At 31.4% G+C, this 57671-nt stretch carries 44 protein-coding genes; 40 read left to right on the forward strand and 4 right to left on the reverse strand.

The genetic code is table 11. The annotated features are described in order from the left end of the window. From AACQ14_RS11385 to AACQ14_RS11420, 8 genes are all read left to right on the forward strand, one after another. Nucleotides 1–1294, forward strand: a 1294-nt coding sequence (locus AACQ14_RS11385; protein WP_339363715.1) for an ABC transporter ATP-binding protein, incomplete at its 5' end; no start/stop codon positions are given. An 11-nt stretch (nt 1295–1305) separates the two neighbouring features. Beyond that, nucleotides 1306–3375 carry an ABC transporter ATP-binding protein gene (locus AACQ14_RS11390; protein ID WP_339363716.1) on the forward strand — a complete coding sequence of 690 codons (2070 nt, stop codon included), beginning with the start codon at nt 1306–1308 and terminating at the stop codon, nt 3373–3375. Nucleotides 3376–3432: 57 nt separating this feature from the next. Next, on the forward strand, nt 3433–5295 hold the full coding sequence (gene uvrC, locus AACQ14_RS11395) for an excinuclease ABC subunit UvrC (RefSeq protein ID WP_339363717.1): 1863 nt from the start codon (nt 3433–3435) through the stop codon (nt 5293–5295). A gap of 272 nt (nt 5296–5567) precedes the next feature. After that, a complete protein-coding gene (gene hprK, locus AACQ14_RS11400; protein ID WP_339363718.1) occupies nt 5568–6521 on the forward strand; it encodes an HPr(Ser) kinase/phosphatase in 954 nt (317 codons plus the stop codon). Nucleotides 6522–6531: 10 nt separating this feature from the next. Then, the gene (locus tag AACQ14_RS11405; RefSeq protein WP_339363719.1) at nt 6532–7488 is read left to right on the forward strand and encodes an ROK family protein; all 957 of its coding nucleotides are present in this window, start codon (nt 6532–6534) and stop codon (nt 7486–7488) included. Nucleotides 7489–7826: 338 nt separating this feature from the next. Continuing rightward, nucleotides 7827–8039: a FeoA family protein gene (locus tag AACQ14_RS11410; RefSeq protein WP_113673601.1), complete on the forward strand. Its 213-nt coding sequence runs from the start codon at nt 7827–7829 to the stop codon at nt 8037–8039. A gap of 131 nt (nt 8040–8170) precedes the next feature. After that, nucleotides 8171–10198, forward strand: a complete 2028-nt coding sequence (gene feoB, locus AACQ14_RS11415) for a ferrous iron transport protein B (protein ID WP_339363720.1) — start codon at nt 8171–8173, stop codon at nt 10196–10198. A gap of 1 nt (nt 10199) precedes the next feature. Next, nucleotides 10200–10343, forward strand: coding sequence for a FeoB-associated Cys-rich membrane protein (locus tag AACQ14_RS11420; RefSeq protein WP_339363721.1), 144 nt, complete (start codon nt 10200–10202; stop codon nt 10341–10343). A 195-nt stretch (nt 10344–10538) separates the two neighbouring features. Here the strand turns inward: AACQ14_RS11420 and AACQ14_RS11425 are convergent, their stop codons facing one another. Then, nucleotides 10539–11729: a glycine C-acetyltransferase gene (locus tag AACQ14_RS11425; RefSeq protein WP_459112798.1), complete on the reverse strand. Its 1191-nt coding sequence runs from the start codon at nt 11727–11729 to the stop codon at nt 10539–10541. A gap of 257 nt (nt 11730–11986) precedes the next feature. Further along, complete coding sequence (tdh, locus tag AACQ14_RS11430; RefSeq protein ID WP_339363835.1) at nt 11987–13012, reverse strand: L-threonine 3-dehydrogenase; 1026 nt, start codon at nt 13010–13012, stop codon at nt 11987–11989. A gap of 433 nt (nt 13013–13445) precedes the next feature. On the opposite strand from tdh, the gene bioB reads away from it, so the two are divergent. The 24 genes from bioB (at nt 13446) to AACQ14_RS11550 (ending at nt 43580) form a co-directional block, all read left to right on the forward strand. Beyond that, nucleotides 13446–14405 (forward strand): biotin synthase BioB, encoded by a 960-nt coding sequence (gene bioB / locus AACQ14_RS11435; protein ID WP_339363724.1) that lies wholly within the window; start codon nt 13446–13448, stop codon nt 14403–14405. A gap of 230 nt (nt 14406–14635) precedes the next feature. After that, nucleotides 14636–16402 carry a cache domain-containing sensor histidine kinase gene (locus tag AACQ14_RS11440; protein WP_339363725.1) on the forward strand — a complete coding sequence of 589 codons (1767 nt, stop codon included), beginning with the start codon at nt 14636–14638 and terminating at the stop codon, nt 16400–16402. Further along, nucleotides 16395–18029, forward strand: a complete 1635-nt coding sequence (locus AACQ14_RS11445; RefSeq protein WP_339363726.1) for a response regulator transcription factor — start codon at nt 16395–16397, stop codon at nt 18027–18029. The genes AACQ14_RS11440 and AACQ14_RS11445 overlap by 8 nt, the downstream gene beginning before the upstream one ends. A gap of 129 nt (nt 18030–18158) precedes the next feature. Beyond that, nucleotides 18159–19505 carry an extracellular solute-binding protein gene (locus AACQ14_RS11450; RefSeq protein WP_339363727.1) on the forward strand — a complete coding sequence of 449 codons (1347 nt, stop codon included), beginning with the start codon at nt 18159–18161 and terminating at the stop codon, nt 19503–19505. Between the two features lie 155 nt (nt 19506–19660). Then, entirely contained in the window at nt 19661–20545 is an 885-nt protein-coding gene (locus AACQ14_RS11455) for a carbohydrate ABC transporter permease (RefSeq protein WP_339363728.1), read from the forward strand. A 19-nt stretch (nt 20546–20564) separates the two neighbouring features. Beyond that, the gene (locus AACQ14_RS11460; RefSeq protein ID WP_339363729.1) at nt 20565–21395 is read left to right on the forward strand and encodes a carbohydrate ABC transporter permease; all 831 of its coding nucleotides are present in this window, start codon (nt 20565–20567) and stop codon (nt 21393–21395) included. Between the two features lie 272 nt (nt 21396–21667). Further along, nucleotides 21668–23137 (forward strand): hypothetical protein, encoded by a 1470-nt coding sequence (locus tag AACQ14_RS11465; RefSeq protein WP_339363730.1) that lies wholly within the window; start codon nt 21668–21670, stop codon nt 23135–23137. Nucleotides 23138–23330: 193 nt separating this feature from the next. Then, nucleotides 23331–24197: a hypothetical protein gene (locus tag AACQ14_RS11470; RefSeq protein WP_339363731.1), complete on the forward strand. Its 867-nt coding sequence runs from the start codon at nt 23331–23333 to the stop codon at nt 24195–24197. 308 nt (nt 24198–24505) lie between these two features. Then, nucleotides 24506–25975: a sodium:solute symporter family transporter gene (locus AACQ14_RS11475; RefSeq protein WP_339363732.1), complete on the forward strand. Its 1470-nt coding sequence runs from the start codon at nt 24506–24508 to the stop codon at nt 25973–25975. 25 nt (nt 25976–26000) lie between these two features. Continuing rightward, the gene (locus AACQ14_RS11480; protein ID WP_339363733.1) at nt 26001–27296 is read left to right on the forward strand and encodes a phenylacetate--CoA ligase family protein; all 1296 of its coding nucleotides are present in this window, start codon (nt 26001–26003) and stop codon (nt 27294–27296) included. Nucleotides 27297–27476: 180 nt separating this feature from the next. Continuing rightward, nucleotides 27477–29213, forward strand: coding sequence for an indolepyruvate ferredoxin oxidoreductase subunit alpha (gene iorA, locus AACQ14_RS11485; protein WP_339363836.1), 1737 nt, complete (start codon nt 27477–27479; stop codon nt 29211–29213). 2 nt (nt 29214–29215) lie between these two features. Next, the gene (locus tag AACQ14_RS11490) at nt 29216–29788 is read left to right on the forward strand and encodes an indolepyruvate oxidoreductase subunit beta (protein ID WP_339363734.1); all 573 of its coding nucleotides are present in this window, start codon (nt 29216–29218) and stop codon (nt 29786–29788) included. Between the two features lie 199 nt (nt 29789–29987). Continuing rightward, complete coding sequence (locus AACQ14_RS11495; RefSeq protein ID WP_339363735.1) at nt 29988–31289, forward strand: phenylacetate--CoA ligase family protein; 1302 nt, start codon at nt 29988–29990, stop codon at nt 31287–31289. Next, on the forward strand, nt 31286–31708 hold the full coding sequence (locus tag AACQ14_RS11500; protein WP_339363736.1) for an ACT domain-containing protein: 423 nt from the start codon (nt 31286–31288) through the stop codon (nt 31706–31708). The genes AACQ14_RS11495 and AACQ14_RS11500 overlap by 4 nt, the downstream gene beginning before the upstream one ends. A 377-nt stretch (nt 31709–32085) precedes the next feature. Further along, the gene (locus tag AACQ14_RS11505) at nt 32086–32772 is read left to right on the forward strand and encodes a Crp/Fnr family transcriptional regulator (protein ID WP_339363737.1); all 687 of its coding nucleotides are present in this window, start codon (nt 32086–32088) and stop codon (nt 32770–32772) included. A 41-nt stretch (nt 32773–32813) separates the two neighbouring features. Next, on the forward strand, nt 32814–34202 hold the full coding sequence (locus AACQ14_RS11510; RefSeq protein WP_339363738.1) for an ADP-ribosylglycohydrolase family protein: 1389 nt from the start codon (nt 32814–32816) through the stop codon (nt 34200–34202). A gap of 122 nt (nt 34203–34324) precedes the next feature. Next, nucleotides 34325–35491, forward strand: coding sequence for a BMP family ABC transporter substrate-binding protein (locus AACQ14_RS11515; protein ID WP_339363739.1), 1167 nt, complete (start codon nt 34325–34327; stop codon nt 35489–35491). A gap of 83 nt (nt 35492–35574) precedes the next feature. Continuing rightward, nucleotides 35575–37128, forward strand: a complete 1554-nt coding sequence (locus AACQ14_RS11520; protein WP_339363740.1) for an ABC transporter ATP-binding protein — start codon at nt 35575–35577, stop codon at nt 37126–37128. Further along, complete coding sequence (locus AACQ14_RS11525) at nt 37121–38185, forward strand: ABC transporter permease (protein WP_339363741.1); 1065 nt, start codon at nt 37121–37123, stop codon at nt 38183–38185. Before AACQ14_RS11520 ends, AACQ14_RS11525 begins: the two co-directional genes overlap by 8 nt. 1 nt (nt 38186) lies before the next feature. Continuing rightward, the gene (locus AACQ14_RS11530) at nt 38187–39128 is read left to right on the forward strand and encodes an ABC transporter permease (RefSeq protein ID WP_339363742.1); all 942 of its coding nucleotides are present in this window, start codon (nt 38187–38189) and stop codon (nt 39126–39128) included. Between the two features lie 200 nt (nt 39129–39328). Beyond that, nucleotides 39329–40261: a pyrimidine-specific ribonucleoside hydrolase RihA gene (rihA, locus tag AACQ14_RS11535; protein ID WP_339363743.1), complete on the forward strand. Its 933-nt coding sequence runs from the start codon at nt 39329–39331 to the stop codon at nt 40259–40261. Between the two features lie 12 nt (nt 40262–40273). Continuing rightward, a complete protein-coding gene (locus tag AACQ14_RS11540; RefSeq protein ID WP_339363744.1) occupies nt 40274–41203 on the forward strand; it encodes a nucleoside hydrolase in 930 nt (309 codons plus the stop codon). A gap of 24 nt (nt 41204–41227) precedes the next feature. Further along, nucleotides 41228–42124, forward strand: coding sequence for a ribokinase (gene rbsK / locus AACQ14_RS11545; RefSeq protein ID WP_339363745.1), 897 nt, complete (start codon nt 41228–41230; stop codon nt 42122–42124). A 709-nt stretch (nt 42125–42833) separates the two neighbouring features. Next, nucleotides 42834–43580 (forward strand): nucleoside phosphorylase, encoded by a 747-nt coding sequence (locus AACQ14_RS11550; protein ID WP_339363746.1) that lies wholly within the window; start codon nt 42834–42836, stop codon nt 43578–43580. A 199-nt stretch (nt 43581–43779) separates the two neighbouring features. Here the strand turns inward: AACQ14_RS11550 and AACQ14_RS11555 are convergent, their stop codons facing one another. Continuing rightward, nucleotides 43780–44424: a class I SAM-dependent methyltransferase gene (locus AACQ14_RS11555; RefSeq protein WP_339363747.1), complete on the reverse strand. Its 645-nt coding sequence runs from the start codon at nt 44422–44424 to the stop codon at nt 43780–43782. A 305-nt stretch (nt 44425–44729) separates the two neighbouring features. Here AACQ14_RS11555 and AACQ14_RS11560 point away from each other — a divergent pair, with 305 nt between their 5' ends. The 8 genes from AACQ14_RS11560 to AACQ14_RS11595 all read left to right on the forward strand — a co-directional run bounded on the left by AACQ14_RS11560 (nt 44730) and on the right by AACQ14_RS11595 (nt 55842). Next, nucleotides 44730–45821 carry a carbohydrate kinase gene (locus tag AACQ14_RS11560; protein ID WP_339363748.1) on the forward strand — a complete coding sequence of 364 codons (1092 nt, stop codon included), beginning with the start codon at nt 44730–44732 and terminating at the stop codon, nt 45819–45821. After that, entirely contained in the window at nt 45815–46729 is a 915-nt protein-coding gene (locus tag AACQ14_RS11565; protein WP_339363749.1) for a pseudouridine-5'-phosphate glycosidase, read from the forward strand. The genes AACQ14_RS11560 and AACQ14_RS11565 overlap by 7 nt, the downstream gene beginning before the upstream one ends. 362 nt (nt 46730–47091) lie before the next feature. Then, a complete protein-coding gene (locus AACQ14_RS11570) occupies nt 47092–48384 on the forward strand; it encodes an MFS transporter (RefSeq protein WP_339363750.1) in 1293 nt (430 codons plus the stop codon). Nucleotides 48385–48396: 12 nt separating this feature from the next. After that, on the forward strand, nt 48397–49434 hold the full coding sequence (locus AACQ14_RS11575; RefSeq protein ID WP_339363751.1) for a winged helix-turn-helix domain-containing protein: 1038 nt from the start codon (nt 48397–48399) through the stop codon (nt 49432–49434). 232 nt (nt 49435–49666) lie between these two features. Further along, a complete protein-coding gene (locus AACQ14_RS11580; RefSeq protein WP_339363752.1) occupies nt 49667–50260 on the forward strand; it encodes a TetR/AcrR family transcriptional regulator in 594 nt (197 codons plus the stop codon). 43 nt (nt 50261–50303) lie between these two features. Continuing rightward, nucleotides 50304–52367 (forward strand): efflux RND transporter permease subunit, encoded by a 2064-nt coding sequence (locus AACQ14_RS11585; RefSeq protein ID WP_339363753.1) that lies wholly within the window; start codon nt 50304–50306, stop codon nt 52365–52367. Nucleotides 52368–52383: 16 nt separating this feature from the next. After that, nucleotides 52384–54405 carry a hypothetical protein gene (locus AACQ14_RS11590; protein ID WP_339363754.1) on the forward strand — a complete coding sequence of 674 codons (2022 nt, stop codon included), beginning with the start codon at nt 52384–52386 and terminating at the stop codon, nt 54403–54405. A 210-nt stretch (nt 54406–54615) separates the two neighbouring features. Continuing rightward, on the forward strand, nt 54616–55842 hold the full coding sequence (locus AACQ14_RS11595; protein WP_339363755.1) for an extracellular solute-binding protein: 1227 nt from the start codon (nt 54616–54618) through the stop codon (nt 55840–55842). A 214-nt stretch (nt 55843–56056) separates the two neighbouring features. Here AACQ14_RS11595 and AACQ14_RS11600 read toward each other — a convergent pair whose 3' ends face one another. Next, the gene (locus tag AACQ14_RS11600) at nt 56057–57292 is read right to left on the reverse strand and encodes an MFS transporter (protein ID WP_339363756.1); all 1236 of its coding nucleotides are present in this window, start codon (nt 57290–57292) and stop codon (nt 56057–56059) included. Nucleotides 57293–57671 lie beyond the last annotated feature (379 nt).

Consider the following 57671-nt stretch of genomic DNA (forward strand, 5'->3'; position numbering starts at 1 on the left):
GATTACTAAGATAAGTCTTAACTTGACATTGGTAGCTATAATACCTTTGCCCCTAATAGCTATTGGAGGTATTTTTTTTGGAAGAGCAATAAGAGCTAGATTCAAAGATAAACAGGAAGCTTTTGCTCATATGTCAGAGATGGTACAAGAAAATATATCAGGAGTACAGGTAGTAAAAGCTTTTGTACAAGAAACCAAAGAAATAAAAGCATTCAATGAAACTAATAAAAATAATTATGATAAAAATATGCGTGTAATAAAATTATTTGCAATAATGAATCCATTAGCTATGTTAGTTACAGGCCTTAGTATAGCCATTGTTCTAGGCTATGGAGGATATATGACAATGCTTGGCAACATAACTCTTGGAGATTTTGTGGCGTTTACACAATATCTGCTTATGTTAGTATGGCCAATGATTGCTTTTGGCTGGTGTATTAACATTATGTCTCAAGGCTTAGCGTCATTATCCAGATTTCAAAATATACTAGATGAAAAACCAGAAATTATTGATGAAGAAACAGTTAAACAGATAGACTCTATCAAAGGTGATATTGTCATTAATAACCTTACATTCAATTATCCGGGCTCAGGGCTTAAGGAACTTGATAATATATCAGTTACTGTTAACAAAGGCGAAACCCTTGGTATTGTTGGTAGGACAGGAAGCGGTAAAACAACTTTGGTGAATATGCTTCTTAGAATGTATAACCCACCAAGAGGAACCATTTTCATTGATGATGTGGATATCATGGATATACCATTAAAAGTTTTACGTCATTCTATTGGATATGTTCCACAAGATAATTTCTTGTTTTCAGATACCATATCAAGGAATATAGCTTTTGGAGTAATAGAAACTAGTGATGAATATATAGAATGTGCAGCAAAAAATGCCAATGTACATGATAACATAATAGAATTTTCCAACAAATATGCTACTGTTGTAGGTGAAAGAGGGGTTACTCTATCAGGGGGGCAGAAACAACGTATATCTATAGCAAGAGCATTAATAAAAGATCCTGCAATAATGATTCTAGATGATTCTGTATCTGCTGTGGATACTAATACAGAAGAACAGATTCTTAATCATATCAAGGAAGAAAGAAAAGATAAAACAACAATAATAATAGCCCATAGAATCTCAACAATACAGAACTCAGATAAGATTATTGTTATTGATGAGGGTAAAATCATCGAGTCAGGAACTCATGATAGTCTAGTAGAACAAAAAGGATTATATTACAACATGGTTGAGAAACAGCAACTGGAAAAAGAGTTGGAGAAGGAATAGGAGGTTAGTTTATGCATGATTATGAAGATGTAGATATGAAAAAAGGTTATGATAAACAACTTCTGAGACGTCTTTTTTCATATGCCAGACCATATCTAGGATTAATTATCATTTCTTTAGTACTGCTTATTGGTGTAGTAGGCGCAGAGCTTGTTAAACCAGTACTAGTTGGAAATGCCGTTGATGATATAATAACAAAATATGATACTATGTATTCCACTGTCAGTAAAGATACAAAAGGTGCTGTTAAGATAAGAGACTACTATTATATAAGAGATGAAAAAAATAAATATCTTAGTGCAGAAAAAGCAAGAATCATATATGATGAAACTTATGACAACCCATATTTCTTAGTATCAGGAATTGATAGTGCACAAGTCAACAAATTAGACAAAGTAAAAAAAGTAATACTAAAGGATGGAAAATACTTTATTGAGTATGATAATATAGAAAAAGAAGTAACTCTATTAACTAATAATGAAATTAAGCTGCTTAGGCAGGACCACATTAATGGACTATTAAGAATAACAATCATTTTTATTGTAGTACTGATATTTGGATTGTTAATTAGTTATTTTCAAACCATTCTACTTAACTATACAGGCCAAAAGATTATTTATAATATTAGAAATGATGTGTTTACTCATATACAAGGATTATCCATAAAATTCTTCAATAACAATCCTGTAGGAAAATTAGTGACAAGGGTTACCAATGATACAGAAACACTTAATGAAATGTATACTAGTGTTATAGTAAATTCAGTTAAAAGTGTACTTATGTTGTCAGGTATATCCATTATGATGTTTATATTGGAATGGAGACTTACATTAGCTATATTTTTAGTTATACCACTTCTAGTAATAGCAACTTTATTATTTAGGCATCATTCTAGAAAAGCTTATCGAGAAGTGAGAACGAAAGTAGCAGCTATCAATACTTTTTTGTCAGAACACATTTCAGGTATGAGGATTGTTCAGATATTCTCACAAGAGAAAAGAAAAATGGATGAATTCAGTGAAGCCAATGAAGAACTGAAAAAAGCTAATTTGAAGCAATTAATAGTATTTGGTATATATAGACCTTCAATGTATTTTATTTATGTTATAGGGTTATCAATTGTATTAATCTATGGTGGAAATATGGTATTGGAAGGTGATATGTCCATTGGGACCTTGATTATATTCATTCAATATATATCTAACTTCTTTGACCCAATACAACAATTAGCAGAGCAGTTCAATATTTTACAATCTGCTATGGCTTCATCAGAAAAAATCTTTACACTATTGGATGAAGACTCTAAAATAGAAAATAATGAAAATGCTGTTAAGTTAGATAAATTAAAAGGCGAGATAGAATTTAGGAATGTATGGTTTGCTTATAACGATGAGGAATGGGTGCTGAAAGATGTATCATTCAAAGTTAGTCCTGGTGAGACAGTTGCTTTTGTAGGTGCTACTGGAGCAGGAAAAACATCAATACTAAATTTAATAAGCAGATATTATGATATCCAAAAAGGAGAAATACTCATTGATGGTCATAATGTAAAAGATATTGATTTGAATAATCTTAGATACAATGTAGGACAGATGCTTCAAGATGTATTTCTATTCACTGGCAACATTAACAGTAACGTAAGATTAAGAAATAATGAAATTACCGATAAACAGATAAAAGAAGCTTCTAAGTATGTTAATGCCGATAAATTCATTCAGAAGTTACCGGATAAATATAGCGAAAAGGTTTATGAAAGAGGTGCTACTTTTTCATCTGGACAGAGGCAACTACTTTCATTTGCTAGAACTTTAGCTTTTGACCCATCTATTCTTATATTGGATGAAGCAACTGCCAATATAGATACAGAGACAGAACTCTTGATTCAAGATGCATTATATAAACTGATGCAGGGAAGAACAACTCTTGTAGTAGCACATAGATTATCGACGGTTCAGCATGCAGATAAGATTATTGTCCTACACAAAGGAAGAGTCAGAGAAATCGGTAATCACCAAGAACTATTGGCAAGAAAAGGCATATATCACAATTTATATGAATTGCAATATCAAGAGGTTAATTAGTATAATAGTAGATACAAGATTTAATTTAGACAGATATAGTAGAAGGAATGATTATAAATGTTTGATATTGAAGAAGAATTAAAAAAGCTACCTGTCAAGCCAGGAGTTTATCTGATGAAGGATATGTATGGAAACATAATCTATGTGGGAAAAGCAATCAAGCTCAGAAATAGAGTAAGACAGTATTTTAGAAAATCAACAAATCATTCTAATAAAATAAAAAAAATGGTTTCTATGATAAAATCATTTGAATATATAGTAACGGATTCTGAGCTTGAAGCACTTATATTAGAGTGTAATCTTATAAAGAAACATAGACCCAAATACAACACTCTTTTAAAAGACGATAAATCCTATCCCTACATTAAAGTAACAATTAATGAAAAATATCCTAGAATCTTATATGCCAGGGAATTGAAAAAAGACAAAGCCAAATACTTTGGTCCTTATACTAATACAAGAGGGGCTAAGGATACCATTGATGTGGTAACTAAAATATGGAAGGTAAGAACGTGTAACAAAAGCCTGCCAAAAGAAATAGGAAAAGGAAGACCCTGTCTCAACTACCATATAAAACAATGTAATGCACCATGCCAGAATTACATAACAGAAGAAGAGTACAAAAAAGATATTCTAGAGATCATTGAATTCCTAAACGGTAAATATGATAAAGTAATAGATATATTAAAGGATAAGATGAACAAAGCTTCAGAGGATTTAGATTTTGAAAAAGCTGCTGAATACAGAGACCAATTGTCAAGTGTGAAAAGTATTGCAGGAAAACAAAAGATTATCAATGCTTCAATGGAAGACCAAGATGTTATTGCATTCGCTAAGGCACATGACGAAGCTCTAGTTCAAGTATACTTCGTTAGAAACGGTAAGCTCATTGGAAGAGAACATTTTCATCTTGATGGTGTAGAAGAATTACATAGACGAGAAGTGATGACAGAATTTGTTAAACAATTCTATTCTGGAACACCTTTTATACCAAAAGAAATAATACTTCAAGAAGAAATAGATGAAACTAATATCATCAATGCTTGGTTAACCAGTAAAAAAGGTCAGAAAGTCTATATAAAAGTACCTAGAAAAGGCGAAAAACACAAGCTGGTTGAACTAGCCGCCAACAATGCTCTACTCACATTTGAACAGTTTGGAGAAAAAATAAAAAAAGAAGACAAGAGAACAAAAGGAGCTGTAAAAGAGATAGTAGAGATACTTGGTATTGAAGATGAGGTTAAGAGACTAGAAGCATATGATATATCTAATATACATGGTTTTGAATCAGTAGGTTCCATGATAGTTTTTGAAGAAGGCAAACCTAAGAGAAGCGACTATCGAAAATTCAGGATAAAATCAGTAAAAGGTCCAGATGATTACAAAAGCATGGAAGAAGTTTTGACAAGAAGATTTACCCATGCTCTTGAAGAACAAAAAGAAATGCTGCTAAAAAAACAGGATTTAAGTTTAGGAAAATTTACTAGACTACCTGATCTAATCCTAATGGATGGTGGAAAAGGACAAGTCAACATTGCCCTGAAAGTACTTAATGAAATAGGTTTATCAATACCAGTATGCGGCATGGTCAAAAATGATAAACATAGAACTAGAGGAATTTTTTATAACAACATAGAGTACAATATTGATAAAGACTCCGAAGGATTCAAGCTAATCACAAGAATCCAAGACGAAGCACACAGATTCGCTATAGAATATCACAGAAAACTAAGAAGCAAAAAACAAATACAATCCATACTAGACGATATAGAAGGAATCGGACCAAAACGAAGAATAAACCTAATAAAACATTTTGGTTCAGTAGAAAAAATTCGAAAAGCAGATGTAGACGAGCTAGAAAAAACAGAAGGTATAAACAGAAAAGTTGCACAAACTATATATGATTTTTTCCACGAGTAAGAACACGAGTAAGAAATAGGACTATAAATAAATTTTTTTATCTACGAGACTTCCCCATAATGGATAGTAAAGGTGAATGTGAAGTAGTGAGCCAGGACGGCGAACCCAGCTTTTTTTACATGGACGTAAAACTTGCTGGCGAAACATTCACCTTTACTATCCAACTTCGGGACTTACGGTTAGGTAAACAAACTTTAAAAGATATAAAAAAGTGATGATAATTCATTTATAATATGCTAAAATATTAAAGAAATAGCTTAGGAGGCATTCTTATGTATACTGTAAAATTGACTAAATTAGTAGAAAAGATGAAGCTCAAAAATTTAACTCCAGAAGTAGAAATTGATAATATAGTAATAACCCATTCTGATATTAACAGACCAGCATTACAATTAGCAGGTTTTTTCGATTACTTTGATTCAGAAAGAGTTCAGATAATGGGTAAAGTTGAAATAACATATTTAGAGAAAATGGACAAGAGTGAGAGAAGTAAGGTATTAGATACTCTCTTTAGCAGAAAAATACCATGTCTAATACTATCCAGAGAATTAGAACCTTTTGATGATATGTTAGAAACAGCAAAAGCCAACAACGTACCTATATTTCAAACAAAAAAGACTACTTCAACATTTATGGCTGAAATAATAAGATGGCTTAAGGTGGAATTAGCCCCAAGAATATCTATACATGGCGTTTTAGTTGATGTATATGGCGAAGGTGTACTTATAATGGGTGAGAGCGGAATTGGTAAAAGCGAATCTGCTTTAGAACTTATAAAAAGAGGACATCGTCTAGTAGCAGATGATGTTGTAGAAATTAAAAAAGTATCTGAAGAGACACTACTAGGTTCATCCCCAGCTATAATAAGACACTTCATAGAGCTTAGAGGTATTGGAATAATTGATGTAAAAACACTATTTGGTGTTGAATCAGTTAAGAAAATACAAAACATAGATTTAGTTATAAAATTAGAATTATGGGACCCAGAAAAAGAATATGATAGATTAGGTCTAACCGAAGAATACATTGAGATATTAGAAAATAAAGTTATATGTCATTCCATACCTATCAGACCTGGAAGAAATATAGCTATTATTGTAGAATCAGCTGCTATAAACCATAGACAAAAACAAATGGGTTATAATGCTGCTAGTGATTTAGTAAATCGTGTAAGCGGCAATCTAAAACGCAGAAATGAAGAAAGATATATAAAAGACAATAAATAAGGAGGACTACATGTATAACATTGGAATTGATTTAGGAGGAACAAATATCGCAGCAGCTATAGTTGCAAAAGATGGTACAATCATAAGAAAGGATTCAACACCTACACTTGGAGATAGAGATGATAAACTCATCATAAAAGATATGGCCATGTTGGCTTTAAAACTTATTGAAGAAGAAGGTTTATCTCTTGATGATATTCATTCAATAGGAGTAGGAAGCCCTGGAACACCAGATCCTGAAAAAGGATTAATAGTTTACGCTAACAATCTTAACTTTAAAAATACACCAATCAGAGATGGGATTAGAAAATACATCGATAAACCAGTTTACATTGGTAATGATGCCAATGTAGCAGCTCTTGGAGAATATGAATGTGGTACAGGAGTTGACTATAAAGACTTAGTTGCTATTACTCTAGGAACCGGAGTTGGTGGCGGTATCATAATTGATGGTAAGATTATCGGCGGCAGCTTTAATGGCGGTGCAGAACTTGGGCATGTATCTATTGATTTTAATGGTATACAATGTAATTGTGGAAGAAAAGGATGTTGGGAACAATATTCATCAGCTACAGCATTGATAAGAGATGCAAAAGAAGCAGCAGCCAAAAACAAAGATTCAAAACTCAATGATTTGGTTGATGGTGACCTAAGCAAAATGAATGCTAAGATTCCTTTTGATGCTGCTCAGGCAGGAGATAAAGTCGCTGGGGAAGTAATTGATAATTATATTAAGCATTTAGCAGTAGGTATTGTTAATGTAATTAATATTTTCCAACCAGAAATAATTGTACTTGGTGGTGGAGTATCTGCGCAAGGAGATAATCTAATAAACCCTCTTAGAAAAGAGATTATAGATGAAATATATGGTGGAGAACCTGCATTCAAAACAAAAGTACAAGTGGCTAAGTTAGGTAACGACGCTGGAATAATAGGCGCAGCGATGTTATATAGAGCTTACGAATAAAAAATAATTAAAATAAACAAATAGTAATTATAAGGGGCTGTATCACAATATATTATTGAAGTCAATATCCTTAAGGATAAACAAATGTATTTTGATACAGCCCTTCTATACTTAAGTATAGTCTAAACAAACTTTCTATTCATAATAAATCGTAATGAAGAAAGATACTTTGATAAATGAAAAATATATAGTGAATCTGATAATCTTTTTCAATAAATTCCTTTTTATTATTGACAATGATTCTCATTTTTGATATTATAGATTTAAAGTAAGTACCATAAAACTTCATTGGTATCTAATTAAAATAGAACGATATAAAAGAGATAGGAAGTGATGTTATGACTTTATCAAAAGCAAAAATGAACAAGGAATATACGGTTAATTCTATATCAGGGCAAGAGGATATGGTTAAGTTTCTTTTTTCTCTAGGTTGTTATGAAGGAGAAAAAGTGACAATAATATCTAAAATAGCATCTAATTACATTATTAACATTAAAGATAGTCGTTATGGTATTGACGAACAATTAGCTAAAATAATACAAGTTGCTTAGAATGAGAATATGGAGCATTAATAGTAGTCTAATCAAGGGCTGCTAATATTACTTAGTTATAAAATAAATGAACTTATGAAACGATAATGATTATCAATATTATAAAATATGATGAAAAAAGGTGGTAAAAGATGAAAATTGCATTAACAGGAAACCCTAATAGTGGTAAAACAACTATGTTCAATGCGTTAACAGGAAAGCTTGAACATGTTGGTAACTGGGCTGGGGTTACAGTAGAAAAAAAAGTTGCGAAACTAAAGGGTAATCTAAAAACAAAAAAATCTGAAGAAGTCATGGTTGTAGACTTGCCTGGAGCATACTCAATGAGTCCTTTTACTTCAGAGGAAAGTATTACCAGTGATTTTGTGAAAGAAGAAAATCCTGATGTTATTATTAATGTTGTGGATGCTTCAAACCTAAACAGAAGTTTATTTTTTACAACTCAGCTTTTGGAATTAGGTATTCCTGTTGTTGTAGCTCTTAACAAATATGATATGGTTAAGAGAAATGGTCTTACCATAGATGTATCACGACTTAAGAATCTATTAAATTGTCAAGTTATCGAAACTTCTGCATTAAAAGAAGTTGGATTAAATGAATTAGCTGCTTCTGCTATAGAGTACGGTAATAAAAAGGCCGGTCAAGTAGCTCCAAAGATTATGGAAGATGATTTTCAGATAAAAACTAAAGCAGATGCAGAAAAAGCAGATAAATTAAGATTTAACTTTGTAAATGAAATAACTAAAAAAGTTGAAGTAAGAAAAATAAAATCAAGTAAAGTAACTATTGCTGACCAAGCAGACCGTATTGTTGCTCACAAATGGTTAGGAATTCCCATATTTGGTTTAATATTGTGGGCAGTATTCTACATATCACAATCATGGTTAGGGCCTCTATTAGCTGGATATGTAGAAACAGGAATTGAAATGTTGACAAATGCAGTATCAGGAGGCTTAGAAAGTGCAGGAACTAATGATTTCTTAACAGCATTAATTGTTGAAGGTATTATTGGTGGAGTTGGCGCCGTACTTGGTTTCTTACCATTAATCATGGTATTATTCTTCTTATTATCATTACTAGAAGATTGTGGTTACATGGCACGTGTTGCGGTTGTTATGGATAGATTTTTCAAAAAGATCGGACTATCAGGAAAATCCATTATTCCTATGGTAGTAGGATATGGTTGTGCGATTCCAGGAGTTATGGCAACAAGAACAATCAAGAGTGAAAGACAAAGAAGAATGACAGCAATGTTAACACCTTTCATTCCTTGTGGTGCTAAGGCACCTATTATTGGTCTGTTTGTTGCAGTATTCTTCCCAAAAGCACCATATATGGCTCCAATAACTTACTTTGTAGCTATTATATTGATTATTCTTGTGGGATTATTACTTAAAAGAATTACTAATGCAGAAACAGAAGTTAATTATTTTATGATTGAATTACCAGAATATCGTTTACCTAGTATTAAACGTGCAGCACTTTCCATGTTGGATCGTGCAAAAGGTTTTATTATAAAAGCTGGTACAATTATCCTAGTTTGTAATGCAGTAGTATTCGTTCTACAATCTTTCGATTTCAGCTTACATCTAGTTGGTGACGAAGGAGTAAGTTCAAGTATGTTAGCAATCATCGCTAAGCCAGTTGCATTCTTGTTAATACCATTAGGATTTGGAATTTGGCAATTTGCAGCTGCTGCAGTTACTGGATTCATTGCTAAAGAGAATGTGGTTGCAACACTTGCTGTATGCTTTGCATTATTTGGTGATGATGCTGAAGCAGTACTTAGTACACCAGGTAGTGATAATGTGCTTATGGTAGCTGGTGGTTTAACAGCGGTTAGCGCTTTGTCATATATGTTCTTTAATTTATTCACACCTCCTTGTTTCGCAGCTATTGGAGCAATGAACTCTGAAATGGGTTCTAAGAAATGGCTGTGGGGAGCTATAGGAATGCAGTTTGGTATAGGATATATGTTAGCTCTATTAGTTAATCAAATAGGTTCACTTATCGTATATGGTAAACCTGCAGAAGGATTCGTAGCATCAATAATAATTTTAATAGTTGCGGTTATATTATTAGTGACACTTATCAAGAAAAAGAAAGATGGAGGAGTAACAGGTATTAATCAAAGCCGACAACAAAAGGAGATAGCTTAATATGGGAAACTTCATTGCTGGTGGTATAATTATTCTTTTAGTAGGATTAGCAATCCATAAAATGTATAAAGATAAAAAGGCTGGGAAAAAGTGCAGTGGATGTAGTAGTTGCCCTGCACAGTGTGACTGTGAATCAAAGAAATAGATAAAAATAAAATTGTAATAAGGTTATCTCTTCAAATAGATAAAATCTAAGGGGGATAACCTTTTTAATAGGATAAACAAAGTAATAATAGTAATGTTTACAGCTTAAATAATGGATGCATCCCATAAAATTCTTTGATAAAGAGTTAATTAGGAATACATCCATTTATTAGTTAATTCTTACGGCTTTTAATAATTAAACATCTAATTCTTTTTTTGCTTCATAAAATGCGTTAATAGCCACATCCAAATCTTCCTTACTATGTACAGCAGAAATCTGTGTCCTTATTCTAGCTTTACCTTTTGGAACAACTGGATAGTAGAATCCAATAACATAAACGCCCTTCTCAAGCATTTTCTCAGCCATCTTCTGCGCAACTACAGCATCACCTAACATAATAGGTACAATTGGGTGCTCACCATCTGGAATATCAAAACCAACTTTTTTCATACCCTCTCTAAAATACTTAGTATTTTCTTCTAACTTATCTCTAAACTCTGTGGAATCCGATAACATTTCAAGTATCTTAAGAGATGTTTCAGCAATCGCAGGAGATAAAGTATTAGAAAACAGGTAAGGTCTTGAACGCTGACGAAGCAAATCAATAATCTCTTTCCTGCCACTTGTAAAACCACCACTAGCACCACCTAGAGCTTTACCAAGAGTACTGGTTATAATATCCACTCTACCAATAACATCTCTATATTCATGAGTACCACGACCCTTTTTACCAATAAAACCAGTTGCATGGCTGTCGTCTACCATAACCATAGCGTTATATTTATCAGCTAAATCACAAATACCTTTTAGATTAGCGATAATACCATCCATAGAGAAAACCCCATCAGTAGCAATCAATTTCAATCTTGCACCATTTTTATCAGCTTCAATCAATTTCTCTTCAAGGTCTTCCATGTTATTATTAAGGTAACGATATCTTTTAGCTTTACATAATCTAATACCATCAATAATACTAGCATGATTAAGCTCATCACTTATTATAGCATCCTCAGCTGTAAGGATTGTTTCAAACAACCCACCATTAGCATCAAAAGCCGATGAATATAAAATAGTATCATCTGTATACAAGAATTCCGATATTTTCTTCTCCAGATCTTTATGAATCTTTTGAGTTCCCACAATAAAACGTACCGAAGAAAGACCATATCCCCATTTCTCATAACTTTCCTTAGCAGCCTTTATCACAAAATCATGAGAAGCCAAACCAAGATAATTATTAGCACAAAAATTAAGAACCTGCTTCTTAGACAAAGTATCAATTTTCCCACTCTGTGGCGTAGTAACAACTCTCTCATTTTTCCACAATCCACTTTCCTTGATGTCATTAAGCTGCTCCCTATAAACTTTCTTTGCATTCTCAAACAAAACATTCATCCCTCTTTCTTCATTTATTTTATCTTAAATTCAAATTTATATTTTTATTCAGCCATAAACTATCCTGAACTAGCGATCATCAAACAGGTATGATTCAAAATATCGAGCGTAGATAGTATAGGGGGAATATGTAGCAGTGAGCCATGGACGGCGAACTCAGCAATTTAAACATGGACGTTTAATTTGCTGACGAAATATTCCTCCTATACTATCTACGCGACCGTTACCCACTATACTAATCTACCAATCTATTTATCCCAACTAAGAACTACCTTCCCAGATTTCCCCGAATTCATTGCATCAAAACCTTTCTGAAAATCAGTATAATGATACCTATGAGTTATGACTTTACTAATATCAAGTCCCGACTGAATCATAGAAGTCATCTTATACCATGTCTCAAACATTTCTCGTCCATAAATACCTTTAATATTTATTCCATTGAACACTATTTTATTCCAGTCAATTACAGTGTCCTTAGGCTGAATACCAAGCATTGCGATTTTGCCTCCATGTTCCATACAATCTATCATATCATTAAAAGCACGTGTATTACCTGACATCTCTAAACCTACATCAAATCCTTCTTTTATACCTAATTGGTGCATAGTATCCCTGATAGTAGACTTACTCACATCTACAGTGATTGCTCCCATTTTCTTTGCAAGCTCAAGACGATATGGATTCACATCAGTTATTACAACATATCTAGCTCCCGCTTTCTTAGCAATTGCAGATGCCATAATACCAATTGGTCCAGCACCAGTAATAAGTACATCCTCGCCTACAAGGTCAAAAGATAATGCAGTATGTACAGCGTTACCTAGGGGATCAAAACAACTAATAACATCCCTATCAATATTCTCATCACACAACCATACATTAGTAGCCGGAATCACAAGATATTCAGCAAAAGCACCAGGTCTATTAACACCTACACCGCTTGTGTTAATACATAGATGCCTGCGTCCAGCTAAACAATTACGACAATGACCACACACAATGTGACCTTCACCAGATACTAACTCTCCGATTCTGAATCCTTTAACATTATCTCCATAACCAACTATTCTTCCAACATATTCATGACCAATGACCATAGGGGTAGGAACAGTTTCACTTGACCATTTATCCCAATTGTAGATATGAACATCTGTACCACAGATAGATGTTTTTTCTATTTTTATCATCACGTCATTTTTACCCATTTCTGGAACAGGTACTTCTTCTAGCCAAAGACCCTCTTTAGGATATTTTTTAACTAATGCATTCATGGTTTTCTTAGTTTCCAATTTCGTTGACAATATAATTCTCCTTTCAATCCAAATAATAAGGAACTTGAATCTAATTCAATAAAGAACTAATTTATTATTTATCTATAGTATAAATAAAGAATGTTTTTCTGTCAAACACATTTTTACTAAAATGTACTATTTATTTAGTACGGACCCAAATATCCGTGTTTATTTTAATATATAGTTGGTAAATTAACACAGTATTTTCGAAATATTAAAGGATTTTTTTATTATTTAACAGATTACATTAAGTTTACATATTAAAATGTTCAAATTTATTAATTGACAATTCTTTGACTATTACATATAATTAAAGTCAGTAGCTTAAAAATACTATAATTCGACAATATAAATAAGAAATATGCTAGTAATAAATGTGTGTATATTTCTTAGCTGAAAGGTTAGGATTCCAGTGGAAGAGATTAAATATAAAATAATTAACGGTTATAAATTAAAAAAGAAAGAAGCTCTTGAAATCTATAGAACAACAGATACCGAAGAACTATGTCAGATAGCCGATGAAGTAAGGCAATTTTTCATGGGAAATAAGATTGAGCTTTGTACAATCATGAATGCAAAATCAGGGAAATGCAGTGAAGATTGTAAATACTGTGCCCAATCTGCTCATTATAGTACTGGTGTTAGCGAATATCCACTAATCAGTAAGGATGAAGCAATAAAAAGAGCTGAAGAAAATGTGAAATATGGAGTTGATCAATTCTCACTAGTTACAAGTGGAAAAGGAATATCAGACGAAGATTTTGATTATATCATTGACATATACAAAGAATTGAAAAGCAAATTTCCAGACTTGAATCTATGTGCATCTCATGGGATAATTACCTATGAACAAGCAGTGAGATTAAAAGAAATTGGAGTTAATAGATATCATCATAATCTTGAAACAAGTAAACGTTTCTATGAAAAAATATGTACAACTCATACATATAAAGACAGAGTTAATACAATAATCAATGCAAAAAAAGCTGGTTTATCTGTATGTTCAGGTGGAATTATAGGATTAGGAGAAAACGTATTTGATAGAATTAATATGGCATTTGAATTAAGAAAACTTGAAATTAACTCAGTACCTATTAATATTCTATGTCCTGTAAAAGGCACACCATTCGGGGATAAAGAAATTCTAGAACCTGAAATAATATGTAGAACCGTTGCTATGTTTAGATTAATATTACCAAAAACTAATGTTAGATTTGCAGGTGGACGTATAGCACTCGGAGAATATCAAAGACAAGGTTTCAAATCAGGTATCAGCGCTACTATGGTTGGTAATTATTTAACGACAATAGGTAATAACATAGAAGAAGATATTGAAATGATTAATCAATTAGGATACACCATAAAAGAATAATATAATAATACGTTAACTCCTTAAGTGAAGAACTTAGGGAGTTTTTACTATAGGCAAATAATAAATATATTATTTGTCTATAATTATGTCCAAAGTATCTATTTATATATATTTTTCTATAATATATTAATTGTAACATGGGTTACATTATTAAAATCTATCAAAAATTATGTTAATATTAGAGTTATTACATAAAAAATGTTGTTAAAAAAATAGAAAGGATGGGGAAATTGTTACGTAAGTTAATCAGTAAAATAAAAAGCAGAATTAGTTCTTTAAAAATACGACATAAAATATTATTATTCTATTTTATCTTAATTGTATTCAGTATAGGCTTGAGTATATTAATATATCAGCGGACATCTGAACATTACATGAATCAAAAGATGAAGGAAATAGCTATTCAAGGAATAGAATCTGATAGCAGAAGCGTTGAGATGTTGATAGATGATATTAATAATTATTCCAAGATATTGATAGCTAATCAAAATGTACAAAAAATCTTACAAGAAGAAAATGAAAATAAAAAAGTAGATTATAAGGAATTAGATAGATTCTTAAGTCAATTTATTAATTTTAATCCCAAGGTATCCTCTATTTACATATTCAGCAATTCTGGTACTAAATACTATACTGAAAAACAAGCTGTTAAGAGTATACAGCTTGAAAACATAAAAAAAATGCCATGGTACAAGGAAACCATAAATAAAAAAGGTGGATATATAATTAGAGTCAATGATTTATTGACTGAGAATGAGGACAATAGCTTTATTTCATTTATTAGAGTTATCAATAACATAAATAAGCTTGAACCTATAGGTCTATTAATGATTAATGTAAGTGAAAGCGTTATAAAAGATGCACTTGGATTGAATCCGTATAATAATACATCAGTTCTTATTAAGAATAAGTATGGACAAGATGTAATTAATTATAACAACAGTGATTTTATTGATGAAGATGAATTGTTACATGATTTGAATAGTGTTGATTCTTTTTCATATCCATTAAAGAATAAAAAGAATATTGTTATGGTAACAGGTCTTAATAATAATATTTATGGTTGGAAATTTTTAAAAGTCATACCTTTTGAGAATTCCTCTATGTATCTACAAACCTTCAACTTTGGGTTGTTAGGTATTATATTGGTAAATGTTATATTAGTAGCACTTGGTTCTATATTTATCTCCAAACTCATAACAGATCCAATACATAGCTTGATAAACTCAATGAAAGATGTTGAAAAAGGAGAATTTCAATTAGTATGTATCAATACTAATAATGATGAAATAGGTATGCTGAAAAATGTATACAACTATATGATTAATGAAATTCAACTTCTTATAAAGAAGATTATCCATGAGCAGAAAATAAAAAGAAAAGCAGAGTTTGGCATAATTATGGAACAAATTAAACCTCATTTTCTCTATAACACTCTAGACTCCGTAAGTTCCTTAATCATGTTAGAACGTAATGAGGAAGCTTATAATAGCCTTAGTGCATTAGGAATATTCTATAGGACTAGTCTAAGTAATGGAAGAGATATAATTACAATCAAAGAAGAAGTAGAAACTGTAAAAAATTATTTGTATATACAAAAAATCAGATACAGAGATTTATTTGAAGTAGAGTATCAAATAGATGAAAAAACTCTAGATGTAAAAGTACCTAAACTCATATTGCAGCCTCTTGTAGAAAACAGCATATATCATGGCTTAAGACCAGCAGGTGACAATGGAAAAATTATAGTAAAAACTGAAAAATTGCAAGAAAAAATATATCTTATAGTAGAAGATACTGGGGTTGGTATGGATAAAGAGCAATTAGAATTATTGGATAAAGATACTAATAAAAGAATTGGGATACATGCTACCAAAGAAAGAATAAGAATTCTTTTTGGAGATAGTAGTAAATTCACTATAAGTAGTATTAAGAATGAAGGAACAAAAGTAGCAATGGAAATACCAATACAAAAAGAGGATGATTACATTGAATAAGGATTTATTGAAAGTATTAATTGTTGATGATGAATATCTAATCAGAGAGCTTCTGAAGAAAAAAGTTGATTGGAAAAGTATTGAATGTGAAATAACAAGTGAAGCAAGTTGTGCTTCAGAAGTATTTGATATATTAGAAGAAACTCCTATTGATTTGATTATTACAGATATTAATATGCCAAAAACAGATGGGCTTGAGATGTCAAAACTAATTTTAGAAAGCTATCCTAAGATGAAAATAATGATTTTGACTGGATATGATAAATTTGAATATGCCAAAAGTGGTATAGAAATGGGAATTGCAGATTATATCCTGAAACCTATACAAAAAGATAAAATAGAAGAATCAGTCCTTAATGTTAAGAAAGTTATTGAACAGGAAAGGATAAAAGAGTTGGAATATTGCTTTGTAAAAGAAAAACTCCAAGAAAATCTACCGTATCTCCAAGAAAAGTTTTTCATGGAATTATTACATAATGATTTAGTAAGAGAAGAGATAGAGGAAAAGGTAAAATTCCTGCAATTGAAATTTAATATGGATTTGAAATTTCAAGTAGCTGTAATTGAATTAGAATTGGGTATAGATAAAAAGCTTTCTGAGGAAAACAGGCTTATTACTTTGCTAAGTGTAAAGAATCTAATTGATGATTATTATAAAGAAGTAGATGGGATCTATACTATATTTGATTCCAAGCAGCGAATAACAATTTGCCATAATAGTAATGAATCAGGTAATCTCTTAGAAGAATGCAATGATTTTCTAGAAGTGATAAAAGCTAATTGTAAGAGTAATGTCAGTATAGGTATTGGTAGTCCCAAATCCAGTATAAACCATATAAAAGAATCATACAAAGAAGCTTTATTATCCATACGTTATAAAACCATTCTAGGTAATAATACAGTAATATGCTATAAGGATTTAGACATAATATCCAATGAAAGCACTGTATTATCACCAATTGAAGAAGAAGAAATTGAACAATTACAGTTTTTAATCAAAACAGGATTAAAAGAAAATGCAATCGAGTATCTAGATTCTATTTTCCGCAAGATTGTACAAAAAGGAGATTTTGAAAATAAATTGTTCATTGAACATATAAGAGTGCAAGTTACACGAATAGTATCCATGTTACTATATATGATTTCATCAATGAATATAAAAGTTGATTCAATTATTGATGATGAAGACAATTACTTCAAGATGGTAACAGATATAAAGACCATTCCTGGCGCAAAAGAAATTCTAGATACACTTATAACTAAAATAGTTGACTATATTAATAGTGTGCAGAAACACATGGTAAATGATTATATTAAAGATGTAGAAGAATACATAAAAGATAATATTGGTAATTATGGATTAACCCTCAAGAAGGTAGCCGCCAATTTTTACTTGAATCCCAGTTATCTAAGTAGAATATTCAAACAAAAAATAGGAATTTCCTTCAAAGAATATGTTAATAAAATAAGAATTGAAAAAGCAGTTGAATATGTTAGGAATACTGATATGAAAGTCTATGAAATAGGTGAAAAAATCGGTATACCAGATGCTAATTACTTTAGTGCTATTTTTAAAAAGCATGTGGGTATGTCAATCACTAGTTACAAAAAGATGATACATAAATAATTTTATTTTTTGAGCATGTAAAATTATAATAAGTAAAATTTTCAAAGATTGAGGTAAAGAAAAAGTATGTAATTTCTGGAAATAAAAAGCTATCATATAGAGGAACTAAATAATAAGGAGGAAATTCAAATGAATACATTCTTTAAAAAAGTAGTTACGTTAATGCTGATAGGGGTAATGGTTTTATCTATGGTAGGTTGCGGTAATAAAACTGAAGAAAAAAAACAGACAGATAATAAGACAGTTGATACTACTAACCAAAAAGAGGATAAAGAGGATAATAAAGAAGAGGAAAAAATTACACTTAATGTATGGCATCTATGGACAACAGATGCAGATGCTAATGCGAGATCATTCAGTAAGGTACTTAAAATGTATGAAGAAGAGCATCCCAATGTGAAAATAGCTATAGATGCTACAGAAAATGAAGCATACAAGACAAAAATCAAGACTGCAATGGCTGCAAATGAAGCTCCTGATGTCTTCTTTGCTTGGGGAGGAGGTTTCGCTAAGCCATTTGTTGATGCAGCACAGGTGCTTTGCTTAGATGAATATTTATCAGATGAGCAAAAAGGACGATTGCTAACAGGTGCCACATCTAATGTAACCTATGATAATAAGTTATATGGATTACCATTTATACAATGGATGGGTATATTATATTGTAATGAAGAATTATTTGACAAATATCAGGTAAAAATACCAGATACATATGATGAATTGTTAACAGCTATTGATACATTCAACAAGAATGACATTAGTCCAATTAGTGTAGGAGCTAAAGATGGATGGCCAGCAATGTTCTGGCAGAATGCATCAGCCCTTAGAACAGCTGGCGTAGATAGTTGTAATGATGCTCTTGACAAGAAAACATCTTTCGATCAGCCTGAGTTCATAGAAAGTGCAAGAATAGTAGAAGAACTGGTAAATAAGAAAGCTTTTGATGAAGGTTCTCTGGCTTATACTAATGATGAAGCTAAGATAATTTTTTTGAATGGTGAAGTACCTATGCATTATATGGGAAGCTGGCTAGCTAGTGAGATACAAGATGAAGAGACTTCACTTATTAAAGATAAAGTAGTAGCTAAAAATTTTCCTGCTATCGATAAGGGTAAAGGAAATAAAAATGATTTCTTAGGTGGAGCTGTTGACTGTTTTATGATTAACAAAAATACAAAATATAAAAAAGAAGCCGCAGAATTTGTAGCTTATGTAACAGAAAAAATGACAAAAGAAAGTTTTATATTAGGTGCAGGACTACCTGTATGGAAAATAGGAAACTTAGGAGATGACTTAGACTCATTATCCAAACAATTGGTAGATTTAGCTAATGATGCTACAGGATTCGTTCTAGCTTGGGATACCAAATTAACAGGAGCAGATGCTGAAAAACACAAAACTCTAGTACAAGAGTTGTTTGCAGGCTCAAAAACACCTGAGGAATTTGTAAAAGAGATGCAGAAATTAAATGAATAAGATTAGTTATTATTAAATGTTTTAAAATACATTTCATTAGTAATTATTAACATAGACTCTGTTTTTTATATCATTCATCTATATCTAAACAGGGTCTATCTTATGGATTAATATCATTAATTAGTATAGATCGAATAGAAAGAAGGTAGAGTATAGTGGACAAAGTTTTAGGGAATAAAAAAGCCATATTTATTTTTGTGTTTCCAGCATTTATTGTATTTTTCTTAGTAGCGATATTACCAATATTCTTTTCGGTATATTATAGTATGTTGGATTGGGACGGAATCGGTAATGGAATATTTGTGGGATTGAAAAATTATATTGACTTATTTGTTAACAATACAGACGGATTTTCTTTTGCTATAAAAAATTCTTTTATATTGGCAGTATTATCCGTTTTCATACAAGTACCTCTAGCTCTCATATTGGCTATTATCATATCAAAAGGTATTAAAGGTGAAGGTTTCTTTAGAACAGTTTATTTTATTCCTGTAATCATTTCAACAACGGTTATAGGACAGTTATGGATGAAAATATATCAACCTAAATATGGGTTGTTGAATAATATACTAGATAGTTTGAATCTTGATTTTCTTAAGCATAATTGGCTGGGTTCGCCAGAAACAGCTCTTGGCTGTGCATTCTTTGTAATTGTATGGCAATATATTGGATATCATATGTTGTTGCTTTACTCCGCTATAAAAGCTATTCCAAAGTCATTATATGAAGCAGCAAAAGTAGATGGAGCCACTAATTTTCAAACAGCGATTAAGATTACCATTCCTCTTATTATGCCAATGATTAAGGTATGTGTCACATTTGCATTGATAGGGTCACTTAAGACTTTTGATTTGATATATGTATTGACAAAAGGAGGACCTATACATGCAACTGAAGTTCCTACAACTCTAATGTTCAGTACCATATTCTTGCAGAACAAATATGGATATGGAAGTTCTATGGCTATTTTTATAATACTAGAGTGTTTAATATTTACAGTTTTGATACAAAAAACCTTTAAAGTGAAGAATCAAATATAGGGATTAGGAGGTAAAAAAGATGAAAGAGAAGAAAATCAGTAAAACTGTTGAAAGAATAATTCTAGTAATAATTGCTGTTATACAAATATATCCTTTATTCTGGCTGATTATATTTTCATTAAAAAATAATCAAGAGATATTTGGAGGTAATCCTTTAGGACTTCCTCATGAATTTTTATGGAAAAATTATATTAGGGTATTTTCCAATGGACATATCGGTACATATTTTATGAATAGTTTGATTGTTACTTTCGTGACAGTAGCTGTTACTTGTTTGTTGGCTGCTATGGCTTCTTATGCTATCTCTAGAATGAATTGGAAATTAAGTAATACAATGCTAATAGTGTTTCTATTAGGGTTAATGGTACCTATGCATGCAACATTACTCCCATTATTCATATTTCTTAAGAAGGCTCATTTGTATAATACTTACTTTTCATTGATACTACCTTATATAGGATTCTCATTACCAATGGCTATTTATATACTAGTAGGTTATTTTGGTAATGTTCCAAAAGAATTGGAAGAATCAGCATGTCTTGATGGGGCGAGTATATATCAGATATTTGGTAAGATCATGTTACCCCTTATAAAACCAGCAATCGCTACAATTTCTATATTTACTTATCTCAGCTGTTGGAATGAATTGATGTTTGCTACAACATTTATTAGTAAACAAGGATTGAAGACTCTTACTGTAGGTATCATGGGTATGGTAGGTATGTATGCAACAAAATGGGGCGAACTTGGAGCTGGATTGGTTGTAGCTACAATTCCTACAGTAATAATCTATATATCAATGAGTAGTCAAGTACAGAAAAGTTTCACAACAGGGGCGTTAAAAGGATAAATTCGGAAGATTAAAGATGCTATCTATATAATATAGCTTGATTATATAAGATGGATTATAGGTAGCTTTTTTTATTTGTTATAATTATATATAATTGTAGGATAATGTCGAATTAATCTTAATATTGCGGTGAGTTTTGCTTGAAAAACAATATTTGAAGAGTTAATATTATATATAGATTATTGCAATAATTAAAAACATTTTTATTTTATTTGAATTATATATTAATTATTAATATATAAAATAATGCCAATGTAGAAAAGGAGAAAAATATGAGGAAAATAATAAGTTTAATTTTAATGATTTGTTTTTTTGCACTACCTTTTAGTAGTATTGAATTTGCAGCAAATGATAATAAAGTAATTTCTTTGAGTGATGTAGATGTTATGGTGTTTGAAAATGGTTCCAATCAATTAGTTGAAACTGAAGACCAATTAACAGCTATAGCTGAAAATATAGACATATGTTTTGAAAACGGACAAATGAATTTAAAAATGAATATAAAAGATAATTTTAATAATAATATTCTATCACCTATAAATATATCTCTGGATTTATATCCAAGTCAAAGTGTAATATTTAAAGATAATGCTATAATTGGGATACCTGTTGAAATATCTGAAAATTATCAACTGATGTCTTGTAGAATAGAAAATAATAGTTCATCTTATACATTATTAAAACCCAATATACACATGGAAGGAAGTACAGTTTTAAGCATTGGTTTATTAGACAAAAAAAGTAATGATATTTATTATATACAAGAAGAAGTGAATGAAATTAATTATCATAATATTAATAATGAAGCCAATGTAAATTTTAACAAACATATATATTCTGATCAAGACTTAATGAATATTGAATTAGATTATTTTTCTTTAAAAACTAATAAAGTAGAAAAAGAAGAAGTTTTAATTTCAGAAAATAATTGTAGTAAAAGTGTAGAATTTAACAGCCTAAATGATAATGAAGAATATATGCCTTTGGATAATTTTATTGATATCCTGAGAAAGAACAAAGAAATAGTTACTGACAATGGATATATTACTAATTCAGAAATACATACTACTAAGTCATTAGTATATAGAGTTGATGATTCAATATTTAAAAGTGGTAGTTTTGATAAATGGTATCATGATAGTGATTTAGATGCTACTGCTCCATATGCATATTCTTATATTACTTATCATTTTGCTGGAACTGATAATAGATTAACATATTTGGTATATTTAGATATTCCTAAAAATATAAATTTTAGTAGTCAGTCGTTTTCTATACAATTAACTGTTAGAGATAATGTTAGTGTTTTGTATAATGTATACAATAAAACATTAGGTTTTTTTGGGGATGATAATAGGATTGATGTAGAAGATATAAAATTAACTCTTGATTCTGATACGGATGGTGGAGTAATTATAAAAAGATATTACACTCATTATAAAAAAGGATCTTTAGTTAAAAATGTTGTTCGTGCCATTATTGATTATATACCATATGTAAGTTCAGCAGTTGGCACAATTGAAAAATTAACAGCTTCAAGTGATACTAAGACAAATAAATGGTATAGTTATCATGATACAGCAGAAGCACAGAGTATTGCATATAACGGAACAGTTGTTGATAAGATACAAGCAGATTTTAAAGAGATAATTAAGAAAGACGATTATGCTTTATTATGGGTGATGGGTGATTCTATTGATTCAATAAATTCTTCATTTAAGTATACAGCAAACTATAATTAATATAAGAATTTATAGATCCATCTAATTTAGTATAAAAAGAAATCTTTGGAGAGGTTACCTTATATGGATATTGTATATAAATTTGTAAAATATCTATTTAAGGAGCTTCTCTACCAAATTATTTTAATTAATTATTATGCCAAAGACGGTTGTTAAAATGTGAATATTTTGTTTATATCAGGAGCGGAGTTAAATGAAAAAATATATTTTTATTGGAGTTGCATTTTTTATTCTGTTACTAATTACTATGTTTTTTGTGACTAATAGAAAAGTAATTAATAAGGACAATGAAGTTATAATGATAAGAGAAGAGAATGATGATTCTACCGTATTATTAAAATATTACCCTGAAAATAATTATATTGTAGAGAATAGAGTTTATTTTTCTAATCCGAATTATAATGCTAACAAAAAAGAGAATATGGTTGTTGTAAAAAAAGTTGGTGATATTGATGAGATATGGGAAATAACCCAATATAAAGATACAGACAGTAGTTTTAAGGATATCAGAAAAATATATACAGGTGAAAATATAAGTAATCCCAAATTTATTCCTAATAAAGATGTTATTAGTTTTATTAAGGATAATTATTTATATGTATTAGATATTAATCAAAACGAAGAAAGTAAAGTATTGAATATAACACTCGAGGATTATGAATGGATGGATGATGTTAATGTTTTGTATACAGAAAAAAGTAGTGATGATAATTATAATATAATGAAATATAATATTGAGACTGAAGAGAAGACTTTATTTAGAACAAATGCTTCAGAAGTATCTTTATCAAGCAATAAAGAATTTTTAGGTTATAGACTTGGTGATAATAAAAATATAGTTAGGATTGAAAGTTTAGACGCTAAAAAGGTTATTTATGAAGTGAAGAATGACTATGATTTTGGTAAATTTAAAGTATCTGATGATGGAGAGACTCTTATTGCATCAATTTATAAACTAAGTAAATCAAAGGTTGTTAAGATTAATTGTAAGAATAATAAACAAAAATTAATTATAGATTCAGTATTACCTTCTACTATAGATTGGAAGTATGTAAAGTAGTTTTAAGAAAAAGAGTATGATAAAAATATTATATTCTTTTTCTTATTTTTATACTTTTATGTAATTATTGTTAATTGATTTAATCTTTTTTAGACTAATTGACAACAAAAAAATATAGTGTATAATTAGAAGTTAGTAAATATAATTAACATATATCAATCTATAACTTCAATTTGTAATTAAACATGCGCTTGATGCGCTTTTATTTGTGCTAATTTAATTTAGCACTTTAAAGTCATATTACATAATAGCGTTGAAGTTTAAAGTGGCGATATGTAGATTCTATAAAAAATAGGGAGAGCGATTTAATGAAAGTTTATTGGTTTTTCTTGGTAGGGTACATACTAATGATTATGGTTGTAAGCGCTATGAGTAGAAAAAAGGTTGAGGGAGTTTCAGGTTATCTCCTTGGAGGAAGAAGAGTGCCGCCATGGATGTCAGCATTTTCGTATGGTACAGCTTATTTTTCAGCAGTTCTGTTTATTGGTTATGCAGGAAAATTAGGGTGGAACTTCGGGTTATCAGTGCTATGGATAGTAGTAGGGAATACAGTGATTGGTACATACTTGGCTTGGGAAGTTCTAGGAAAAAGAACTCGTGAAATGACTCAAAGACTTAATGTATCTACTATGCCAGAATTCCTTGGAGTAAGATACAAGAGTAAGCCTCTAAAAATTGTATCAGCAACAATTATTTTCGTATTTTTAATGCCTTATGCGGCTTCAGTATATAAAGGTTTAGGATATTTGTTTGAAGAAATTTTTGGAATACCTACTTATATCATATTAATTATAATGATGGTTCTGACAGCTCTATACTTATTTGCAGGAGGATTGGTTGCTGCAACTATGGTAGATTTTATACAAGGATGTATTATGATTGTTGGAGTTATATTAATGTTATTCTTTGTAATTAAATTTCCAAGTGTTGGAGGTTTGTCAGGTGCCATAAGTAACTTGAAATCAATTAATAAGGAATTAATATCTCCTATAGGACCACCAGGAGTTGTGCCTATATTATCGTTAGTTATTCTGACTAGTCTAGGTAGTTGGGGATTACCACAAATGGTACATAAATTCTATACAATCAAAAGTGAAAAATCAATCAAGACAGCAAAATGGGTTTCTACTGCATTTGCACTTTTAATAACTACAGGTGCTTATTTTACAGGAAGTATAAGTAGACTTATCATTAGTGAATGTCCTACAATAAATGGAATGCCTGTTTATGACAGGATTATGCCATTGGTAATAAGTGAGACTTTGCCAACGGTAGTTGCGGCGATAATACTTGTATTGGTTTTATCTGCATCTATGTCTACATTAGCTTCATTAGTCCTTGCATCAAGTTCTGCAATTACAATAGATTTATTGAAGACAGTTAAACCAGATATTAACGGAAAAACATTGATGTGGGTTATGAAGGTACTATGTGTCGTATTTGTTGCACTATCATATATTGTAGCAACTTCTAATAGTCCTATACTGAACTTAGCCTCTTTATCTTGGGGAGCAGTTTCAGGTTGCTTATTAGCTCCTTATCTACTTGGATTGTATTGGAAAAAAGCTACTAAACAAGGAGTATGGGTAGGAATGTTAACTGCTCTTTCCATTGTAATATACGGTGTTAGTAAATATGGGTTTGGAAGTTCTAATATACCTACAGTAGGTGCATTAGCTATTGTTGTTCCAATAATAACTATGAGTATAGTTAGTCTGGTTACTGAAAGTTATGAAGAAAGACATATCAATTATATATTTGCTAAAGAGGTAAAATAATATAAGGTTGAAAGGAAATGGGAAAATGATTTGGTCAAAAGAAGAAACACTCAGCAGGGAAGAAATAGAAAAAATTCAATTAGATAGATTACAGGAAACAGTTAAGAGAATCTACGATAAGGTTCCTTATTATAAGGCTAAGATGGATGAAGCAGGTATGAAACCAGAAGATGTCAAATCTCTTGATGACTTGTCTGACTTACCATTTACTGTGAAAGATGATCTTAGAGAAAATTATCCTTTCGGGTTATTTACAGTTCCCAAAAAAGAGATTGTCAGAGTTCACGCATCATCTGGAACAACTGGAAAACCAACTGTTGTTGGATATACCAGAAAAGACCTTAATACTTGGACTGAATTGATAGCAAGGATTGTAACAATGGCAGGAGCAGATTCTACTGATGTTGCACAGATTGCTTTTGGTTATGGGTTATTTACAGGTGCTTTTGGACTTCATTATGGTTTGGAGAGAATTGGTGCAATGGTAGTACCAACTTCTAGTGGAAACACTGAAAAACAAATCATGCTTATGAAGGATTTTGGTACAACATTATTGGTTAGTACACCATCCTATGCTCTACATATCATGGAGGTAGCTAAAAAGATGGGTATTGATCCAGTTAATGATCTAGATGTTAAATTAGGACTTTTTGGTGGAGAGGGTTCCACAGAAGCTATGAGAGAACAGATTCAAAAAGGCTGGGGCATGTTTGCAACTGAAAATTATGGTATGAGTGAATTGATTGGACCTGGTGTTGCAGGAGAATGTGAAGCTTTGAAGGGATTACATATTAACGAAGACCATTTTATTCCAGAAATAATTGACCCAGGTACTGGTAAAGTATTACCACCAGGAGAAAAAGGTGAATTAGTAATAACTACTGTCTCAAAAGAAGCTCTTCCACTTATTAGATATAGAACTAAGGATATCACAAGACTTATGTATGAAAAGTGTGATTGTGGAAGAACTTTAGTTAGAATGGCTAAGATTGAAGGAAGAACAGATGATATGCTGATCGTAAGAGGTGTCAACGTATTTCCTTCCCAGATAGAGGAAGTATTGCTGAATACAAAAGAAATAGGACCTCACTATGAAATTATAGTTACTAGAAAAGGGTATTTAGATAAAATTGAAATAAATGTGGAATTAGAAGACACTAGTCTCTTAGATTCATATAGTAATCTTGACAAACTGCAGTTGACAATCAGACATAATCTAAAAACCGTTTTGGGAATAGATGCTAAGATAAATCTAGTAGAGCCTTATACTTTGAAGAGATTTGAAGGGAAAGCAAAAAGAGTTATAGATAATAGAAATTAGAGGATGGACTAAAAGGGAAACAACTGTTAGAATAGATATATAATAATGATTGAATGTATTCTAACTCTCTAACATATAAGGTGAATGTTCCAATAATTACCTTATAAAAAGATAACCTGTATTGAATGAACTCTATATTCAATATAACTTTAAATTGAAATGAAAGGATTGATATTAACAATGGCAGATAAGAAACTTATGCTTGGTAATGAAGCTGTTGCCAGAGGAGCTTATGAGGCAGGTACTACTGTTGCAGTAGCATATCCAGGAACACCAAGTACAGAAATTACTGAGTTCGTTGCAAAATATGATGAAATATATGCTCAGTGGTCACCTAATGAAAAAGTTGCTTTAGAGGTAGGTGTTGGTGCTTCTTTTAGTGGCGCTAGAACAATGGTAGCTATGAAACATGTTGGAGTCAACGTAGCTGCAGACCCATTATTTACTGCATCATATACTGGAATTAATGGAGGTTTAGTAATACTTGCTGCAGATGATCCAGGTATGCATAGTTCCCAAAATGAACAAGATACCCGCTATTATGCAAGGTCTGCTCATATACCAATGCTTGAGCCATCCGATAGTAATGAAGCAAAAGAATACGTAAAAGAAGCTTTTGAAATAAGTGAAAAATACGATACACCAGTTTTTATTAGACTTACAACTCGTATTTCACATTCACAAAGTCTTGTAGATCTTAATGATAGAGTAGATGTTCCAATCAAAGAATATACTAAAGATTTCAAGAAAAATGTAATGATGCCAGGTATGGCAAGAGTTAAGCATGTTATTGTTGAAAAGAGAATGAATCAGCTTGCAGAAGACTGTAATACATTTAAATATAACACAATGGAAATGAATGATACTTCAGTTGGAGTAATAACTAGTGGGGTTCCTTACCAATATGTGAAAGAAGCATTACCAAATGCATCTGTTCTAAAACTTGGTATGGTACATCCAATTCCCAAAAAATTAATTGAAGAGTTTGCAAGTAAAGTTGATACATTGTACATAGTTGAAGAATTAGAACCAATATTTGAAGAACAAATAAAATCATGGGGAATCAAAGTAACTGGTAAAGAGATATTTACAGTTCAAGGTGAATACAGTGCCAATCTTATAGAAGAAAAGATCAGCGAACATAAATTGAATCTTGACACTCCAAAACAATTACCAGTAAGACCACCAGTTATGTGTCCAGGATGTCCACATAGAGGAGTTTATTATATTCTTAATAAACTTAAAAAACATGCTACAGGTGATATAGGATGTTATACTCTTGGAGCACTTCCACCACTTGAAGGTATAGATACTTGTGTTTGTATGGGTGCAAGTATAGGGATGCTGCATGGAATGGAAAAAGCAAGAGGAAAAGAATTTATTAAGGATTGGGTTGGAATCATTGGAGATTCAACTTTTGTCCACTCTGGAATAACAGGACTTGTAGATATTGTATATAACAAAGGAATCTCAACTGTAATTATCCTTGATAACTCAACAACAGGTATGACAGGACATCAAGATAATCCAGCTACTGGAAAGACTTTGAAGGGTGAAGAAACACATGTACTCAACCTTATACAATTAGCAAATAGTGTAGGTATCAATAGTGTAAGAGTGGTTAATCCTTTCAAACCAGAAGAAGTTGAATTAGCTATAAAAGAAGAGACAATGAAAGAGGAGCCTTCAGTAATTATAGCAAGTGCACCTTGTGAGTTATTAGATAAGAAGAGAAAGAGAGTTCCTTATAGAATAAATGTTGATGCTTGTAAGAATTGTGGAATGTGTATGAAACTAGGATGTCCAGCAATTCAAAAGAAAGATGGCAAGATGATGATTAATGATACATTATGTAGTGGTTGTGGTTTATGTGCTAAGGTATGTAAATTCGGTGCTATAGTAAAGGATGGTGAATAATAATGGAAACAAAGAATATATTAGTTGTAGGTGTTGGAGGACAAGGAACACTTTTAACCAGTAGAATACTAGGTAATTTAGCAATACATTCTGGATATGATGTAAAATTATCTGAGGTACATGGAATGTCACAAAGAGGTGGAAGTGTTGTTACACATATTCGTTATGGAGACAAAGTATATTCACCTCTTGTAGAAATAGGAAAAGCTGATATTATACTTGCTTTTGAAAAGATGGAAGCCCTAAGATGGCGTCATTACTTGAAAAAAGATGGTTTGATTATTGTTAATGCTCAAGAGATTGATCCTATGCCTGTTATTATAGGAGCAGCTGACTATCCACAAGATATAATTGAACAGTTACATGATGCTGATAACAAAGTGATTGTTGCTGATGCATTGAGTGAAGCAAGAAAAATCGGTAATTTTAGAGTAGTCAATACCGTTTTATTAGGTCTCCTTGCCAAAAATCTGGATGAAGATAAAGATAAGTGGGAAGAAGCAATTAAACATACTGTACCAAGTAAGACTATTGACGTAAATGTACAAGCTTTTGAAGCAGGTTATGCTCTATAATTATTAAGTAATTATAAAAATGAATCATGAAATATAAAGTTTTTATATATTTTAGTAACATTAATAGCAAAAAATAATTATAATCCTACCACGACATATGATATAATATGGTTGTGGTAGGTTTTTATTAAAGTGTAAGACATAGAAGTTGCAATAGTAGATATGCTGCTTATTCAATACTTCAAGGAGGACTGAAAAAATGATATGGAATGAACATATTGAATGCATGAGTCGAGATGAACTTAGAGAAATACAAAGTAAAAGATTATGTGAAACAGTGGAAAGAGTATACTATAATGTACCTTTCTATAGAAAAAAGATGCAAGAACTTGGTTTGGAACCAGGAGACATAAAAGGAATACAAGATTTATCAAAATTGCCATTTACTACAAAACAAGACTTGAGAGACAATTATCCATTTAACTTATTCGCAGTTCCTATGAGTGATGTGGTCAGAGTACATGCTTCTTCTGGAACAACTGGAAAGCCTACTGTAGTAGGTTATACGAGAAGAGATTTGTCATCTTGGTCAGAAGTTGTGGCACGTTCCTTACACTGCGCTGGAGTAGCGAAAAATGATAGAATCCAAATAGCCTATGGATATGGTTTGTTCACAGGTGGACTAGGTATCCATTATGGAGCTGAAAAAGTAGGGGCTACTGTTATTCCTATCTCTGGTGGAAATACAAAAAAACAGTTGAACTTGATGAGTGATTTTGAGAGTACTGTTATAGCTTGTACACCTTCTTATGCTCTTTATTTAGCTGAAGCTATGGAAGAACAAGGAATTGACCCAGCAAAATTAAAATTAAAAACTGGTATATTTGGAGCTGAACCATGGACCAATAACATGAGAAAGCAAATAGAAGCAAAACTTCATATCAAAGCTATGGATATCTATGGTTTAAGTGAGGTCATGGGACCTGGAGTAGCTTGTGAATGTAGTTACCAAAATGGTTTGCATGTAGCAGAAGACCATTTTATTCCTGAGACAATCAGTACGGATACATTGAAAAATGTAGATATGGGTATGGAAGGTGAATTAGTATTTACAACAATCACAAAGGAAGCTCTACCTATATTAAGATATAGAACTAGAGATCTTACCGTACTTAATTATGATAAATGTGAATGTGGTAGAACTATGGTCAGAATGCAAAAATGTACAGGACGTTCTGATGATATGTTGATTATTCGTGGTGTCAACGTATTCCCATCACAAATAGAAAGTGTTTTACTAGAAATGAGTGAAACCAAACCTCATTATTTACTTATTGTTGAGAGACATAATAATCTTGATACTCTAGAGATATGGGTAGAAGTAGATGAAGCCTTTTTCTCTGATGAAATCCGTAAACTAGAGAATTTAACTAAGAAGATTACTCACGAAATACAAAGTACACTAGGAATAAGTGTAAAAGTGAAGTTAGTTGAACCAAAAACAATAGAAAGAAGTGAAGGTAAAGCTAAACGTATTATAGATAGGAGGAAATTGGTATGATAATAAAACAACTCAGCGTTTTTCTAGAAAACAAATCTGGAAGATTATCAGATGTAACCAAAGCACTTGGTGATAATGATATTACTATATCTGCACTTAGTGTAGCTGATACATCAGAGTATGGAATCTTAAGATTGATTGTAGGTAGTCCAGAAAAAGCTCATGAACTATTAAAGGAATTAGGTTTTTCAGTTAGTCTCACTGATGTCATATGTTTAATAATACCTCACAAACCAGGAGCATTACATAAAGCAGTAAAAGTATTAGCAACAAATGGTGTGAGTATTGAGTATATGTATGCTTATGCTATGAATGGTGATGCTTCAGTTATTATGAAAGTATCTGAGGTAAATAAAGCTATAAAGGCATTGACTGAGAATGATGTTGAATTAGCAAGAGCTAGCGAAATATGTAATTAAATATATAAATATAAAAATAAAATTAATAGTGATTTGGTCTATATTTGACGGCTTATATAGTCGTTCTTATTTTTTGTCATTTTAGCAATTATAATATATTAATATAAAATAATATTTAGAATAATGAAAATGGACATGTGTCCTTTTCTTTGAGGATTTAATTTAATATAATGATGTTAATGAAATTGTGAATTAAATACTAATTTTTACAAATAATATTAAATAAAATAAACATAATAACTAATCTAATGGGATTAACATTATTTTATAAATAAAATATGCTTATAAAATTAAATTAAATTTAATACAATGTGAGTATTTATTAATAAAAATTTATAGACCTTATTCTTAAATAATTAGTATGGAGTGAACTGAATATGTTACTGCAAGAACTTATGGAATATCAACCAAAATTGAGAAAAATTCTTGAAGGTATGCCAAGTAATATTAAGGAAAGGTGTAGACTTAAGACATATAAAAGTGACAGTACGATTATTAAGAAAGGCGAAGATATAAAATATGTCGATATATTATGCAAAGGCGAATTAAATGTCATAAATGAATTTGCAAACGGAAGCATATACATATTTGATACAAATAAAGCCATTGATTTTATCGGTGAAATGGAAGTATTAGCTGGTGAATCAAAAGCTATAGTAACAAATGTAGCAAAAACCGACTGTATAGTTTTTAGAATATCCAAAAATGATTTTATTAAATGGACTGAGAGTGATAATGGTATAACTCTTATGTTAGCTAAAAGATTAGCTGCTAGGTCGTGCTATACATCATGTTATCAAGGGTATTCTCATTATTACCCAGCTATTCATATGATCAAGAGATTTATTATTGAATATGTTAAAAATGAAATAAATGATAATAATATAGTATATGTCAATAAAAAAAGACAAGAAATAGCAGATATTTTGGGGATGAGCGTTAAAACGGTTGGTAGAAATATTACTAAGCTAAAAGAAAAAGGTTTAGTAACAATAAAAAAAGGTAAAATATATGTAGATAGAAAACAATATGAAGATATGATTGATACTTTGGAAATATGGTAGTAGAATAATAGCAAATATATTTACAGAAAGGAAGAGACAAAATGAAAGCTTGGGAAATGGAACAACAGTTAATAGAATCAGCAATCCCAGTAGTTTTAAGTGAAGAAGAGCAGAAATGGGATGAAATGGCTGACATAGGTAAAGTTGATGATGACAAGATTAAACTTCTTTGGGGTAGTAATGTACCTGGATCAGGTGCTCCAGAAAGAGTCATTATTGCAGGTATACAAGCCATTGAGAACAGAGGATATATAGTAGAAGGTTATGAGGAAATAATAAAAGAGGGTTTGGAAGCATTAAATAATAATGACATGGTAAAACTTCATACTCTTACTTCAAAATTATATCATCAAATGAATAATTGCATAAAAGATGAAAAATCCTCTTATTGGAAATATAAAATATACAAAACTTGGAAACAATATGAAGAGGATGTTACTTTTGTAAAAGATTCCTATGATGTAAATTCCAAAGATTTTGAAGAAAAAATACTTATTGGATGGAAATCACAATTAGTTGGTGGTGCTTTAGGTACTGCTATTGAAGGTTATACAACTGATAATCTAAGAAAAGTATTTGGTGAAATTAGAGATTATGTTAGAAAACCGAATACATTGAATGATGATATCACTTTTGAATTGGCTTTTCTTAAAGCTTTCATGGAAAAAGGAGGTGATGTAGATTCAGTAGACATTGCTCATGAGTGGATAGGTCTTATTCCTGCTGGATGGTCAGCAGAAGAAGTGGCTCTAAGAAATATTCGTTATGGAATATATCCACCAGAAAGTGGTACATTCTGTAATCCTTATTGTGAATGGATTGGAGCTCAGATGAGAGGTGCTATATGTGGTATGGTTGCACCTGGAAACCCAAAAGAAGCGGCAAGACTTGCATGGCTTGATGGACAAGTTTCACATTATAACAATGGAATTATTGGTGAAATATTCAACGCTATGTTAGTTTCCTTATCATTCACAAGAAAAGACGTAAGATTATTATTAAAAGAAGTAATCAATATGATTCCAAGCAAAAGTGAGTATTATTCAGTTGTTAAATTTGCTCTTGATCAATGTGAGAAATCAACTAACTGGGAACAGGCATGGAGACCATGTGAGGAAAAATATGCAAAATATAATTGGATTCATGCTTATCCAAATGCAGCAGCAGAAGTTGTTGCACTATGGTTTGGAAATGGCGATTATGACGAAACCCTTCATATCATTGCTATGGAAGGTGTAGATGTAGATTGTAACGCAGCTCAAATTATGACAGCTATAGGAATTATTGTTGGTAAAGATAAAATCGCTCATAAATGGACTGAACCATTTGACAGTAATATCGAAACGTACGTAAGAAGTATGGAAAATATCGACATTAATGAATTGACAAAATGGACAGTAGAAAGTTGTAGAAATGCTTTGAAAGCCTAAGTAATTAAGGTGTTTTATAATAATATCTTAGGTTGAAAATAATATTTTCATGGTGTATAATAATAACTTGTAAATTGCAAAATATGGCAATTTATAACAAAAAAACAAAGGGGGAATAAATGATGAAAAAATCATTAATCCTAATATTAGCACTAGTAATGTCTGTATCCATGCTATTAGCTGGCTGCGGCGAAAAGAAAGACGAAACTAAGACTCCAGATACTGGAGATACTACAAACACTGAAGACAACAAGACAGAAGACAAAGATGATACAAAAACAGATGGACCATTAAAAGTAGTATTATTAATTAATGGTAATCTTGGAGACAAATCATTCTTTGATTCATCTAAAGCAGGTATGGACCTTATTCAACAAAAATATGGTGATAAGGTAGAAACTGAAACTATTGAAATGACTTATGATGAGACAAAATGGGAACCAGCATTACAAGATGTATCTGATAAAGATTATGATATAATCATTGTCGGAACATACCAAATGGCTGAATATCTAGAAGATATCGCTGTTGATCACAAAGACAAAAAATACATTATCTTTGACTCAGCTGTTAATTACGAAGAATATGATTTAGATAATGTATATTCTATTGAGTACAAACAAAATGAAGGTTCATTCTTAGCAGGCGTTCTTGCTTCAAGAGTAACTACTTCAGATATGGAAGGTGCTAACGAAGAAAAGAAAATCGGTTTCATCGGTGGTATGGAAAACAATGTAATCAATGACTTCTTAGTTGGATATATCCAAGGAGCTCAATATGCAGACCCAGATACAAAAGTAGCAATTTCTTATATTGGTGACTTCTCTGATGTTGCAAAAGCTAAAGAAATGAGTCTTGCTCAATTCAAACAAGGCGGAGTCGATATCGGATTCAACGTTGCTGGACAAGCTGGTCTTGGACAAATTGATGCTGCATTAGAAGCTGGTAAATATGTTATTGGTGTAGACTCTGACCAAGCTGCATTATTTGCAGATGAAAAAGAAAAATCTGATTTAATATTAACATCAGTATTAAAAAGAGTTGACCAATCCTTACTTCGTGCAATAGATATGCATATGGAAGGAACTTTACCATATGGTTCAGCAGAAAGTCTTGGATTCAAAGAAAAAGCTATTGATATAGTTGATACTAATACAAATGTTTCAGCTGAGATTATGGAAGAATTAGCTGAAATCGAGCAAAAAATCGTTAATGGAGAAATAGAAGTAAAAACTGCATTTAAGATGACACAAGATGAACTTACTGAATTAAGAGATTCTGTTAAATAATAGTTTTGTAGTATAATTTAGATGGTGCATTTATTGTTTTCAATGAATGTACCTTCTTAATAATAAGCTAATGGAGTGATAATATGCAAAACGAACTACTTAAAATGGAGAAAATAACTAAAGTTTATCCAAGTGGTATAGTAGCTAACGATGGAGTTGATTTCTCTATTAGAGAAGGAGAGATTCACGCTATTTGTGGAGAAAATGGTGCTGGAAAGTCAACTTTGATGAAAATTTTATTTGGACTTCATACTCCAGAGGAAGGAAAAATCACCTTACGAGGAGAGGAAATTCACATAACATCACCTACAGTTGCCATAGAGTATGGTATCGGTATGGTGCATCAGCACTTTATGTTAGTTCCTTCTTTAACAGTTGCAGAAAATATGGTATTAGGTGTAGAGCCTAAAAAAGGTTTATTTATTGATATGGATAAAGCGATAAAAACCACTGAAGAGTTATCAAACAAGTATAATCTACATGTTGACCCAAGAGCAAAAGTTGAAGATATACCAGTTGGAATTAAACAGAAAGTTGAAATACTTAAAGCTCTACTAAGAGGGGCTAAGATATTAATATTAGATGAGCCCACAGCAGTACTTACTCCTCAGGAGACCAAAGAACTTTTTAATCAGCTAAAATTATTAAAAGAAAAAGGACATACAATAATATTTATCTCACATAAATTAAATGAGGTAAAAGAGTTATGTGACCGAATTACAGTTATGAGAAATGGTAAAAGCATGGGTGTCCATAACACAAGTGATGTAACAGAAGAAGATATCTCAAGGTTAATGGTAGGAAGAGATGTAGTTCTTAGAGTAGAAAAAGAAAAAGCTTCACCAAAAGAATCAATACTTAATATAAAAGATCTAGTATATGTTAACGAGCTAGGTAAAAAGGCTTTAAAGGGTATTTCATTCAGTGTTAGAAAAGGTGAAATACTAGGTGTTGCTGGTGTAGAAGGTAATGGACAGCGAGAGTTAGTAGAGTCTATCACAGGATTGGAAAGTCCAACATCAGGCAGCATCAAGATAGTTAATAATGAAGTTATTGGTAAAACAATAAAACAAATAAGAAGACTTGGTACATCACATATCCCAGAAGATAGAATGACATATGGTGTTGCAGGTGATGTAAGTATTGAACAGAACATAATCTCTGATAAGTATGATACCAGTGAATATAACGGTAAAGTATTATTGAAAACGAAAACTATTAAAGAAAGAGCTATTGAGCTTATAAAAGAATATAGAGTTAAATGTAATTCTGCCAATCAAAAGGTTAGAATGCTTTCTGGTGGTAATATACAAAAAGTAGTTGTTGCAAGAGAATTTTCAGGAGGACCAAAACTTCTCATAGCTAACCAGCCAACAAGAGGTATTGATGTTGGAGCAACAGAATTTATCAGAAAAAGATTGGTTGAACTTAGGGATGAAGGAACAGCAGTATTACTAATTTCAGCTGACTTGAATGAAGTAATGGAACTTAGTGATAGCTTGATTGTAATGTATGGTGGAGAAATCGTAGCTTATTTTGAAGATACTAGTACATTAACTGAAGAAGAATTAGGTCTATATATGTTAGGCGTTAAAAAACAAACACCAGAAGAGATTGGGGGAGTTATTAATGCGTAAAAATCTAAAATTTGAAGTTGTTCGTACTAGTATGGCAATATTGATTGCACTAGCTGTTGCATTGATAATTATCTTTTTAACAAGTAATGAACCAGGAGTAGCCCTAAAAGAGTTTGTTATAGGGCCTATTGATAGTCTTAGACACTTCGGTAATGTTATTGAACTTGCAATCCCTCTAATGTTTACAGGACTTGCAGTAAGCATTATGTTCAAGGCTCAACAATTTAACCTTGGTGCAGAAGGTGGTTTTTTCATCGGTGGTGTTGCAGCAATGGTCGTTGCAATAAAAGTATCATTGCCTGTAGTAGCACATCCATTGGTAGCTATATTATTTGGAGGTATTCTTGGAGCGATTGTTGTTAGTATACCTGCATTTATGAAAGTAAGATGGAATGCTACAGAATTGGTATCATCATTGATGTTGAACTATATTGCATTATTTATAGGTGCATATCTATTAAATTATCACTTTAGAGATCCTAATTCAGGAGCTATAGCATCTTACAAAATTCCTAAGACAGCTAAATTAATGGTTATTTTATCTGGAACTAGAATTCATGCAGGTTTGATAATTGTTGCTGTCATGGTTGTTCTTTGCTACTATTTTCTATATAGAACTAAATGGGGATACGAAATAAGAATAACTGGGGAAAACAAAAGATTTGCTGAGTACTCAGGAATCAATACAGCAAAAGTTATAATCCTTTCTCAAGTATTAGGTGGATTTATCGCTGGTATGGGAGGTTCTATTGAAGTACTTGGATTATATAGGAGATTTACATGGCAGACATTGCCTGGTTATGGTTGGGATGGTATCATAGTTGCTATACTAGCCAGAAATAATCCTTTATATGTTCCTATAGGTGCCATTTTCTTAGCTTATCTTAGAATTGGTGCAGACTTGATGTCTAGAGGCTCAGACGTACAAAGTGAAGTTGTTGCCATAATTCAAGGTGTAATAATTGTGTTCATAGTTGCTGAAAGCTTCTTATCAAAATATAAACATAAATTAGTATACAAAGAAGCTAAAAAATTAAGCGTGAAGGGGGTAAAATAATATGGCTGAGTTATTTAATATTATTTTTACTACTGGATTTGGATATTCTGTGTTACGGGTAACGACTCCTATACTATTTGCTGCTCTTGGTGCGCTTATATCAGACAGAGCTGGTGTAATCAATATTGCCCTTGAAGGTATTATGTTAACTTCGGCTTTAGCAGGTGTTATTATTAGTGCAACAACACAAAGTGCTTGGATTGGATTATTAGGAGCAGTTATTGTAGGTGCTTTGGTAGGTTTACTGTTAGCTTACTTCTCACTTAACCTCAAGACGGATATAATCCTATCAGGTATTGCTCTTAACCTTATGGCGGCTGGTGGAACAGTATTTATTCTATTCTTAGTTGCCAATAATAAAGGTGTTTCTTCAGGGTTGAAAAGTAAGGTAATACCTAATATTGATATACCGTTGATAGATAAGATTCCAATAATAGGACCTATTTTCTCAGGTCATAACGCTTTGACTTATATATCAATATTATCAGTAATATTCATTTTCTACTTATTATACAAAACACCACTAGGACTTAAGATTAGAGCTGTCGGAGAGAATCCTAATGCAGCTGATTCAGTAGGTATTAGTGTAAGAAAGATAAAATATATCGCTCTTATTTTAAGTGGAGTTTTTGCAGGATTTGGTGGAGCTTATATGTCAATGGGATATCTTCCATATTTCACAAGAAATATGACAGCTGGTAGAGGATTCATCGCCTTGGCAGCAGAAGCAATGGGTGGAGCTACACCTATTGGGACATTCCTTACATCATTATTCTTTGGATTTGCAGATGCATTGGCTAACAATCTACAAACCCTAAGAGTACCACCACAATTTATATATATGATTCCATATATTGCAACACTAATCGGATTAGTAATATATGCGTCAAGAAAACAATCTCAGATTAAAAAGATTAAGAAACAGAAGATTAAACAATTATAATATTTTATGAATAAAGCCATTAATATTATTATTGATTGGAGATAATAAAATCTTGTTCAATAATAATATATAGGCTTTATTTTGTATAAAAATGAGAACTATAAGCAAAAAGATTAATGTTTTTACGGAAATAATTTTAACATAGTCTTTTTGCTTGTTTAGATATATTAAAATTTACTATATGTATAGGAGGATAAATTATGGCTAAACCAGTAATTATTGATTGCGACCCTGGACATGATGATGCTATTGCTTTATTACTTGCTCTTGGAAGTGAAAAACTTGATGTAAAAGGTATCACAACTGTTGCAGGAAATCAGACAGGAGACAAAACAATTAATAATGCATTAAGAGTATTAAGTTATTTAGATATACACAAAGAAGTTGCAAAAGGAGCAACTAAACCTCTTATAAGAGATTTGATAACAGCAGCAGAAGTTCATGGCGAAAGTGGTCTAGAAGGGCCAGAATTACCTGAGCCATCATTTGAAAAAAGTGAGAAATCAGCTATAGAATTAATGTATGAAATAATAAATCAATCCAAGGAGAAAGTAACTCTCATACCAACAGGTCCTTTAACTAATATCGCTAATTTATTTTTAGCTTATCCTAGTGTTAAAGACAACATAGAAGAAATTGTATTAATGGGTGGAGCATGTTTTGGCGGTAATTGGACACCAGCTGCTGAGTTTAACATACTTGTTGACCCAGAAGCTGCTGACATAGTTTATCGTTCAGGATTACCAGTTACTATGTGTGGACTTGATGTAACTCATAAGGCTCAGGTTTTGGGGGATGAGACAGAACGTATTAGAAGTATTGGAAATAAAGCTAGTAAATTAGTAGCTGAACTACTTGATTATTTTGCAATATTTCATATGAACCCTAATTTTGGCTTTGATGGTCCACCATTACATGATGTTTGTGCTGTAGCTTATGTTATAGACCCAAGCATATTCACTACTAAAAAACACAATGTTGAGATAGATATATCAGGTGAGTTAACAGTTGGAGCAACAGTTGTTGATTATTATGATACTAGTGGAAAAGAAAAAAATGTCAACGTTGTTTTTGATTTGGACAGAGAAAAATTTATAGACATGTTATATGATAATCTAAAGAAATATAATTAGGGAGGCAGGATAATGACTAAAATACCTATTATAATAGATACAGATCCAGGTACAGACGATACAACCGCCATACTAATGTGTTTGGCATGTGAAAAATTTGATACTAGAGCTATTACAAGTGTAGGAGGAAATGTAGGAATAGAAAAGACTTCTAATAATGCACGAAAGATAGTAGAGCTCTCAGGAAAAGATGTAAAAGTTGCAATAGGAGTTGAGAATCCTATTGTCAGAAAAATAGTTAATGCAGAATTTGTGCATGGTATTTCCGGTTTGGGCAATATTACATTACCAGAACCTGTAATGCCTTATTATGAAAAAGATGCTGTTGATACTATATATGAAGAAGCACAAGCAGCAGATGGCAGACTTAAGATTTTAGCTCTTGGACCTTTAACTAACATAGCAGTAGCATTGTTGAAATACCCACAATTAAAGAAAATGATTGATAGTATTGTTTTCATGGGTGGAGCAGTCAATCTAGGGAATGTTACCCCAGCTGCTGAATTCAATATTTATGCTGATCCAGAAGCAGCAAAAATTGTATTTGATTCAGGTATAGATTTAGTGATGGTTGGGTTAGACGTGACTCATGAAACTATTGTCACAAAAGAGCAAAATAAAAGAATACACCAATATAATAACAAGGTAGCTAAGGTAGTAGCAAAATTAATAGATTATACAATAGATAGAGAAAGTCCTTATAACTCTCATGGTGGAGTTATGCATGACCCATTAGCGGCGGCAACACTTATTGATAGTTCTGTCCTAGAAACAGAAGATTATTATGTGGATGTAGAACTTAAAAGTGAAATCACTAGAGGAAAAACTGTAGCAGATATATTTAGAGTTACAGATAAAAAACCTAATATTCACGTTGGTGTAAAATCAGATAATAAAAAGTTCTTGGATATACTTGAATCTATGATAAGTAAGTATGAATAGTACTGAATAAGGAGGATTAAATATATGAAAATTGTTGTTGTGGGTAGTACTAATATGGATTACGTATTAAAAACCAATGAATTACCTAAGTTAGGGGAAACATTATCGGCTGTATCTTTTAATACTGTATTCGGTGGAAAGGGTGCTAATCAAGCTGTGGCAGCAGCAAGACTTGGTGCAGAGGTTACAATGATTGCAGCTGTAGGTAATGATAGTATTGGTGAACAGCTGAAAGACAATCTTGCAAAAGAAAATATAAATGTTGAAGGTGTAAACGTAGTAGAGGGACCAAGTGGTGTAGCAATGATTACAGTTGCGGATAATGGTGATAACACTATTGTGGTATATCCAGGAGCCAATGGGAAGATTGATGAGAAATGGCTGGAGGCTAATGAAGCATTGATAATGTCAGCGGACTGTATACTTGTTCAATTGGAGATACCTATTAACGTAGTTATGAAAGCTGTTAAAATAGCTAGTGATAATAACGTGAAAGTTATATTTAATCCAGCACCAGCAAAAGAGTTTCCTAATGATATTTTCAAGTATGTAGATATAATTACACCAAATGAGACAGAATTGAAGAAGATATCAGGAAAAGAGGATATTAAAGAAGGTGCTATGGAATTAATTGAGAGAGGCGCTAATAGTGTTGTTGTGACACTTGGTGAACAAGGAAGTATGTATATTGATAAGGATAATACAATTAGTGCAGGTTCGTTTACTGTAAAGTCTATAGATAGTACTGCGGCGGGAGATGCTTTTAATGCGGCATTAGGGATTAAGCTCATTGAATCAGATGATATAGAGGATGGGTTGAAATATTCAAATGCTGTGGGAGCTTTGGTTACGACAAAACTAGGGGCACAGACTTCTTTGCCTTTTAAGAATGAAGTAGAGACATTTATTAAAAATAACTAGTAAAATAAACTTGTTGTTACTTATTTATAGATATTTATGGTGCAAGACGGTCGTAGATGGGGGGGATGGGTGCAATAAAGTAGTTCAGATTAAAGGAGCCTAAGAAAAGCTAAGGTTCGTTCCAGAGGTATTTCCTAAAGCTTACAAACTCCCTAGCGGTCAAACAAGTAAGCTTCTTAACGGAAATACCTCTTCCACTCACCAAGCTTTTCTAAGGCTCCTTTAAAAGTCACATCTTTATTGCACCCATCCCCCCATCTACTGGGCTCGTTCTTTGAAGCTTGAGGCTAGATTAATCAAGTAAGATGGTAATAGGAAATATAACAGTGGCAAGGTACTTTTGTAAATATAACCGAGAGCCTAGTAAATGCCATATCTTTAATCTTTCAACGGGGATAAGAATGTAAGGTGTTCTAGGTGTTACGTCAAGTGAACCATGGACGGTGAACGCCTTTCCTTTAATTAGGACGATTAACGGAAAGGAAAAGTAACACCTAGAATACCTTACAGAAGCCACTGGATATAAGGAAAGATTAGAGATATGGTATTTACGGAAGTACTGCAATTTTACGCTGCTAGTCCTCTTTTTGTTTTGTCCGAAATTATAGTGTTATGGGTAGCAAAATAAAAAAAGTAAAAATATGTTAAAAACTTCTTCGACTAGTGTTATAATAAAACTAATTAATATTTTTTACGAAGGAGGAGTTATATGAAACAACCACATATACTATGTAGTGACAATGACATTGAAAAAATGGTTATATTGCCTGGAGACCCAGAACGTGTACTACGAGTGGCCGGCTTTTTAGATACTTGGGAAGAAGTTGCTTATAATCGTGAGTTTAGAACTATCAAAGGGACATATAAGGAAATGCCAATCACAGTGATATCAACTGGTATAGGTGGTGCTTCAGCAACTATTGCCCTTGAAGAACTAATAGCTTGTGGTGCGAAATACTTTATTCGTATAGGTAGTGCAGGTGCTTGTAATAATCTGATTGATATTGGAGATTTGATAATACCTACTGGGGTAGTTAGAGAAGAGGGAGCTTCGAGGATGTACGTAAGTGATAACTATCCTGCTGTAGCAAGCTTCAATCTTCTAAGAGTTATAAATGATACAAGCATAAAATTAGGTTACAAAACTTTTATGGGTATTACAAGAAGTCATGACTCTTTTTATATTGATAATGAACGTGAAATAATGAAACATTGGAATTCCAAGAACGTCCTAGGCTCAGATATGGAGACCTCCGCTATCTATACTGTAGGTTCTCTCAGACAAGTACACGTAGCAAGTATCCTAAATAACGTTGTAAGATATGAAGCAGATGTAAAAGATGCTATCAACGATTATGTAGACGATGAAACAAAAGCCACCGAAGGCGAAAAAAAAGAAATAATCCTAGCCCTTGAATCATTTTACAACTTATATTGTGAGCTAATGGATAATTAATAAAAAACTAATTAACCTTATTAAATTTAAAATAAACTACTAACCTAAAATAACCAATCATCTCATAATAACGTAGCCATCAGAGAAGAGGTTATAGGGTTCGTTTTACGCAGACCGTTCCTTTGGAGTAAGGCAAGTAAAACGAACCCTATAACCTCAATCAATTAATTCCCGTTTACACCTAAAAACTAACTATCTCCTATACTTCCTTCCTACCCAAATAATAAAATCCCTTGGAAGTATTACCATTCATAGTAGTATAAGACATCTCTTCAAACTCAATCTTATCAAAACAACTAAGCAATTCCTTAATCCATTCCACTGTATGATGTCTCATAATAGCACCCTCAGGTAATTCAAACACCCCATATTTATTAAATTTATTGTGAAAAACATTATACCTCTTAACATTTCTTTCATCAGAATTAATCAAGAAATCATTTATATATATGACGCCTTTAGGTTTTAAAATCCTTCTAATCTCAGATATCAATGCTCTCTGGTCATCATCACTGATAATACTAGTTAGAACAGCAAGTATAATAACAGCATCAAAAGAGTTATCTTCATATTCTAAAGTCTTACTATCTGTACATTCTAGATTAAGATGTGGGTATTGAAGCATTCCCCTGTCAATCATATTCTTGGAGAAATCAATTCCATATAAATGGTTGTATCCCTTTTCGTATAATTGATCCAGAGTCCTTCCATAACCACAGCCTATATCTAAGATTGTATCATCTTTTGATATATACTTAGAAAAAACATTAAATTGAAATGGAGTAGTAAAGTTCTTACTATCTGCCATCTTATTCCAATAAGATTTTTGATAATTATAGTCCATTTAGTTTATCTCCTTTTTCTTTTGGATATTTTAACATATATATGTATTATTTGAAAGTATAAAAATTATATCCTATCAATTATGAAATTAATAAATAAATGATAGGTATTTTGGATATTTGTTTGAAGTGTAAAATAATAAATTAAAAGTGAATTGAAGAAATACTTATTAAAATAAACATAAAAATAAAATATATTAAAACTAATGAGAAATATTAAATAATATATTTAGAAAATAATCATAAAATGCTAATATATACTTAATAAGCAAAAGCTTATAATATAAGCAAATATTAAGGAGAGGTTATGACTGGTCGTGAAAAGGAAATATTAGAATTAATTAAAAGAAACCCCCTTATTTCACAAAAAGAGATAGGGGAAGAGCTTAATATTACTCGTTCATCAGTTGGGGTTCATATTACTAATCTAATAAAAAAAGGTTATATCAAAGGGAGAGGATATGTCATGAATAAGTCCGATTATGTAACAGTAATTGGAGCAGCTAATATTGATATTCATGGATTTACAGAAGAAAAACTTATTGAGAGAGATTCTAACCCTGGACTTATCAAAATATGTCTTGGTGGAGTGGGTAGGAATATTTCTGAAAACTTGGCTAGATTAGGAATTGATACAAAGCTTATTTCAGCAACAGGAGGTGATATGAATAGTAAAAGACTTATTGATGAATGTAATCAAGTAGGTATTGATATGGAACATTCTCTAATATTACCAGATCAGAATGCATCAATTTATTTAGCGATTATGGATGAAAAAGGTGATATGTCAATAGCTTTATCAGACATGAGTATTGTTGATAGAATGACACCAGAATTCATTAAAAGTAAGTATCACATAATCAAGAATTCTGAAGTAATAGTTGTTGATACCTGTTTATCAAGACAAGTCATAGAATTCATTTTAACTAATTTTAAAGATAAAAAAATATTATTAGACCCTGTATCAATAAGGAAATCAAGAAGGGTAAAAGATATAATTGGTGGTTTTCATACAATAAAACTTAATAAGCACGAAGCGGAGTTCCTTTCGGATATAAAGATAGAAGATGCTCATGGGCTTAAGAAGGCAGTTGATTATTTTATTGATAAAGGTGTTAAGAGAGTATTTATTACTTTGGGTGAGAAAGGGGTATATTACGGAGAAGGTGACTATACTAATTCTTATAAAGCACCAAAAATAAAAGTAGTGAATGCTACAGGAGCAGGGGATGCATTCATGGCAGGAGTTGTATATGGGAATCTATATGATAAGGGTATTGATGAGATTGCAAAATGTTCTACAGCGGCTGCAATATTAGCACTAAAACATCACGAAACGGTTAATCCTAATATGAGTATAGAAAGTATTAATAAAATAATGGAGGAGATAAAATGTTAGATTATATGGATATCAAGCCAGAAGTTAAAAGAGCGTTAGAGGAAAATAAACCTGTTGTAGCACTTGAATCGACTATAATATCTCATGGGATGTCATATCCAGAGAACATAGAAAGTGCCAAGACATGTGAGAGTGAAATCAGAAAAGAAGGTGGAATACCTGCTACTATAGCTATTATTGGTGGTAGAATGAAAGTTGGATTAACTGATGAAGAACTCGTTTACTTAGGGGAAAACAAAGGGATAAGAAAAGCAAGTAGAAGAGATGTTCCCATGTTGATAGCCAGTAAACTTGATGGAGCGACAACAGTTGCAACTACGATGCTCATTGCGAATTTGGCAGGAATCAAGGTATTTGCAACAGGAGGTATTGGAGGAGTTCATAGAAATGCCCAAAAGACATTCGATATATCTGCTGATTTGATGGAGCTGGCTAATACTAATGTAGCTGTTGTAAGTGCAGGGGTAAAATCCATATTAGATATTGGTCTAACATTAGAATACTTAGAAACTCAAGGGGTTCCTGTTATTGGCTATAGAACTAATGATTTTCCTGCTTTCTATACTAGAAAAAGTGGGTATAGTGTAGATTATAATGTAGTTTCTACGGAAATAATTGCTAAAGCAATAAAGGTAAAAGAAGATTTAAATATAAAAGGTGGTATGGTTATAGGTAATCCTATACCAGAAGAATATGAGATGGATTATGATTTTATAAATAATGCCATTGATAAAGCTGTACAAGATGCAGAGAAAAAAGGGATAAAGGGTAAGAATATCACACCATTCATTTTATCTGAAATTCATCATATAACAGAAGGAAAGAGTCTATATTCTAATAAAAAATTAGTATATAATAATGCAAGAGTGGCAGCTAAGATAGCTAAGGAGTTATGTGCATTATATTAATATGAACTAAGAAATATATAATATATGAATTTAAATAATAAACGCATACATAAAATTATTTCAGTTTATGTATGCGTTTATTATTTTTCATTAAAAATATGGGATACTTATATATTAGATGAATATATAACATTGATTTTGAAGTACATAAACTTATATAATTATTTAATGTTAAAATAGCTATATTGCTGATTATATATAGGGTTACAAACTCGATTTAATAAAATTAATAAATTAAGTGTAAATTTGTATTGACAAATATATAAGATGTAAATATAATATAATATATATTAGATGATTATATAATATAACTTAAGTTAAATAATCATTTAAAAGAATTGAAGCTGGAGGATGTATCAAATATGAATAAGACTAAAAAAAATACAATTTTGTTTTTACTGGGAAAACTAGTATCGTTATTTGGAACACGTATTTATGGATTTGCTATGGGGCTGTACATATTAAAAATAACAGGTTCTGCTCTTAACTTTTCTATAAGTATATTACTATCAACAATACCTGCATTGATTTTTGGACCTATTGGTGGAGTAATAGCTGATAGGGTGGATAGAAAGAAAATGGTTCTATTAGCAGATTTCTTTAGTGGCGTTATAATGTTTATCGCTTTTGGATTGAGTCAGGTTTTTGGATTGGAATTGTGGATAATATATATGTCAACAGTTTTACTTTCAATACTTAATGCATTATTTGCTACAGCTTTTGATGCAGCTCTACCTAACTTGGTAGATGAATCCAGTTTAAGTAAAGTAAATTCATATAACCAAGCTATGAATAGTTTAACAGGTGTACTTGCACCGATTATAGGTGGGATTGTCTATGCACTAGTGTCCCCAACCATGTTTATAATATTTAATGGTGTATCATTTGTATTATCAACTTTCTCAGAATACTTTATTGATTTCTACTGGAAAGTAGAAAAAAGCGTAGAAAAAATAGCTATCAAAGAAGTAGACTTTTTTGCTAATATCAAAGAAGGATTTGCTTATATTAAGACTAAAAGCCTAATATTTAGTGTTATATCCGTTGCTGTTTTCATCAATTTCTTGTTTACAGCTATAAATGTTGCTATACCACATATTGTAGTAGTTCAGTTTAATATGTCAGATGAGATATATGGAATTATTGAATCTGCACTTGCAATAGGTTCCTTATTTGTTTCAATTACATTCGCTAATAAATTGGGAGTATTGAAGCCGTTGAAAATGGGGCTTTTCGTAATTGGCCTGGGCATTATAAATATACTTTTCAGTGTTCCATTAATAGCTACTGGATTACTTGACATTAACAATTTTGTTGCTGTATATTATAGCATTCTATTCTTCCTTATGGGATGCATTCTTGTACTAATCAATATTCCTATGGCTGTTTATATACAGAAGACTACAGATGATGAATATAGAGGTAGAGTCATGGGATTGAATGGAACACTTTGTATGGCGATTTCACCTCTAGGTTACTTATTACATGGATTTTTACTTGATTTAATACCAACATATATTATAATGATATATGCAGGGGTAGGTATATTCTTAATCGCAATATACATGATTAAGAAAATGAATAAAATAATTGATAATGATGAATCAATTGTTGGAATTAAAGACACTTTGAAAGTTGCTGAGGCAGAAAGTTGATGGAGTGATGAAATGGTATCTGATATAAATTATAATATAGTAATAGATTTCATACAGTCAATTATTAGGGTAATTAATGCTAATGAGTGGCCAGACTATGCAAAAAGATTTAAACTGAATAATGAAATTTCAGAATATGTTAAGCATGTTCAAGACAATATGGATCCTATATTAAAAAGAGATATGGAATATTATTGCGGTAAGTTTTGCAAAGGATTGTTTGCAGTGATTTTCTATGCAATAGATGAAGACATCAATGATATTGGTATATTACTTAATAATATGGATAAAATGTCTGGGGAGGACTTAGTTAATATAATTATACAAAAACTAGAACTTGATATTACTGAAGGTTCTAGTGAAAAACAAATACAAACAGTAATTGAAGAAGATTTACGAAATGATATGCAGGATTTGGATAAAGTTGAAATATACATGGATTACTTCAGGTATCCTAACGAAATGAAGGAACGATTGGTTATAACTCTAAGAGAATATTATAAAAAATTCTTTGTATCTATAGAACAAGAGGTTAAAGATTTTATGGATAAAAAATTAAATGAACATAGACTATTGATAAAAGAAGACTACGATAAATTCTTTGATAATATGGTTATGCTAATAGATAAAGATGTGGTTATAGATAAAGAGGTTAAGTTTTATATATGTTATTTCACCGAAATAGGTTGTGGACTTAGATATACTGAAGATGGAGTTTATACTATCACTTACGGGTATGGATTAGAACAAAAATATGATGATAATATGAAAAAGATGGAATATAGAGAGCTGATAAAGCTGCTTAACGATGATAACCGTTTTAAAATAATTGATTTGTTAGGCAAAAGGTCATGGTATAGTAAAGAATTGGCAGATCATCTAGGTATAACTACTGCAACTATGAGTTATCATATTAAAAAAATGAGTACATTAGGAATATTTGATATTGAGACAGGTAAAAATAAAAGATTATATTATAGATTAAATAAAAATAAATTCATAAAAATAGTCAATAATATGTTATTTGATATTATTGATGCTCAAGAATAAAATTTTATTGTTATCCCACACAAGCATTAAATTAAATATTTTTTATTTAATATTATAATATAATCAACTTTAACTAATTAATAATAAATTTTATTTAGTAATTATAGCTATGAAAATTAAAATTCATAGCTTTTTTTTATAGAAAATTAATATTGACCGTTGGTCATTTTGAGAATATAATAATCTTAAATTAAAAAATGACCGTTGGTCAAATATAGATTGAAGGTGTGCTATGAGTAAGATTATAGAGAATAAAAAGCAAAAGAAAAACGCTATCTTTAGTTCTGCATATGAATTGTTTACAACTAAAGGTTTTGATAAGACTGCAATAAACGATATTGTAAAAAAGGCAGGTGTGGCTAAAGGTACTTTCTACCTCTATTTCAGGGATAAGAATCAAATACTTGATAATATAATTTTAAAGAAAAGTTCAGTTATCATAAAAGAAGCGTTTCAAGAAACTATGGATAAAGAACATGAAAACTTTATTGAAGCCATTATATTCTTTACTAATTATACAATAGAATACCTCAAGGATAATATTATTCTTTTAAGTCTCATCTACAAAAACTTATCATGGGGATTGTATAGAAAAGCATTAAGTGATCCTGAATTAAGCAAGGATATGGATGAAATATACAGAACATTTTTAGGTAAGTTAAAAGACCATAATATTCCTGTTGAAGATGTGGATAAAACATTATTTCTTATTATCGAATTAGTTGGTTCAACTTGTTATAGCTCAATTATTCTAAAAGAGCCAGCGAGCATAGATGAAATGAAGCCGATTCTTTTCAATGTAATAAGGAAAATGCTTGAACAGTAGTAGACGTTTAAAAGGACTAATGATTGCAGAAAGGAAGGATAACATGAAAAAGTTTGCAAGAATGATTGTAAAACATAGAAAATTAGTTTTACTAATTGGTGTCTTGTTAATGATACCATCACTTTATGGTATGACTAATACAAGAGTCAATTATGACTTACTAACTTATTTACCAGAAGAGTTGGATTCTATGAAAGGTCAAGAAGTAGTCGATAAAGTATTCCATAAAGCAGCGACAGGGTTACTGATTATTGAAGATATGGAATCAAAAGATGTAATAAAATTAAAAGAAAAAATAGATGAAGTAGAAGGTGTTGAAAAAACCCTTTGGATCAGTGATTTAATGGATATTACTATACCTAAGGAATTTCTGCCAAGTGATATAAAAGATGTATTCTACAGTGAGAATTCAACTTTGATGATGATAGAATTTACACATGAAGCTGCGTCAGATGAAACTCAGACAGCAATTGAAGACATTAGAGGAATAATGAACAAACAATGTTTCTTAAGTGGTATGTCAGCCATACTTAGAGATACAATTAAATTAGCTGATAAAGAAACACCTATATATGTTTTACTAGCAGTTGTCTTAGCTACAATCGTTTTAGCATTGACATTAGAATCAACAATTGTTCCATTGATCTTTTTAGCTGCAATAGGTATGGCTATATTATATAACTTTGGTACTAACATTTTCCTAGGGGAAATATCGTATATAACCAAATCCCTGGCGGCGGTACTCCAGTTAGGGGTTACCATGGACTTCTCAATCTTCTTATTACATAGATATGAAGATGAATTGAAGATTAACAGTAACAAAGATGAAGCCATGGCTGTTGCAATAACAAAAACAGCAACATCAATTGCAGGTAGTTCATTAACTACTATTGCAGGTTTCTTAGCTTTAGCAGTCATGAAATTAGGATTAGGTAAAGATATAGGTTTTGTAATGGCAAAAGGAGTTTTCATAGGTGTATTATGTACGATTACTATTCTGCCAGCACTTATACTAACATTTAATAAAGTGATACACAGATTCAATCATGGTACGGTATTACCATCATTTAATGGTACAGCTAATTTTGTAACAAAACACTATAAGAAATTTGTAGTATTGTTTATCCTATTATTTATACCTTTTATATATGGTAAAGCCAACACAGAAGTATATTATAACCTGGATGAATCATTACCAAGAAATCTTGATTCAATAGTGGCACTTGATAAGCTTAAAACAGGTTATGATATGACTACTACCCATATGATTGTTATTGATTCCCAGACTCCATCATACCAAGCAAAAGAGATGCTAGGAGAAATCGAGCAATTACCAGGAGTTCAATCGGTTATTGGATATGATAAATTAGTAGGTCCTGCAATACCTTATGAATATGTACCAGATAAGTTAACGGATATACTTGAAAAAGATGGTCACAAACTCATCTTGGTTAATTCAAGTTTCAAAGCCGCTACAGATGAACAAAACAGACAATTACAAGATATGAATGATATCGTTAAAAAATATGATGAAAACGGTATGGTTACAGGTGAAGGTGCATTAACAAAAGACTTGGTTGAGTTAGCAGATGTGGACTTCAAAAATGTAAGTATAGCATCAATTGCTGCAGTATTCGCAATTATATTATTAGTATTCGGTTCTGTATCAATTCCTATTATTCTAGTAGGAACTATAGAACTTGCTATATTTATTAATATGGGAATACCTTATTTCACTAATACGACTATTCCATTTGTATCCTCAATCGTAATTGGAACCATTCAATTGGGAGCAACAGTAGACTATGCAATATTATTAACTACTAGATTCAGAGAAGAAATACGACATGGACATGATAAATTCGAAGCTATGAGACTTAGTCTTCTAGGTTCAGTTAGATCAATAGTAACTAGTGCTCTAACATTCTTTGGTGCAACTGTAGGTGTTGGATTCATCGCTGATATGGAAATGATAAAGAGTTTAACAGGTATGATTTCAAGAGGTGCAATAATCAGTATGTTCGTAATCATATTCATGTTACCAGCACTTCTCCTCTTATTTGAAGGATTTATAGCAAAAACTAGTAGAAAATGGCGCAGAAATTAAGGAAGGATGATATAGTATGAAAAAAAGAATGAAAAAGATATGTAGTTTAGCAACTGTTTTACTAATGACAACTAGTAGTTTATCTTTTGCTGCTGATGGTACCATCAAAAAAGATGAAACTGTATATGTTAACCTATCCTCAGCAGGAGAAGTTGAAAAAATTATAGTAAGTGATCAGATACATTCAGATGTAGAAGGACAAAAGGTATTTGATAGTTCTTCTCTAACTGATATAAAAAATGTAAAAGGTGAAGAGAAACCTAGTATAGATGGTGAAAATATAGTATGGGAACTTGAAGGAAATGACTTATTCTATCAAGGTAATACAGATAAAGAGATTCCTGTAGAAATTAAAGTTAACTATTACTTGGATGGCAGTAAAATAGAACCATCAGAGTTGCCAGGTAAGTCAGGTAAAGTAAAAATAGAATTAGAAACAGTAAATAAAGAAAAACATCAAACAGTGATAAATGGTGAAACTAAAGATATATATACACCTTTCATGGTAGCTTCAGTGGTAATCCTACCAGATGATATTTTTAGTAATGTAAAGGTTAATTCAGGTAAAATATTAACTGAGGGAAATAATCAGATTGTAACTTATGTTTCAGTACCAGGTTTAAGTGAATTATTACCTGAAGATGCAACAGATATAAATATTCCTGAAAAGCTGGTAATAGAAGCAGATGCAGAAGAATTTGAGTTAGGACCTATTATGTCAGTGGCAACATGTGAATTACCTGAAATTGACGAACAAGGTGACCTAGGAAGTATAAGTGAAATGATTGATTCAGCTAATGAATTGGAATCAGCTTCCAGTAAATTAAGAGATGGAACAAAAACTCTATCAGATGGACAAACAGAACTTGCTGATAATCTAGTAAAATTTAGAGCTGGTGTAGTAGAATTGGGTAAAGGTAGCACAGTACTAATTGATGGAGTCAGCAAATTGGATTTAGGAATTGGTTCAGCTTATGAAGGTGCAACAAAAGTGGCTGATGGAATAAGACTATTTGTAGATAGTGCAGGGGAATTTGGAACAGGTGCTAAAGCCTTTGGAGAAGGAGCAAAGAGTTTTGCAGAAAAAGCTGGAGAATTTGCAAATGGAGCTAATATGCTTTCTAGTGGATTAGGAAAACTAACTAGCAGTACAAAAGAATTAGAAACAGGTGCAAAAACTCTAACTGATGGAACAGATAAATTAATAGCTGGTGAAAAACAAATAACTACAGGTGTAACTGCAAGCTTAAAAGGAGTACAAAGCTTAATTGAAGCAGTAAAACAACAAGACCCTAAGAGCCCTATGTTAGCAACTTTAAAGCAGATTGAAGCTGGTCTAAAAGCTGTTGAAGATGGTTCTAACAATATGACAAATGAATTAAACAATTTCAAGAAAGGTCAACAAAAATTATCCGCTGGATTAGGTGAACTTGGAAAAGGAACAGACACTATTAAAGAAACAGCTGGTTTATTACAAGCAGGAAGTAAAGGACTTGTAGAAGGAGCTGATAAATTATCCCAATCTGCAGTACAATTAGATACTGGAGCCAAGAAAATAGTTGGTGGTTCCACGGAATTAGTCACAGGCTCACAAGGAGTGAGTAATGGATTAGGAAAACTCTCAGAGGGCTCTAAAGCTATTATGGCAGGAAAAGATAAGTTAGTAACAGGTAATAAAGAATTACTATCAGCAGCTAATCAGTTAGTAGATGGTGGTAACAAATTAAAAGATGGAGCAAAAGAACTCAATGTAAATATGAATAGATTCCATCAAGAAGGTATTAAAGAATTAAGCAGTGTCTTAACAGAAAAAACAGAGTCATTAGATGATTTACTTCTTGTAAAAGATGAACTTGTTAAGTTAGCTGATGAATACAATTGCTTTACTGGAATTGGAAAAGACATGGAAGGTTCAGTTAAATTCATTATGAAAACTGAAGAAATCAAGAAAGTTAAGGAAGCAGTTGTTAATACAGAAACAGAAGATAAGGAAAAGAAAGGCTTCATCAATTGGATTAAAGGTCTATTTGGTAAATAAGTTATAGATTTAATATGATAAATAATAAAGGCAATCTAAAATCTTGGATTAATAATTCATGAATTAGATTGCCTTTTATCTTCCTGCTAAATAGGGAGCTTTCTTTTAGTGCAAAATTAAAAGAATAATTATATTCAATTATGTAAATAAAAAGTATATGAAATAATCATATAGGAATTAAACCTAAAATTCAACAAGGAGACTTGATAGATGAAGAAATTAATTACTACACTATTGATTACTACAGTAATAATAGCATCCATAGGAGGATGTGAGCAGGCTAAGAAAAAAGTGGTTAAATTTGGAGCTGCTGCTGATTATTACGGTGAAACAAAGTCTGTAATAGAACAATTCAATGGATCACAAGATACTTACGAGGTTCAATTAGTAGAACTTGATGGCAGTAATACTGATGCTCACGATAAAATAAAAACATCCATATCTAGGGGTTCATCCGATTTGGATGTTATATCTATGGATGTAACATGGGCTGGAGAATTTGCAGGAGGAGGGTACTTAGAACCTATTGATGTAAGAATGCAGGAAAAAGGTTACAAGAAAACTGATTTCAATGAAGGAGCCATGAAAGCAGGTAATTATGAAGGTCTACAATACACATTACCTTTTTATCTCGACCTAGGATTACTATACTATAGAAAAGATATCGTAGAAGAAACAGAAGCAAAAGTATTAGAAAGTGGTAATTATACTTATACAGATTTATCTAAGTTAGCAGAGAAATATAAAGGACAAGAAAATACAGAAACAGGATTCGTATTTCAATCCGGAGTGTACGAAGGATTAACTATAAATGTAACAGAATTCACTAACTCATTTCATACCCTAAAAAGAGGATTGGAAACAATGAAAATGTTTGTTGATGCTGATTACACACCAAATGATATTTTGTACTATAACGAGAAAGACACCAATGATGCTTTTATACAAGGCAAAACTGTATTTTCACGAAACTGGCCCTATCAATCAAAACTAGTGAACAATGAACAACTAGAACTAAATCTAAAAAAAGAACAGATTGGAATAGCACCTTTACCTAACGGAGGTGTAATAGGAGGCTATGTATTAGGAATAAACAAAAACTCATCAAACAAAGATGGAGCATGGGAATTCATTAGATATATTTCTAGCGAAGAAGGTCAAAAAACTATAGTTATTCAGGGTCAACATATACCAGGATATAATAAATTATTGACAGACGCTGATATAATGGACTCAAATGAATTGTTCAAATCACAAGGCTATAAGAACGCATTAGCCTCATCAATAGTAAGACCTATCTCGGATAAATATACAACAGTATCAGATACTATACAGATAAATGTACACAAATACTTATCAGGAGCCCAAGATCTAGGCATAACCATCAAAGAATTAGAAAAACTAATAACAGACAATAAAATAATCTCAAAACAATAAAATGTATATTAATTAACATTATTAATAAGATTACTATAGTTACTAACTAAAAAGTGGCAAAACGCACAAGAAACATATATAGTGATAAGAACGATTTTTACAGCTTGTTGTTACCTTCGAATCAGATAAAACAACAAATGTAACGAGAGTGATTATCACTATATATGTTTTATGATACTACCGTTGTCCATCTTTTAAAACATAATCTATTGACTTACTCAGCTTTTTTAGTCTGCACTATAGTATACATAAACAACAACGCTGCAACAAATGATATAGCTGTCAAGAAAAATAAAACATTAAACCCAATGATATCAACAAAAAGCCCAAATATCAATGGTCCAGTTATAGCAGCTACTGAAGATGAAAAATAATAGAAACCAGTATAAGTACCAACTTTTGCTTCATCAACCCCTTCAACTATGTAAGGATAAGAATTTATGTTCACTAATGACCAGAATATACCAGCTACCGCTAATAATGCTATCATAGTATACTTATTAAAAGGTATGATACCTACAGGTCCCATTAAACCAATAATAATAAATATAAAAACATCAGTAGTCAAACCAATAAGAATAGCTTTTCTTTTGCCTAATTTTTTGCCTATAAACCCTGAAGGAATAGCAAAGATCAAAAACGCTGCCGCAAAAGCACTGAGAATAATTCCCGATTCATGTTTTTGTAAACCAATATAATGAACTATGTAATTACTGAACGTAGCTTCCATTCCTTGATAACCAATGAACCAAAAAAGAATGGCAAAAAGTAAATGCAGGGTTTTGCTATCTTTGCTGCTGATAATTTCTTTCAATGTAGATATTATTTTAACTTTTTCATCTGATTCAGATTTACTGTATGTACTTGGTTCTTTGATGAAGAATATTATAACAAGTAGAGAAATAAGCATAACTATACCAGTTGCCAAAAAAGGTAGATTATTATTGATTTTGTACAATCTAGAACCACCATATAATACAAAAACAGCAGCTAGACCACCCATGAAGTTAATAACTGCATTAGCTTCGCTTCTTTGGTGAGAAGGAATCATATCAGGCATTAACGCAACAGTTGGACCTCTGTAGATTGCCATTGAAAAATTCAAAACGGTAATTATAATCAAGAATAATAATAAATCATTTGAAAACATAGGTAATAAAATAAACATAAGTGCAGATATAGGAAGACCAATCATAATAAACGGTTTTCTTCTACCGAACCTTGTATGAGTATTATCGCTTACAGCACTAATAAATGGTATTAAGAAAATAGCTAAGATGTTATCAAGGGTCATGATACTATTAACAACTAACTGGCTTGGAAAAAATTCTTTCAGAAATAATGGAACATAGTTATTATAAAGGGGCCATACTAAACTAATAGCAAAAAAACCAAAACCTAGAATAAAAGTTTTCTTATAATTTAATTTTCCTGTTGCTTCTTTAACCATAAATTCATCCTCCAATGTATTAATATAATATCAAAGCAATTAATCTACAAAAAGTAATATTACATAATTACTTATTGCAATTAATCATTATAATTATATAAGTTAAATTAAATAATTGCTATAGAGCCAGCAATTATTAAGTTCAATTCAACTTATAAAATCAAGGAAAATATATTGAACTTATTGAAATGGTGTTCAATATATATATTATACAATAAAAACGTAATATTTTAGTTAAAATAATATTAAATGTATAAGTTCAATATAAATAGCTGTAAAAGCATTAAGATATTCTAACCTATAAATTAAAAAAATATGATATAATAAGGTTATTGCAAAAAATTATATTACTTACTTAACTTTTCCACTTCAATATTCT

Source organism: Vallitalea maricola, from assembly GCF_036985595.1.
Classification (GTDB): domain Bacteria; phylum Bacillota; class Clostridia; order Lachnospirales; family Vallitaleaceae; genus Vallitalea; species Vallitalea maricola.

Coding starts and splice junctions, on each gene's coding strand:
- AACQ14_RS11390 (WP_339363716.1), top strand. CDS start 1,306: ATGCATGATTATGAAGATGTAGATATGAAAAAAGGTTATGATAAACAA.
- uvrC (WP_339363717.1), top strand. CDS start 3,433: ATGTTTGATATTGAAGAAGAATTAAAAAAGCTACCTGTCAAGCCAGGA.
- hprK (WP_339363718.1), top strand. CDS start 5,568: ATGTATACTGTAAAATTGACTAAATTAGTAGAAAAGATGAAGCTCAAA.
- AACQ14_RS11405 (WP_339363719.1), top strand. CDS start 6,532: ATGTATAACATTGGAATTGATTTAGGAGGAACAAATATCGCAGCAGCT.
- AACQ14_RS11410 (WP_113673601.1), top strand. CDS start 7,827: ATGACTTTATCAAAAGCAAAAATGAACAAGGAATATACGGTTAATTCT.
- feoB (WP_339363720.1), top strand. CDS start 8,171: ATGAAAATTGCATTAACAGGAAACCCTAATAGTGGTAAAACAACTATG.
- AACQ14_RS11420 (WP_339363721.1), top strand. CDS start 10,200: ATGGGAAACTTCATTGCTGGTGGTATAATTATTCTTTTAGTAGGATTA.
- tdh (WP_339363835.1), bottom strand. CDS start 13,012: ATGAATGCATTAGTTAAAAAATATCCTAAAGAGGGTCTTTGGCTAGAA.
- AACQ14_RS11450 (WP_339363727.1), top strand. CDS start 18,159: ATGAATACATTCTTTAAAAAAGTAGTTACGTTAATGCTGATAGGGGTA.
- AACQ14_RS11460 (WP_339363729.1), top strand. CDS start 20,565: ATGAAAGAGAAGAAAATCAGTAAAACTGTTGAAAGAATAATTCTAGTA.
- AACQ14_RS11465 (WP_339363730.1), top strand. CDS start 21,668: ATGAGGAAAATAATAAGTTTAATTTTAATGATTTGTTTTTTTGCACTA.
- AACQ14_RS11470 (WP_339363731.1), top strand. CDS start 23,331: ATGAAAAAATATATTTTTATTGGAGTTGCATTTTTTATTCTGTTACTA.
- AACQ14_RS11475 (WP_339363732.1), top strand. CDS start 24,506: ATGAAAGTTTATTGGTTTTTCTTGGTAGGGTACATACTAATGATTATG.
- AACQ14_RS11480 (WP_339363733.1), top strand. CDS start 26,001: ATGATTTGGTCAAAAGAAGAAACACTCAGCAGGGAAGAAATAGAAAAA.
- iorA (WP_339363836.1), top strand. CDS start 27,477: ATGGCAGATAAGAAACTTATGCTTGGTAATGAAGCTGTTGCCAGAGGA.
- AACQ14_RS11490 (WP_339363734.1), top strand. CDS start 29,216: ATGGAAACAAAGAATATATTAGTTGTAGGTGTTGGAGGACAAGGAACA.
- AACQ14_RS11495 (WP_339363735.1), top strand. CDS start 29,988: ATGATATGGAATGAACATATTGAATGCATGAGTCGAGATGAACTTAGA.
- AACQ14_RS11500 (WP_339363736.1), top strand. CDS start 31,286: ATGATAATAAAACAACTCAGCGTTTTTCTAGAAAACAAATCTGGAAGA.
- AACQ14_RS11505 (WP_339363737.1), top strand. CDS start 32,086: ATGTTACTGCAAGAACTTATGGAATATCAACCAAAATTGAGAAAAATT.
- AACQ14_RS11510 (WP_339363738.1), top strand. CDS start 32,814: ATGAAAGCTTGGGAAATGGAACAACAGTTAATAGAATCAGCAATCCCA.
- AACQ14_RS11515 (WP_339363739.1), top strand. CDS start 34,325: ATGAAAAAATCATTAATCCTAATATTAGCACTAGTAATGTCTGTATCC.
- AACQ14_RS11520 (WP_339363740.1), top strand. CDS start 35,575: ATGCAAAACGAACTACTTAAAATGGAGAAAATAACTAAAGTTTATCCA.
- AACQ14_RS11525 (WP_339363741.1), top strand. CDS start 37,121: ATGCGTAAAAATCTAAAATTTGAAGTTGTTCGTACTAGTATGGCAATA.
- AACQ14_RS11530 (WP_339363742.1), top strand. CDS start 38,187: ATGGCTGAGTTATTTAATATTATTTTTACTACTGGATTTGGATATTCT.
- rihA (WP_339363743.1), top strand. CDS start 39,329: ATGGCTAAACCAGTAATTATTGATTGCGACCCTGGACATGATGATGCT.
- AACQ14_RS11540 (WP_339363744.1), top strand. CDS start 40,274: ATGACTAAAATACCTATTATAATAGATACAGATCCAGGTACAGACGAT.
- rbsK (WP_339363745.1), top strand. CDS start 41,228: ATGAAAATTGTTGTTGTGGGTAGTACTAATATGGATTACGTATTAAAA.
- AACQ14_RS11550 (WP_339363746.1), top strand. CDS start 42,834: ATGAAACAACCACATATACTATGTAGTGACAATGACATTGAAAAAATG.
- AACQ14_RS11555 (WP_339363747.1), bottom strand. CDS start 44,424: ATGGACTATAATTATCAAAAATCTTATTGGAATAAGATGGCAGATAGT.
- AACQ14_RS11560 (WP_339363748.1), top strand. CDS start 44,730: ATGACTGGTCGTGAAAAGGAAATATTAGAATTAATTAAAAGAAACCCC.
- AACQ14_RS11565 (WP_339363749.1), top strand. CDS start 45,815: ATGTTAGATTATATGGATATCAAGCCAGAAGTTAAAAGAGCGTTAGAG.
- AACQ14_RS11570 (WP_339363750.1), top strand. CDS start 47,092: ATGAATAAGACTAAAAAAAATACAATTTTGTTTTTACTGGGAAAACTA.
- AACQ14_RS11575 (WP_339363751.1), top strand. CDS start 48,397: ATGGTATCTGATATAAATTATAATATAGTAATAGATTTCATACAGTCA.
- AACQ14_RS11580 (WP_339363752.1), top strand. CDS start 49,667: ATGAGTAAGATTATAGAGAATAAAAAGCAAAAGAAAAACGCTATCTTT.
- AACQ14_RS11585 (WP_339363753.1), top strand. CDS start 50,304: ATGAAAAAGTTTGCAAGAATGATTGTAAAACATAGAAAATTAGTTTTA.
- AACQ14_RS11590 (WP_339363754.1), top strand. CDS start 52,384: ATGAAAAAAAGAATGAAAAAGATATGTAGTTTAGCAACTGTTTTACTA.
- AACQ14_RS11595 (WP_339363755.1), top strand. CDS start 54,616: ATGAAGAAATTAATTACTACACTATTGATTACTACAGTAATAATAGCA.
- AACQ14_RS11600 (WP_339363756.1), bottom strand. CDS start 57,292: ATGGTTAAAGAAGCAACAGGAAAATTAAATTATAAGAAAACTTTTATT.